This is a genomic window from Chelativorans petroleitrophicus (assembly GCF_025398195.1).
Classification (GTDB): Bacteria; Pseudomonadota; Alphaproteobacteria; order Rhizobiales; family Rhizobiaceae; genus Chelativorans; species Chelativorans petroleitrophicus.
In genome coordinates, this window is sequence record NZ_JAODNV010000001.1 from 109,605 (window position 1) to 165,902 (window position 56,298).

Below are 56,298 nucleotides of genomic sequence, written 5' to 3' on the forward strand. Positions count from 1 at the left end.
TGGCGGAAGAAATCCGGCGGAAGGCGCAGGAAAGCGGCCGCTTCATCGTGGTGCAGAACTCGCTGAGCTTCGACGCGCCGCAGGTCACCGTCAGTGTGGACCGGGAGCGCGCGGCCGCGCTTAACATTCCCGCCCGCGACATCGGCACCACGCTTGGCGTGCTGGTGGGCGGCGGCGCCATCGCCCAGTTCGACCGGGACTCCAACAGCTACGACATCATCACGCAGGTGCCGGAACGCTACCGCCAGAATCCCGAAAGCCTCGGCGATTTCTTCGTACGCAGTTCGACGGGACAGATGGTGCCGCTTTCGGCGGTGGTCTCGATCTCCACCGCCGCGTCGCCCGCCTCCATTGAGCAGTTCAATCAGCTCAACGCGGCGACCATCTCGGCGCTGCCCCTGCCCGGCGTGACCACCGGTGACGGGCTGCAGACCATCGAGGAGATTGCGCGGTCTACGCTGCCCGAAGGTTTCTTCATCGATTATTCGGGGCAGTCGCGGCTCGAGAAGGAGCAGGGCAACACGATCCTCGTCGCTTTCACGATGGCGATCATCGTCATCTATCTTGTCCTTGCCGCCCAGTTCGAGAGCTTCCGCGATCCGCTGATCATCATGATGTCGGTGCCGTTGTCCATCTTCGGCGCGATCGTGCCTCTGAATCTCGGTCTCGGCACGCTGAACATCTTCACGCAGGTGGGGTTGATCACGCTCATCGGCCTGATCACCAAGCACGGCATTCTGCTGGTCGAGTTCGCGAACCAGCAGCGTGAGGCGCACGGGATGTCCCGCAGGGAGGCGATCGTCGCCTCGGCCAAGGTGCGCCTGCGTCCGATCCTGATGACTACCGGCGCCATGTCGCTGGGCGTCGTTCCGCTCATCATGGCTTCGGGTGCCGGCGCCGCAGCGCGCTACTCCATGGGCCTGGTTATCTTCTCCGGCATTCTGATCGGGACGATGTTCACCCTGTTCGTGGTGCCGATGTTCTACACCTTCATCGCGAGCCGGACCGTCGCCGCGCGCGCAGGGGCGGAGACGCAGGCACCCGCGAGCGCTTGAATCCGGCACCTGTGAGCGCCTGAATAAAGGCGGACCCTTCGGGCGTCCGCCTTTTTGCTCGACAGCGCCTTGCGCGACCGGCAGAAAAACAACGTCAGTGGCACGCTTTTTTATCGCGGCGGCAGGACCACCTGATCCGTGAAGAAGAGGTCGGTCAGGAGCGACCGCATGGCGATCAGGCCATTGGTGTTGTCGATCATGTCTGACGTGATCGAAGGCTGCGCCAGAAGGATCTGGAGGACGGCGCGCACCACCGCGAGATCGGCCAGGAAGCGTTCGCGGAAAGCCGCGCCATGCGGCCCGCCCACTTCGCCCTGAAGCGCCGTTTCGAGATCGTCGAGCGCGCCGCGGAAGCGCTTCAGATATTGCCGGATCTGGCTTTCTCCCGCGCCCTCGGCCGTTTCGCGCTTCCGCCCCTGGGCCGCATAGGCCAGCATGAACTCATAGGATTCCTCGATGCGGTCGAACGCGTCGCGCATCTCGATAGCCTGATTCATCTCATCGATCATGCGTTGCTGCCCTTTCTGGCCTTTTCCGGGCCCTTTCCGTGGATCATCGCGAGGAGAAAGTCCCGATGTTCAGGGAGGAGAGCGAAATAGACGTGGAGGATGAACAGGAACAAAAGCGCAAGCGCCCCTGTGCCATGGAGCACATAGATCACCCCCCAGGTCTGATCGGTGAAAATCGCGGGATTGCGGTTCCAGAAGGTGGTGTCGATCTTGGCGAGCATCAGGAGGCCGGTCGCAAGTAGCGTGAGGACGCAGATAGCGGCCGCGAGGTGGAAGCCCTTCTGGAAGACGTCGTACTTGGCTTCGGAAAGCCCCTTCGGCGCGCCCCCGCCTGCGGCATATCCGATCTCGCGGATGTCGTCCGGCCCGGGGATCATCTCGCTCACGCCGTGCACGAGCATCACGCGGACGAGATGATAGAGCACCAGGACCGTCAACAGGACGCCGAAGGTCCAGTGGAGCGGCACCCAGTCGAACCGGATGCCGAGGATGGGCAGGAAAGCAGTCGCCCCAAGCACGATAACGGTGACGGCCATGCCCCAGTGGAAAAGGCGATCGGCAAGACGGTGGCGCACGCCTTGCTGCCGAACCGGAGTGGTCATTCCTCGCTGTTCCCTTGAATGGTTATTGAGGTGGGGTGACGCCGGGCGGTCAGCCTGCCCGGCGGCGCAGTGTCCGTATGACGAGGTGCAGGACGATGAAGGCGGCTGCCGCCGCGACGGGAAGCCAGAGAATGTCCCAGTTGATGCCGACAAGCATTCTCTGGCCGAAGGCGTCCTGCGTGTGCCGAAGCAGTTCCATGGCCTATGCCAGTGAGCGGATCGCGCGCACGGCGAGGTTCTCCATCAGCGGAATCTTGAAGTGGTTGAAGTTGAGCGGCTCCGCTCCGCGCGAGGCCACGCGCTTCACCAAAGTCTCCAGTTCCTGTCCGGGCTTTTCTCCGCGCACCAGGCTTTCCACATCGGTGAGCCTGCGCGGCGTGCATTCCACCGCGCCGCAGACCATCGAGATGTCGGAGATCGCCCCGTTCTCCATTTTCGCGGCCATGGCGATGTTGACGAGCGCGAAATCCCATGTCTGGCGGTCGGCCACCTTCTCGAAATACTGGCGCGATCCAGCCCATTTTCCGGGAATGCGGATGCCCACGAGAATGTCGCCCGGCTCCAGCGCCGTCATGCGGGTGATGTCGATCGCAGGCCCGATGAAGAAATCGGAGGCCAGTATGTCCTGCCGGCTCCCGGCCCGCTCGACGGTGAACACCGCCTCGAGGGCCGTTAGAGCGATGGCCGTGTCCGAGGGCGTGACGGCCACACAGCGGCTGACCCCGAACAGCGCGTGTTCGCGGTTCATGGCAGTGGGCGTGTTGGCGTAGCAGGTGTTGCCGCCCGCGCGGTAACAGGGAAACCCGTCCCGGTAATACGGGCAACGAGTATCCTGCGAGACATTGCCGCCGATCGTACCCTTGTTGCGGATCTGCGGCGAGGCGACGTGCAGCGCCGCTTGGGCCAGGGCAGGGAACCGGCTTTTCACCAGCTCGCTCTCGTTCACCTCGGTGAGCGTGGTCGTCGCACCGATCCAAAGGCCCCCGTCATCCTCCTCGCGGATGCCGTGCAGGTCCGGGATGCCCGCGATGTCCACTACGACGGCAGGCATCTTCACCCGGTGCTTGAACCAGTCGAGACTGTCCATGCCGCCAGCGAGAATCCAGGCGTCCTGGTGGTCGCCGAGAATGGCCCGGGCATCTTCCAGCGTTGCAGGCTGGAAAAGCTCGAAATTGTGCATCACGTCAGTCATTGTGTTCCTCCTCCCAGGTCCGCTCAAACCGTGTTGGTGGCAAGCGGCTTATGGGATTGCGGCCGCCCTTCCGCGGCGTTCACGATCATGTCGGTGACCACCGGCGTTCGGTTGAACAGGTGTCCGCCAAGTGCGTCCGAGATGGCGCAGATCAACGCCGAGGAGGCCGCTCCTTCCAAAGGCTCTCCGATACCCTTCGTGCCGAGCGGGCTCTGGGTATCCGGCTGATCGACGGCATCCCAGCTCATCTTCAGCGGCACATCGAGGTAGGATTTCGGCTTGGACTGGTACAGCGCCTGTGCGTTCGGCCGGCCGTATTGCGGATCGTAGACATGACGCTCCGACGTGGCGAGGCCGAAACCCATGACCGCGCCGCCGCGCACCTGAGCGGCGAGGCCCATCGGGTGGATCACCGTGCCGCAATCGGCAACACCGTGATAGTCGAGGATCTCGACCTTTCCAGTCTCGACATCCACATCCACCTCGATGAAGGCGGCTGCGAGCGCCGGCACCGTCGCATCCTTGGGCAGGTTGTCCTTGGCAACGCCGATCAGGCCCGTTCCGGCGATCGCTCTGGCGGAGGCCTGCGTCATGGGATGGATGTCTTCCGGCAGCTCGTGACCGTCATACCGGCCGCCCATCTCGATCGCCTTTTGCGCCGCCTCGGCGAAGGACATGCCGACGCTGGGATCGGACGTCTTCACCACCCGTTCGTCCTTGAGCTCATACTCCTCCGCGGTTCCGCCAAGGGTCGCGGCGGCAATTTCCTTGAGCTTATGCGCGGCATCCATGGCGGCGACATAGTTGGTGCGTGCCATGGTGAAGTTGGTGTTTGAGCCGAACTGGCCGAGATTCCAGGGCAGATGCTTGGTCGTGCCGCCATATTCCAGAACCACCCGCTCCCAATCGTAGCCTAGCACCTCCGCCGCGATCCGCGAGGTGGAGGCGTAGGAGTAGGTGCCCAGATTGCCAACGCCGGTATGCACGTGCAGAAGGCCGTCGGGCGTGATCCGGACCAGACCGTCGAACCCGTTGGAGCCCGCGGTGTGATAGGCCTGTCCGATGCCGTAGCCGCGCACCTTCGATCCGTTGCGCATTCCGGACTGTTTCGACCGCTCGACCCAGTTGAAGGCCTCGGCACCCTTCTGCAGGGCCTCCCGCAGATAGGCGGAGGTTACCTCTCCCTGTTCAGGCCCGTACTTTGCACCGACTCCGCCGCCGGGCGCATTGGCAAGCCTGAGCGCCAGCCGGTCGATGCCAAGTTCGCGCGCGGCCTTGTCGAGAAGCGGCTCGAACATGTTTGCCGCCTGGTTCTCGCCCGGCCCGCGCTGCGCGCCCTTGGAGACGGTGTTGGTGAGCACCGGGATGGCTCGGAAGCGGATCGATTCGGGCTGGAAGATGATGACCGCTGACGAGCCGACATTGTTGAAATCGGGGAAGCCCGACGTGGCGCCGAGATCCTGCACGACATAGATGTCCGCCGCGAGCATGCGGCCTTCCTTGCTGAAGCCGAGCTTCGCCCATCCCTGGAAGCCGGCGCGCGCGGAGCCGTTGTTGTACTCCTCTTTGCGGCTCACCCGCAGCAGGCATGGCCGCCCGTTCAGCTTGCGCGAGACGAGCGCCGGCAGCGCCATCAACGGGTAGGCCGCGGCCTTGCCGCCGAAACCGCCGCCGCAATACTCCGAGATCAGCACCAGTTCGGAGGGCTCGATGCCTATGAGATTGGCGAGGCCCGGCTGGGCGAAGGCGGTGGACTGGGTGGAGCCCCAGACGTAGCACTTCCCGCCCTCCCAATAGGCGGCCGCCGAGCGCGGCTCCAGGGCATGGTGGGCGTTGGAGGCATGCACGAAGCTTTCCTCCACGATGACGGCGGACTTGGCAAAGCCCTCCTCGATATCGCCGAAGCTCCATTCCACCGGCGCCTTGCCCTTAGGAAGCGTGTCGTCGCCGGCCAGCGCGAAGTCGCGGCCCGACCATTTGAGCTCCTGGAACTCGATGCCTGCGCCGGCGACATTGATGCCGCTCACCGCATTGGGCCCATCCGGCTGCAGGCTGTGCAGCGGATCGACAACGAAGGGCAGGAGCTCCATGTCGACACGAACCGCCGCTATGGCATCGGCAGCGGCCTGTTCCGTCTCCGCGGCGATCGCCAGGATCGGCTGCCCGAAATGGGTGGGTTCGTTGCTGAGGATCGGCAGGCCGACGGGCGTGTCGGGATGCTTCACCTCCTCAGGCAGAAGGGCGGTCAGGAAGCCCGGCACCTTTTCCGCCTCGCTGAGATCGATGCTTCTTACCTTGCCGTGGGGCATGGGCGAGCCGTAGAATTTGACATGCGCCATGCCATCGGCGCGGAAATCCTCGGCATAGGTTGCAGCGCCGGTCACCTTGGCTTCGAGGTCCGGCGGAATGAAATTCTTACCGATCAGTTTGTAGGCCATGGCTTCAGACCCTCTCTGAGGCTTTCATGACGCCGCGCAGATAATGGTCGTAGGCTCCGCACCGGCAGAGATTGCCGGACATTGCGAGGCGCGCCTCCTCGATTGTTGGTTTGGGGTTCCGGTTCAGCAGCGCCACCGCGCTGACGACCTGGCCCGGCGTACAGAAGCCGCATTGCGGGGCAAGCTCCTCGATGAAAGCCTGCTGCACGGGATGCAGCGTGCCGTCCTCTCCAGCGATGCCCTCGATCGTGGTGATCTCGCTGTCGCGCACGCGGTGCGTAAGCGTCGAGCAGGAATAGATCGTGATTCCGTCGGCAATCACAGTGCAGGCTCCGCATTCGGCCTGGTTGCAGCCGATCTTGGTGCCGGTCAGGCCGAGCCTGTAGCGCAGCGTGGTCGCCAGGGTCTCGTTCGGCGCGACCTCGATGCTGTGGGTTCGCCCGTTGACGGTGAGGCGCACGAGCCGCTCGACGGCGCGTGTGTCGGCCCGGGCGGGTGTCGTTCCGGAGAACAGGTAGGACGAGCCGCCGATCACGACGCCTGAACAGGCGACGCCGCGCAGGAAATTGCGCCGGGACATGTGCAGCGGCCGCCATGACGGCGTTTCCGCTCCACCGGCCTCATTCGCACGGCCGGTGTATTTCGGTCGTGGTGCCGGACCCGGCACGTAATCGACCGACGGATCGTAGGGTCCGTAGGTTTGCATGTTGCCTCCTCCCGATCATCGCGCCCGCCATGACGAGCCCTCCCGATGGAAGATCACGATGATGTGTTGTCCTCACAACATTGGAAGACTAGACTTTTGTTCTACAAGTTGCAACATCCAATACATCCATCGCGGGAAGAACACATTTATGTGATAGTAATATTTTCCTGATGGGGCGAGAGGCAGGACTTGGGGTTTTCTAAAACTGGACTTGCGGTTTCAACTTTTTGCTTGGCTGCGTGCTTTCTGGACTCCGTGCCAAGTCTGGCGGACCGTCACTGTCTGCCTGCGCTGAACGCCTATTACGGCGCGCGCTACGCGCTCCACGATGAATCCGCTGCCTGTGTGCCGGCGCTGGAACAGGCGCTTGAAGCGCTGCGCTCAGCGGTCGATCATGCGAATGTGTGCGGGTGCGGGCAGCTTGTCGAAACGATAAAGCCCCTCATAGAGGACCCTGAGGGCGGCGAAGCGGGGTGCCGCAGGCGTGCGGCGGAGATTCTCGGCCAGAGCGAGCGGGTGAAGGCCCTGGTAGACGCCTGCAATCATTGATCTGTGGCCTGATGCGCGTCGGCGAGCGGCTGCGGCCGGAGTTGGTGGCTTGACTTAGAGTCTCCGATCGAAGGGCGGCAGCCTCAGCCGCATACGCGTGGACGGATGCCGTGAACGGCCTTGCCCATGCGTCTTTTCCTGCTAATAGTTGCGCCCGCGCGCGGGCGTTGAATTCATTCCCCCTCTCACCGGAAAAGACCATGGCGAAGCACAGTGACGTGAAAAAGGTCGTTCTGGCCTACTCGGGCGGCCTCGACACTTCGATCATCCTGAAATGGCTGCAGACGGAACTAGGTGCGGAGGTGGTGACCTTCACCGCCGATCTCGGCCAAGGTGAGGAGCTGGAACCCGCGCGCAAGAAGGCCGAGATGCTTGGCATCAAGGAGATCTATATCGAGGATCTGCGCGAGGAGTTCGTGCGCGACTTCGTCTTCCCGATGTTCCGCGCCAACGCGCTCTATGAGGGCGTCTATCTGCTCGGCACCTCCATCGCCCGCCCGCTGATCGCAAAAAGGCTGGTGGAAATCGCAGCCGAAACGGGGGCCGATGCTATTGCGCACGGCGCCACCGGCAAGGGCAACGATCAGGTGCGCTTCGAGCTTTCCGCCTATGCGCTCAATCCTGACATCAAGGTGATTGCGCCCTGGCGCGACTGGTCCTTCAAGTCGCGGACGGACCTTCTGAACTTCGCCCGCGAGCACCAGATACCGGTGCCTAAGGACAAGCAGGGCGAGGCCCCCTTCTCAGTGGACGCCAACCTGCTTCACTCCTCTTCTGAGGGCAAGGTGCTGGAGGACCCGTGGGCGGAGCCACCCGAATATGTGCACCAGCGCACCGTCTCGCCCATGGATGCGCCCGACCGCGTCACGGAAATCACCATCGGCTTCAAGCGGGGCGACGCCGTGTCGCTGAACGGCGAGCCGAGGTCGCCCGCTACGCTTCTTGCGGCGCTCAATGATCTCGGCCGGGACAACGGCATTGGCCGCGTCGATCTGGTGGAGAACCGCTTTGTGGGCATGAAGTCGCGTGGTGTTTATGAAACGCCGGGCGGTACCATTCTTCTCGTCGCTCATCGGGCGATCGAATCGATCACGCTCGACCGCGGCGCGGCGCATCTGAAGGATGAGCTGATGCCGCGCTATGCCGAGCTCATCTACAACGGCTTCTGGTTCTCGCCGGAGCGGGAGATGCTGCAGGCGCTCATCGACAAGAGCCAGGAGGACGTCGAGGGCGAAGTGCGGCTAAAGCTCTACAAGGGCAATGTGGTCGTCACCGGTCGCCGCTCCGACAAGTCGCTCTATTCGGACGCGCTCGTCACCTTCGAGGACGACCGCGGTGCCTACGACCAGAAGGACGCGGAGGGCTTCATCCGGCTCAACGCCCTGCGGCTCCGGACGCTGGCGGCGAGGCGGCGGAAAGGCTGACCCTTACCTGTCGATTTCGCGGCCGATGATGGCAATCGCCTGCTGATAGACGCTGGCCGCGTTCCAGCCCTGGAGAGCGGCGAAATTGGGCTCGCCGGGCTGGTAACCCGCACCGGGAATCCAGCCGTGCGCCCTCAAGAAATTCGCGGTGGATGCCAGCGCGTCGGCGACGGAGCCGATCATGTCGATCCGCCCGTCCCCGTCTCCGTCCGCGCCATATCTGAGTGCGTTGCCCGGCAGGAACTGCGTTTGGCCGATCTCGCCATGGGCCGCACCCATGGCGGAGGGGTCCAGCATGCCGCGATCGACGAGTTCGAGGGCGGCATAAAGATGCCCCGTGAAGAATTCCGTCCGGCGGCAGTCATAGGCGAGCGTGGCGACGGCCGATAGGATGTGCTGATTGCCCAGAAATCCTCCAAAGCCGGTCTCCATTCCCCAGATCGCAAGGAGCGGACCGGGCGGCACGCCATAGCGCGCCTCGATGGTAGCCAGCAGCGCGGCGTGGCGTTTCTTCATGCTCTTGCCGCGCGAGATGATGGCGTTGGCGCCGCGCTTCTTCATGAAGCTGTCGAGCGTCAGCTTGAAGCTCTTCTGCCCGCGGTCGGCGGCGATGGTCTTGCGGGCGTAGGTGGTGCGTGACAGGGCATCCAGTGCCCGTGGCCCCACGCCGTTTGCCGCCGCCTCCTGGATGAAGCGCGCCTTCCAACTCTCAAAGCCGCCCGCATCGCTGCCGCATGGGGCGGCGAGGGCCGAACCTGCCATGGAAAGAACGGCGAATATGGCTGCCGCAAGCTGCGGCGCCCGATATTCGGGTTTCATGCAATACTCCTTGAAGGATGGCTTCAAATCCGCCGCAAGTCTGCCAGTCATTGGGGTCGCTGTCACGTTTGCAGACAAGAGGTTGAAAAAAGGTAAGACAGCAGCCTTGGAACGAAAGAAGTACCTCTTTGGTTTCTCTCGCGATGCGAAAGAAACTGAGGAGATTAGATATGAAGGCGTTCGCGTTGAAGGGTGCTGTTGCTGCTCTTGCGCTGGCTTCGTTCACCGGCCTTGCAGCCGCGCAGGTCACCGCCATGGCGACGACAGATCTCAACATCCGTTCTGGTCCGGGACCACAATATCCGGTGGTCGGGCTGATCGAGAGTTCGCAGGAGACGACCATTCAGGGCTGTCTCGAAGGCAGCAAATGGTGCCAGGTCAGCCACGCTGGCATCGAAGGCTGGGCCTATTCGGATTATCTGGCCGCAACGATCGGAAGCGAGACTATCGTGCTAACCGAGCGCCCGGTCGAAGCGGTGCCAACCGTCACCTATGAAACGACCGCCAGCACCGATACGGATGCGGACGGCGCATTGGCCGGCGCCACCTCCGGCGCGGTGGCGGGCGCCATCATAGGCGGCCCCGCAGGCGCGGCCATCGGTGCGGGCGTAGGTGCCGTGGCCGGCGGCGCGGCCGATATGATCACCCCTCCGCAGGAGGTGGTGTCCTATGTCGAGACCAACCGTGTCGAGCCGGTCTATCTGGAAGGCGAGGTCGTCGTCGGCGCGGCGCTGCCTGAGACGGTGGAGGTGCGCGAAATTCCCGATTATGAGTACCGGTACGTTTATGTGAACGGTCAGCCGGTGCTGGTCGAGCCTGAGACACGCCGCATCGTCTATGTGGTGCGCCAGTAGACAAACATGCCGTCAGGGGCGGCTCGGCAGGGAACATCTTGCCAGACCGCCCCTATATCCAAGCGGCTTGGTTCTAATAAGCCTTGCAATTGGTTGATGAAGGTGGTTGGGGTTTTTGTCCGGACAAGCCGACAGTTTTCTTGCCTCGTGGGCTGAATGGAACTATATAGCGCCCATCCCTAACATTGGTGGTTCTTACCACCGCCCGCGCCGGGGAACGCGGGCGAGAACAGGATTATTTCGCAATGGCCCACACGCTTCTTATGCCCAAGGCAACTGCCGTTTGGCTGGTGGACAACACGGCGCTGACCTTCGATCAGATCGCCGAGTTCTGCAAGCTCCACCCGCTGGAGGTGCGTGCAATTGCCGACGGCGACGCCGCCCAGGGCATTAAGGGCATGGACCCGGTGATCACCGGGCAGTTGACCCGCGAAGAGATCGCGCGCGGCGAGGCGGATCCGAACTACCGGCTGAAGCTTTCGGAGCCGAAGGTGCGCGTGCCTGAGACCCGGCGAAAGGGTCCGCGCTACACCCCTCTGTCCAAGCGGCAGGACCGTCCGAACGCCATTCTCTGGCTCGTGCGCAACCATCCGGAGTTGAAGGATGCGCAGATTTCGCGGCTCGTCGGCACGACGAAATCGACCATCGAGCAGATCCGCAACCGCACTCACTGGAATTCGGCCAATCTGGTGCCGATGGACCCGGTGACCCTCGGGCTCTGCTCGCAGATTGATCTGGACATGGAGGTGAGTCGTGCGGCCCGCCATGCGCCGCCTCCGCCTCCTTCCGGTGATACTCTGCTGCCTGCGAGCGAGACGGAAAAGCTGCCGGTCGATGAGAATGCGGGAGGCGAGGAGCAGGAAGAGAAGGAGCTCGACGCCGACGCGGTTTTCGCGAAGCTCTCTTCCTTGAAGTCCAATCGTGATGAGGACGGGCAGGAGTAACCTGCCCGCCTGTCTCGGGCCGGCGATGCCTCAGGCACTAGCCATAGTGGCAGCCAGCGGTTCTGGTCGTGGGGGAGCAGCAAGCGGATGGTCGCTCTTATGCCTGCCTATGTGACCTTGGCGCTTGCGATCATCTTCGAGGTGATCGGAACCAGCGCGATGAAGGCCTCGGAGGGCTTTACCCGTCCCGGCCCGACGCTGATTGTTGCTCTCGGCTACGGCCTGGCTTTTCTGCTCCTATCGCAGGTTCTGGATCGCGTACCCGTGGGCATCGCCTATGCCATCTGGTCGGGCGGCGGGATCGTGCTGATCGCCATCGCCGCCTGGGTGGTCTACGGCCAGCGGCCCGATCTCGCCGGCTTTATCGGGATGGGCCTGATCATCGCCGGCGTGCTGATTCTCAATCTGCTGTCGAAAACCAACGTTCATTAGGCCGCGCGTCCTGTCTGGGCGGCTTTGGTCGGAGAGTGTATCAGCGGCAGTAGCTCACGCGCTGCCCGCCATCATAGGGCCGCACCAGCGCGCGGGCGAGCAGGCTCTCAGCCACGGGCTCTTCCTCAGCTGTCGTCACATCGGCCAGAACCCGTCCAAAATACTTGTCGCCGCTGATATTGCGGATCTTTACCGTTCCGCCGCCAATGAGTGCTTCGAGCGCGGCGCGTGACATCTGCGCGGCCGCTTTCTCGGCGGCGCAGCGGCTTTTCACCTCTGGCGCGTCCACGCCGCGAATGCGGACACTCACCGTGATCGTCTGTCCCGGCCAGATATGAGCCGTGGCCACGAAGGTGTCGCCGTCGATCACCCGCACGACCTCCGCTTCCACCGGACCGGGAAGCATGTCTCTTGCCAGAACGCATGGGGCGCCGGCCACGAGGGCGGCGATCCCGGAAAGCAGGAACAGAGGTGACAGAATCGGCGACAGCATTTCTTAGGATAATATTCCTATATAGCCGTAGAAGTCAATGAACCGTGTAGCTCGCGCACCTGCGATTTGGGACATCGGATGGAACAGCTTCGCCTCCCCGTCCGTTATCCAATTCGACAACGCGCGTACAAGACGCGAAACCCACGACGCCGTCGCACATGGCCCTCCTCCCGGCGTGAGCGGCGGCAGGAGGCAGACAGATGAGAAAGCCCAAGAGAGCCGTTCTCGGCCTGACGGCGCTTGCCGCCATTCTGCTTTTCACCGGCGCGGAACGCGCGACCACTCAGAGCAATGTGTGCGCGCCTCGCGATGATTTGATCGCTCAGCTTGGAAATCAGTTCAACGAGAGGCAGAAGGCCGTCGGTCTCCTCGGAGAGCAGGCGGTCATGGAAGTGTTTGCGTCCGAGCAAGGCACCTGGACCATTCTTACCACCGACACCAATGGGACAAGCTGCATCGTGGCCGCCGGCGACGGTTGGGACGATACCTTCGCGGAGCTGGTGGGCGAGGGAGTCTAGCCGGATTTTGGCGATGGACGGATTGTTTTTTACACGGTTCCGGACAGAAAACCGTTGTCCGGTTTCGTGGAATAGCGCCTTAAGCGCGGGCGGCAGCCTCGGCATAATCCTTGAGGAGCCTCATTAGGGCGCCCGCCTCGCGTGCAGCGCTTTCGGCATCCAGCTCCAGGATGGCGCGGATGAGGCGCACATGCTGTTCAGCCGCGAGGGCGAGACCTGAGCCCGCGTGATAGCGGAACCAGAAACGGCGGCTGTGGGTCTGAAGAGGTGCGGCGAGCCGAGCGGCAAAGGGATTGTCCGCTGCCTCGGCCAGGGTTTCGTCCAGAAGCTTGTCCGCATCGAGAAAGGCAAGCGGGCTGTTTTTCACCACCGCCTGTTCCATCCGTATGGCCGCTTCGCGGAAGCGGCGGGCAATCGGGCCGGTCGCGAATCGGGCCGCCGAGCGCGCCAGCAAAATTTCCACACCTTCCCTTGCGTCGATCACCTTCGGCCAGTCGGCCCGGTCTAAAGGCGCGATCACGAGCCCGGCTCGGGGGCGTATTTCGATCAGCCCTTCCCAGGCAAGGCGCTGTATGGCTTCGCGCACCGGCGTGCGGCCGAGACGGATCTTTTCAATCAGGGCACCTTCGGTGGTGATCGCCCCGGGCGGCAGATCGAGCGTGACCACCATACGCTCCAGCATATGGTAGGCGCGTACCGCCGCAGGTTGGGACGCTTTGGAAACACCCTTCATCTGGCCCCCAAGTTGATGTATCACTGATATATCACAACCGTTGCTCGATTGACAGAAGACGAGCCTGAGCGTCATAAACACTCTAATATATCATAGGAGATTTAGTGATGTGGAGCGGCATCTTACCGGCGGTTACCACGAAATTTACGACCGAAGACACGCTCGACCATGCGGAGATGGAGCGCTGCTTCGGACTGCTGATAGAGGCGGGCTGCGATGGGCTGATTGTCTGCGGGTCGCTGGGCGAGGGGCCGATGCTGTCCCATGATGAAAAGCTGGCCGTGCTCAAGACGGCACGCTCCGTTGCCGGTAAGAAGCCGGTGCTGCTCACCATCAACGAGGCGACGACGCGCGATGCGACGTCCCTTGCCCGGCGGGCGGCCGATGCCGGGGTCGATGGGCTGATGGTGGTGCCGAGTCTGGTCTATCACACGAACGAGCGTGAGACCGTTGACACCCTGAAGGCGGTGGCGCAGGCAGGCGGCTTGCCGATTATGGTCTACTCCAACCGTCTTGCTTACCGTGTCGATGTCACCGTGCCGATCATGGAGGAGCTAGCAAAGGACGACCTGTTCGTCGCGGTCAAGGAATCCTGCGGCGACATCCGCCGTACCACCGAAATCATCAATGCCTTCGGCAACCGCTTCGCGGTGCTGACCGGCGTCGACAACATGGCCTTCGAGGCGCTTGCCGCGGGCGCAGTCGGCTGGGTGGCGGGTCTCGTGACGGCTTTTCCGCGCGAGACGGTGGCCATATACCGGCTGATGAAGGCCGGCCGCTGGGAGGAGGCGCGCGCGATCCACCGCTGGTTTCGGCCGCTGCTCGATCTGGACGTTTCGACCTATCTTGTGCAGAACATAAAGCTGGCCGAGGTGATCGAGATCGGCTCCAACGACCGTGTGCGCCTGCCGCGCCAGCCGCTCGCGGGAGAGCTGCGAGCGCATGTGGAGAAGATCATCAGGGACGCGATCGCCAGCCGGCCGAAACTTCCCTTGGTTTGACGGGAGCATTCGGTGGCGGGGAGGAATGTGGCGCAAGGTGCCGAAGTCGCCATCATCGGCGGCGGGATCATCGGTATTGCCGCAGCGGCCTACCTTGCCGAGGCGGGCCGCGACGTGTTGGTGCTGGACCGGTCCGGCATCTGTGAGGAAACGAGCTCCGGCAATGCCGGGGCGTTTGCCTTTTCGGACATCTTGCCGCTGGCCCACAAGGACGTGCTATCGGAGGTGCCCCGCTGGCTGGGCGATCCGCTTGGACCGCTCGCCGTTCCTCCGGCCTATTTGCCGCGCCTCCTGCCGTGGCTCTGGCGTTTCTGGCGGGCCGGGCGGCCGTCCGCCTTCGAATCCGCTGTTGCTGCGCAAGCTTCAATGATGACGCTTGCTGAGCGCGAATGGATGGGGCTCATTGCGCGCATGGGTGCCCGGCACATGCTGCGAGAGGATGGCTGTCTCGAACTCTACGAGAGCGAGGCCGAGTTTGAGGCCGCGCAGGAAGGCTGGAAGCTGCGCCGGCGCTTTCACATCCCCTTCCGGCACCTGGAAAAGCATGAGATTGCCGAATACCAGCCGGGCCTGTCCGATCGCTTCGTGCGGGCAACCTTCGTGCCGGTGTGGAAGACGGTGTCCGACCCGCAGCGCATGGGCCAGGCGGTATGGACGCATGCGGAAACCCACGGCGCGCGCTTCATGCCGGCGGAGGTGACCGCCGTGCGGCGGGAGGCTGGCGAGATTGCCATTCACCTCGCCAGCGGTGAAAGGTTCGCCTGCACTTTTCTCGTCATAGCGGCCGGCGCGTGGTCGCGGCGGTTCGCGGCCGCGTTCGGTGATCGTGTGCCACTCGAGACGGAGCGGGGCTACAACACCACCCTGCCGCTCGGCGCCTTTGACGTGAAGCGGCAGCTCATTTTCCCGCGTCATGGCTTCGTCATCACGCCGCTGGAAACGGGGCTTCGCGTCGGCGGGGCCGTTGAGCTTGGCGGCTTGAAGCGGCCGCCCAATTATGCCCGCTCGCGCGCCATGCTGGAGAAGGCCGCCCGTTTCCTTCCGGGCCTGAAGACCGAGGGCGGGCGCCATTGGATGGGATACCGGCCCTCGCTGCCCGATTCGCTGCCGGTGATCGGGCGTGCCCGGAACGACCCTCGCGCTATCTATGCCTTCGGCCACGGCCACCTGGGACTCACCCAAGCGGCGGCCGCTGGCCGCCTGGTGCGCGATCTCGTGCAGGATCGGGCGCCGCCGATCGATCTGAAACCCTTTCGCCCCGGACGCTTTCGCGGAGACTGACCATGAGACACGCCTTCTTCTGCATCGACGGGCACACCTGCGGAAATCCCGTGCGGCTGATCGCCGGCGGCGGGCCGAAGCTGTCGGGCAATACCATGCTCGAACGGCGCGCCCACTTCCTGGCCGAGTATGACTGGATCCGCCGCGGGCTTATGTTCGAGCCGCGCGGCCACGACATGATGTCGGGCTCTCTCCTCTATCCGGCGACGCGAGAGGATTGCGACATCGGCGTCCTCTACATCGAGACCAGCGGATGCCTGCCCATGTGCGGCCACGGCACCATCGGCACGGTGACATTCGCCATTGAGCACGGGCTTGTGCGGCCAAGCACGCCGGGCGTGCTGCGCCTCGACACGCCAGCGGGCCTGGTCACGGCCGAGTACCGGCAGGAGGGCGACTATGTGGAGGAAGTGCGTCTGACCAACATTCCGTCCTTCCTCTATGCGACCGACCTTGAGGTGGAATGTCCCGGGCTCGGACCGCTAAAGGTGGATGTCGCCTATGGCGGTAATTTCTATGCCATCATCGAGCCGCAGGATAACTATCGCGACATGGCCGATTACAGCGCCGCCGATCTGGTGCGCTGGAGCCTGGTCCTGCGCGAGCGGCTGAACGCGGTGCAGGAATTCGTCCACCCCGAGCAGCACTCGATCCGCGGGCTCACCCATATTCTCTGGACCGGCGCGCCGACAAAGCCGGAGGCGCACGGCCGCAACGCCGTCTTCTACGGCGAAAAGGCTATAGACCGTTCGCCCTGCGGTACGGGAACCTCCGCGCGCATGGCGCAGCTTCATGCCAAGGGCAAGCTGAAGGCGGGGGATCCCTTTGTGCACGAATCCATCATCGGTTCGCTTTTCCATGGCCGCGTGGAACGGGAGGTGCAGGTGGCGGGCCGCCCCGCTATCATTCCCTCCATCGGCGGCTGGGCGCGCGTGACCGGCCTCAACACCATCTTTATCGACGATCGCGATCCCTTTGCGCACGGTTTTACGGTGCGGTAGACCGCCATGTTGCGCGGGGGCTGTTTGCAAGATTATGGCGCGGTGACGGGGATGTTAAAAAATTTCTTCGAATGCGCCCGAAAAATCTGGTTTTTAAGGCAAGGACATTGCAGAGTGCGGATGCTAGCTTCCGCACCTGCAAACCTTGGGGAGGAAGCGGTAGAATAAGGCTGGCGGATGGCGGGACTTACCCGCCGCTACGACCGGTCAGGGGGAAGCAACAACAAGGGCGCGCCGCCAAGGCGACGTCCGTGGGGAGTGTTATATAATATGGACTATTTCCTCCAGCAGCTTATCAACGGGCTGACGCTGGGCTCCATCTATGGCCTGATCGCCATTGGCTATACGATGGTGTACGGCATCATTGGCATGATCAATTTCGCACACGGCGATATTTTTATGATCGGCGCGTTCATATCGCTGGCCGTGTTTTTAGCGCTTACCACTGTTTTGGGTTTCGCCTTCCTGCCGGTGGTGCTGCTCATCGTCCTCATTGTCGCGATGCTGTTCACCTCGGCCTGGGGATGGACGGTGGAACGTCTCGCCTATCGGCCGCTCCGGGGCTCGTTCCGACTGGCACCGCTGATCACGGCGATCGGCATGTCCATTGTGCTCCAGAACTTCGTTCAGATCACGCAGGGCGCGCGCGTGAAGCCGCTGCCGCCGCAGATTCAGGGCGGCATCACGCTGATGGAAGGCTCGACCCAGGTCGGCGACATCGTGGTGCGGCTCTCCTACATGCAGATCATCATCATCGTGACCACGCTCGTCCTGATGACGGTGTTTACGCTGCTGATCACGCGCACCCCTTTGGGCCGCGCCCAGCGCGCCTGCGAGCAGGACCGCAAGATGGCCGCGCTTCTCGGCGTTGACGTGGACCGTACCATTTCGCTCACCTTCGTCATGGGTGCGGCGCTTGCCGCCGTGGCGGGATTCATGTTCCTGCTCCTGTACGGAGTGATCGATTTCTACATCGGGTTTCTGGCGGGCATTAAGGCGTTCACCGCCGCAGTGCTCGGCGGTATCGGCTCGCTTCCGGGCGCCATGCTCGGCGGGCTGCTGATCGGTCTGATCGAGGTCTTCTGGTCCGGCTACTTCTCGGTCGAATACAAGGATGTGGCCGCCTTCTCGATCCTCGCCATCGTTCTCATCTTCCTGCCCTCCGGCCTCCTCGGTAAACCTGAAGTGGAGAAGGTGTGATGGCTAGCCCCGAAGCAAGCATCCCCGCATCCGTTCAGAAGCCCATGGGCGCGCAGGGCCGCGCGGCCGCTCCGGGCGGTGCCCGGTCGGGCGCAGGTGAGGGCGGGCTGGCAGGCTCGCTGCGCGATGCCGCACTCGCCGCCTTTCTTGCAGGCGTCCTCGGTTTCTTCTTCATCGGCCTTAGGGCCGACATTGCTCCCGGAGGGCTAGATCTGAGGGCGCGCTGGGGCGCCTGGATCGTTTCCATCCTCGTCGTGTTCGTTGGCAGGCTGGCGCTCAATCTGTTCGTCTTCAGAACGTCGAAGCCTGTCACGAAGACCATTGGCGCGCGCCTGACAGGCCTCAGCGATGCGGTTCCCGGATTGGGCAAGTGGCTCACGCGGGCGCTGCTCGTCTTCGCGCTGGTGCTGCCGTTCGTCGTGACCACCTTCTTCTCCTCGCGCGACAGGCAGATCATCGACCTGGCCATCCTCATCATGACCTACGTCATGCTGGGTTGGGGGCTGAACATCGTCGTCGGGCTCGCCGGGCTGCTCGATCTGGGTTACGTCGCCTTCTACGCCGTCGGGGCCTACTCCTTCGCGCTTCTGGCGACGCATTTCGAGTTCATCGGCTTCTGGACGGCTCTGCCGCTCGCGGGGCTGCTGGCCGCCATGTGGGGCATTATTCTGGGCTTCCCGGTGTTGCGGCTGCGCGGCGATTATCTGGCCATCGTCACCCTTGCCTTCGGTGAGATCATCCGCGTCGTGCTGCTCAATTGGTATGAGTTCACCGGCGGGCCGAACGGCATTTCGGGCATTCCGAAGCCGACCTTCTTCGGCCTGGAGCTGTCGCGCGGGGACGACGGGATGGCAGCGTTCTTCGGCTTCGAGTACGATCCGATCCAGCGCTTCATCTACCTTTATTACATCATCCTCCTTTTGGCACTGATCACGAACCTAGTGACCATCCGCTTAAGGAAGCTGCCGATCGGGCGCGCCTGGGAAGCCATGCGCGAGGACGAGATCGCCTGCCGGTCGCTTGGCATCAATACCCGCAACACAAAGCTGACGGCGTTCGCCATCGGCGCGATGTTCGGCGGCTTTGCGGGGTCGTTCTTCGCCACGCGACAGGGCTTCATCTCGCCTGAAAGCTTCACCTTCCTGGAATCGGCGATCATCCTGGCGATAGTGGTGCTGGGCGGGCTCGGCTCGCAGATCGGCGTCGTGGTGGCCGCTGTGGTGATGATCGGCGGCATGGAGCTGCTGCGCAATCTCGACTTTCTCACCTACATCTTCGGCCCGGATTTCGACCCGGTGCGGTACCGCATGCTGATTTTCGGTCTGGCGATGGTGTTCATCATGGTCTGGAAGCCGCGGGGACTGGTCGCCACGCGCGAGCCTTCGGCCGTGCTGAAGGAGAAGAAGCGAATTGGCGCCGATATGGTCGCGCAGGGTGAGGGCCACTGATGACGACGGAACCGAAACTTTCCGCCGGCGCAGCCACTCCGCGCTGGCAAGCTGATCCAATCCTTTCGGTCGAGCGCCTGACTATGCGCTTTGGCGGCCTCGTGGCGGTGGGGGACGTGTCCTTCGATGTCGGCCGCGGTGACATCACCGCGCTCATCGGTCCGAATGGGGCGGGCAAAACCACCGTATTCAACTGCGTCACCGGCTTCTACAAGCCGACGGAGGGCCGCATCGTGATGCGGCACGGCGCCGGGCGGCAGGACGAGACGGTGCGTCAGCTGACCGACAGCGGCCTACGCTGGAAGAAGGAGGGCGATTCCGGAGTGTTCCTTCTGGAACGGATGCCCGACTACGAAATCGCCAGCAAGGCCAGGGTGGCCCGCACCTTCCAGAACATCCGCCTGTTCGGCGGCATGACGGTGCTCGAGAACCTGCTGGTCGCCCAGCACAACCCGCTTGTGGTGGCTTCCGGCTTCACCTTCGGCGGAATTCTGGGACTGCCGAGCTATCGCAAGTCGGAAAGGGAGGCGATCGACAAGGCGGTCTATTGGCTGGAGCGGACGCAGCTGGTGGATCGCGCCGACGATCCCGCGGCTGATCTGCCCTATGGGGCGCAGCGCCGGTTGGAGATCGCCCGCGCGATGTGCACAGATCCGCACCTTCTGTGCCTTGACGAGCCCGCGGCCGGCCTCAATCCGCGTGAATCGGCCGATCTCAATGCCCTCCTTAAGTTCATCCGTGACGAGCACAAGACATCGGTGCTCCTCATCGAGCACGATATGGGCGTGGTCATGGAGATTTCAGACCACATCATCGTGCTGGATTACGGCGTCAAGATTTCTGACGGCGATGCCGAGAGCGTGAAGACCGACCCCAAGGTCATCGCCGCCTATCTCGGCGTCGAGGAGGAAGAGGATATCGACGTGCCGGAGGTGCTGGAGGACGTGGTCGAGACCATCGGCGAGGTGGCGGTCGGCTCGCTACAGCCTGACGCGAAGGGCGAAAACAGGGGAGGCGACAAATGAGCGAGGCCGAAACCCTGCTCTCGGTCAGCGGCGTCGAAACCTATTACGGCAAGATCGTTGCTCTGCGCGGCGTGGATCTGGAGGTCCGCCGCGGCGAGATCGTCGCTATGATCGGTGCCAACGGCGCAGGCAAGTCGACCCTGATGATGACCATCTGCGGCAGTCCGCAGGCCCGCCGCGGGCGGATCGTCTACGACGGCACGGACATCACGCAGATGCCGACGCACGAGATCATGCGGCTCGGCATCGCGCAGTCTCCGGAGGGCAGGCGCATTTTCCCGCGCATGACCGTTATGGAAAACCTCCAGATGGGGGCTGCGCTCATCGACCCGAAGTATTTCGAAGACAATCTGAAGCGAGTCTTCGATCTGTTCCCCCGGCTCAAGGAGAGGCTGCATCAGCGCGGCGGCACCCTGTCGGGCGGCGAACAGCAGATGCTGGCCATCGGACGGGCGCTGATGAGCCGGCCGAAGCTTCTTCTCCTAGACGAGCCGTCGCTCGGCCTGGCGCCTCTAGTCGTCAAGCAGATCTTCGATGCCATCCGTGAGCTCAACGAGAATGAAGGGCTGACCGTGTTCCTGGTGGAGCAGAACGCTTTCCACGCCCTGAAGCTCGCCCATCGCGGCTATGTGATGGTCAACGGCAACATCACAATGAGCGGAACGGGAATGGAATTGCTGAAACGCGAGGAAGTACGGGCGGCCTATCTGGAAGGCGGGAGGCACTGATGGAGAAGGCGAATGCGCTCTTTTGGGAAGTTTCCTGGTGGGAATTCCTGCTCGTTACAGCCATTCTGGCGGGAGGCGCCGCTTATCTGACCGGGCGGGCCGTTGCCCGCGCTTGGCAGTCGAACCTGCAGCTGGTCTACTACATCATCCTTTTGGCTGCGGCGACGCGCTTTATCCACTTCGCGCTGTTCAGGGGGACGCTCCTGTCGCTCCATTATTATGTGGTCGATTTCGGGGTGCTGCTGGTGATCGCCTTCCTGGGCAACCGGATCACGCGCGCCCGGCAGATGGCGACTCAGTACAGCTTTCTCTATGCGAGAGCGGGGCTTCTGGGATGGAAAGCACGGGGATGACCCCGTTTACCGATATGCGGCACAAGCCTTTATTTTATTCCAGATTTAGGCTTTCATGCCGCCTAAGCGGGAAAAATCCCGCGCTGGCGTAACCGGAAAGCAGAACACCATTTCCGGAACGCGGTGGAACCTCTGGTGTTTAGGGAGAAGTCATGAAGAAGACACTGTTGGCCGGTGCCGCGCTGAGCCTGGTAATGACCGGTTCGGCATGGGCGGAAATCGTCATCGCAACGGCGGGCCCGATGACCGGGCAATACGCCTCTTTCGGTGCGCAGATGCAGGCCGGGGCCGAGCAGGCGGTTGAAGACATCAATGCCGCCGGCGGCGTGTTGGGTGAACAGCTCCGCCTGGTGGTGGGTGACGATGCGTGCGACCCGCGGCAGGCGGTGGCGGTTGCCAACCAGTTCGCGGGCGAAGGCGTGGTGTTCGTTGCTGGCCATTTCTGCTCCGGCTCCTCGATCCCTGCCTCGAATGTCTACGCCGACGAGGAGATTATTCAGATTTCGCCGGCTTCGACGAACCCGGCCTTTACCGAAGAGCGTCCCGGCCCCGGAATTTTCCGCACCTGCGGCCGCGATGACCAGCAGGGCGATGTCGCGGGCAGGTTCCTGGCGGAGAACTTCCCCGACGCGAAGATCGCGTTCATTCACGACAAGACCGCCTACGGCAAGGGTCTGGCGGATGCCACCATGGCGGTTTATGAGGCTGCGGGCGGCACGCCGGCTCTCTATGAGGCCTATACGGCGGGCGAAAAGGACTACACCGCCCTCGTTTCCAAGCTGAAGCAGGAAGGAATCGACGTTCTCTATGTGGGCGGCTACCACACGGAAGCCGGCCTTATCATGCGCCAGATGCGCGAGCAGGGCATGGACACGATCCTGGTGTCCGGCGACGCGCTGGTGACGGATGAATATTGGGCCATCACGGGCGAGGCCGGCGAGGGCACGCTGATGACCTTCTCACCTGACCCGCGCAAGAATGAGATCGCCAAACCGGTGGTTGACAAGCTCCTGGCAGCGGGCAGGACGGCCGAAGGATATGCGCTCTATACCTATGCCTCGGTCCAGGCGTGGGCGCAGGCGGTCGAGGCGGCTGGCAGCACCGATTTCGACGCCGTCGTGAAGGCTCTCAACGAGGGCACCTTTCAGACCGTTCTTGGCGAGCTGGAATTCAACGAGACGGGTGACGTCAACCTGCCGGGCTACGTCTTCTACGAGTGGCGTGACGGCAAGTACGACTACCTTGAGCAGTAATTCTTAGGCTCGACGCTTCAATAACGGCCCGGCATGGCATGATGCCGGGCCGTTTGTACATTTTGACGCATGCACCATTTGCGCCCGGGTGGGCCGCATTGTATCAGGTGGCGGGGGCCGAAATCCCCGCGCCTGACCCCGGCAGTTCTGGTGGCCGAGCGCGGTTCACGCCATGGCCCCGCCCTTCAGCCGGAGCATGCCTGTGCAGATAAAGAAGCTTCTCGTCGCAAACCGATCGGAGATCGCCATCCGTGTTTTCCGGGCCGCAAATGAGCTCGGCATCAAGACGGTCGCCATCTGGGCGGAGGAGGACAAATATTCGCTGCACCGCTTCAAGGCGGATGAATCCTATCAGGTCGGGCGCGGCCCACATCTGGAGCGCGACCTCGGCCCGATCGAGAGCTATCTCTCGATCGACGAGGTGATTCGCGTCGCGAAACTCTCAGGTGCCGACGCCATTCACCCAGGCTATGGCCTGCTTTCGGAAAGCCCTGAATTCGCCGAGGCGTGCGCCCAAAACGGCATCCTTTTCATCGGCCCCAGCCCCGAGACCATGCGCAGGCTAGGCAACAAGGTGGCGGCGCGCAACCTGGCCGTCGACGTCGGCGTGCCTGTCGTGCCGGCCACGCCACCCTTGCCGGACGATATGGATGAGGTGGCCCGCATGGCCGGGGAGATCGGCTTTCCCCTCATGCTTAAGGCCTCCTGGGGCGGCGGCGGTCGTGGCATGCGCGTCATTCGCAGGGCCGAGGACCTTAAGCGCGAGGTGACGGAGGCCAAGCGCGAAGCAAGGGCCGCCTTCGGCAAGGACGAAGTTTATCTTGAAAAGCTGGTCGAGCGCGCCCGCCATGTCGAGGTGCAGGTGCTGGGCGACAAGCACGGCAATGTGGTGCACCTGTTCGAGCGTGACTGCTCCATCCAGCGGCGCAATCAGAAGGTGGTAGAACGCGCGCCCGCACCATATCTGGACGACGCCAAGCGCGAAGAACTGTGCGGCTATGCGCTGAAGATCGCTAGTGCCACCAATTATGTGGGGGCTGGCACCGTCGAGTTCCTGATGGATGCCGACACAGGCGCGTTCTACTTCATCGAGGTCAATCCGCGCATTCAGGTGGAGCACACGGTGACTGAGGAGGTCACCGGCATCGACATCGTCAAGGCGCAGATACGCCTGCTGGAGGGCGAGAAGATCGGCGATCCGCGGTCCGGCGTGCCGGCGCAGGCCGATATCAGGCTGAATGGTCATGCCCTCCAGTGCCGCATTACGACGGAGGACCCGGAGCAGAACTTCATCCCCGACTATGGCCGCATCACGGCCTATCGCGGAGCCACCGGCTTCGGCATCCGCCTGGATGGGGGCACGGCCTATTCAGGTGCCGTAATCACCCGCTTCTACGACCCGCTTCTGGAGAAGGTGACCGCCTGGGCGCCCACGGCGGAAGAAGCGATCGCCCGCATGGACCGCGCCCTACGCGAATTCCGCATCCGCGGCGTGGCAACCAATCTCACCTTCCTGGAAGCCATCATCGGGCATCCCGAATTCCGCAACGCCACCTATACCACTCGCTTCATCGACTCCACGCCGGAGTTGTTCGCACAGGTAAAGCGGAGGGATCGGGCGACGAAGCTGCTCAACTACCTGGCCGACGTGACGGTGAACGGCCATCCGGAAACGCGCGACAGGCAGCGCCCGAAAGCGGAGGCCGCGCCGCCGCGCGTGCCCTATATCAACGCGCCCGTGGTCGATGGCACGAAGCAGCTTCTGGACCGGCTGGGGCCAGAGGGTTTCGCCAAATGGATGCGCGCCGAAACACGCCTGCTCGTGACGGACACGACCATGCGGGACGGGCATCAGTCGCTGCTTGCCACGCGCATGCGCACCTATGACATCGCGCGGATTGCGAACACCTATGCGCGCGCGCTGCCGGGGCTTTTCTCACTCGAATGCTGGGGCGGAGCCACCTTCGACGTTTCCATGCGCTTTCTGATGGAAGATCCTTGGGAGCGGCTGGCGCTCATCCGGGAGGGCGCGCCGAACCTGCTTCTGCAGATGCTGCTGCGCGGCGCCAACGGTGTGGGCTACACCAACTATCCTGACAATGTGGTGCGCTATTTCGTGAAGCAGGCGGCGGCCGGCGGCATTGACCTTTTCCGCGTGTTCGATTGCCTGAACTGGGTGGAGAACATGCGCGTCGCCATGGATGCCGTCCTCGAGGAGGGAAAGCTGTGCGAGGCGGCGATCTGCTACACGGGCGACATCCTCGATCCGAGCCGTCCGAAATACAGTCTCGAATATTATGTGAAGCTCGTAAAGGAACTCGAGGCGGCTGGCGCGCACATTATCGCCATCAAGGATATGGCCGGGCTCCTGAAGCCTGCCGCTGCGCGCGTGCTTTTTACGGCGCTGCGCGAGGAGACGGACCTACCGATCCATTTCCACACGCACGACACGTCGGGCATTTCCGCCGCCACGGTGCTGGCGGCTGCGGAAAGCGGCGTGGATGCGGTGGACGCGGCCATGGACGCGCTTTCCGGAAACACATCGCAGCCCTGCCTAGGATCCATCGTCGAGGCGCTGAAGGAAGATGCGCGCGACACAGGACTTGATACGGAGTGGGTGCGGCGGATTTCCTTCTACTGGGAGGCGGTGCGCAACCAGTACGCCGCCTTCGAGAGCGATCTCAAGGGCCCCGCTTCGGAGGTCTATCTGCATGAAATGCCGGGCGGGCAGTTCACCAATCTGAAGGAGCAGGCCCGAGCGCTCGGGCTGGAGATGCGCTGGCACGAGGTCGCGCGCGCTTATCACGACGTGAACATGATGTTCGGCGACATCGTGAAGGTTACGCCTTCGTCCAAGGTGGTGGGCGATATGGCCCTCATGATGGTGAGCCAGGATCTTTCCATCGCCGAGGTTGAGGATCCCGATAAGGACATCGCCTTTCCCGAATCGGTGGTTTCGATGCTAAGGGGCGATCTTGGCCAGCCGCCCGGCGGCTGGCCGGAGGCGCTGCAGAAGAAGGTGCTCAAGGGCGAGAAGCCGATCACCGTTCGTCCCGGCTCGCTCCTGCCGCTGGCCGACCTGGAGGCCGACCGCAAGGAGCTGGAGGAAAAGCTTGGCCGCAAGGTGAGCGACTTCGAGTTCGCGTCCTGGCTCATGTATCCTAAGGTCTTCCTGGATTTCGCCTCTGCCACGGCGACTTACGGACCCGTCAGCGCGCTGCCGACCCCGGTCTTTTTCTACGGGATGGAGCAGCAGGACGAGATTTTCGTCGATATCGAGCGCGGCAAGACGCTAGTCATCCGCTGCCTCGCCGTGGGCGAGCCGGACGACAAGGGCATGGTGACGATCTTCTTCGAGCTGAACGGCCAGCCTCGGAGGGTCAAGGTTCCGGACCGGCTGCGGGGCGCATCCGCGCTCGTCGTGCGCCGCAAGGCCGAGGCCGGCAACAGCGCACATATCGGCGCTCCAATGCCAGGCGTGGTGTCGTCCGTGGCGGTGTCTGCAGGCCAGGCCGTGAAAGCAGGAGACGTGCTCCTTTCTATCGAAGCCATGAAGATGGAAACGGCGCTCCACGCCGAGCGCGACGGAACCGTTGCGGAGGTGCTGGTGAAAGCGGGCGACCAGATCGATGCGAAGGATCTGCTTCTGGTCCTGCAAAGCGGCTGAAACTGGCCTATGACGGCCCTCTTTAAATCGATTTAAGGTAAGCGACGGCCTCCTTTCGGGTCCCGCTGGGCATCTACGCACGGCCAGAGGGGTTGAAACATATGCCTCCCGCCAGGAGGTGACCGCACCTTGCTTGCACGAAGCCCGTGAAGGCAGGACGGGGCTGCGCCCCGGGCGCCGGTCCGCGAGGTGACGGTCTCCTGGCGGGACGGGATGTTGGAACGGTATGTGGAGGGGCGCCGGTTCGCCCCGGCTGGATGAGGGAAACGAATATGCCGCAGCATGAGGCATTCAAGGGCCGCTGGGCTGTCGCTGCCTGCTTCTTCGTCAATGGTTTCATGGTCGGAAGCTGGGCGCCGCAGATACCGCTGCTTGTCGCACGGTTCTCGCTCAGTGAATCGGTGCTTGGTCTTTTGATTCTGCTCGTCGGCGTTGGTGCGGTGACGGCAATGCCCGTCTGCGGCTATCTGATGAGCCGCTATGGCTCCCGCACTGTCCTGCGCGTGGCAGGCCTGCTGTGCGCCGGATCTCTTCTCGTTGTCGCCCTTGCGCCGGCCATGGCGGTGCTGTCGGTAGCGCTTATTGCCTTCGGCGGGCTCATTGGCGGCATGGACGTCTCCATGAATGCCAATGCCGTGGCGGTCGAGCGCCGGCTCGGGCGGGCGATCATGTCGTCTTCGCACGGCTTCTGGAGCCTAGGCGGATTTGTGGGCGCCGGTCTGGGCGGGGTTCTGGCGGAAGAATGGGGGTATCTCGCCCATGCTGTGGCGGTGACCGCGATAGCTCTCCCGCTTGTTGCCGCGGCGTTGCCTCATCTCATTGTGGAGGAAAAGCGCGCGCCATCGGCCGGCGGGCGTTTTGCGGGCTTTCCTAAAAGCCCGGGCGTGTATCTGGTCGGTCTCGTGGCGCTCATGTGCATGATACCGGAGGGTGCCGTGCTCGACTGGGCGGCACTCTATCTGCGCCAGGAAATGGGCGCGAGCCTCGCGGTTGCCAGCCTGGCCTTCACCGCCTTCTCCGGCACAATGGCGCTGATGCGGTTCCTGGGCGACCGGGTACGCGACCGGCTTGGCGCGGTGAAGACCATGCGTCTTTCCGGAATCATCGCTGCCTTAGGCATGCTGGGAGCGGGCATTTCGCCTTCGCCGCTCGTCGCCACCCTGGCCTTTGCGCTTTCCGGGCTCGGTGTCGCCAATCTGGTGCCCATTGCCTTTTCCGCGGCGGGCAACCAGCCGGGCATATCCTCGGCGGCCGGCATGAGCGTGGCGACCACGATCGGCTATTCCGGCCTGCTTGCCGCGCCATCCCTTATCGGTTTCGTGGCCGAGACGACGGGGTTCGCGCCCATCTTCATCGCCTTTGCCATGGTTCTTGGCTTGATTTCACTGACGTCAAATCTCATGCGGCCGGCCGATGCCATTCTCTCCCAGCCGGCCGCTGACCGTAAGCCGGCTATATCCGGCCCATGAGCGCCAATATGAGAATGATGATCAGAATGATGCCGATGATGCCTGATGGCCCGTATCCCCAACTGCGTGAATAGGGCCAGCTTGGAATGGCGCCGATCAGAATCAGGATCAGGATGATTATAAGTATGGTGCCGAGCGACATTGCGTTGTCCTAATGCCGTTGTTTTGTGCGGCATCACAACGCATGGTATAGGCGGTCGGTTCCGCCGGGGTGGGACAGGCCTTGCCTGGGCAGCCATTGCGGGTTCGGAGCGCTGCGTCCCCTCCCCCGTAAAGAAGATTCATGAAGCCGGAAAAAGATACGCCCTTGCGGCTGTCAAAGGACCACAAGGGCGCGGTATTTGTCGGTGCGGGCTCTATTCGGCCGCCTTGGGGAAGACCTCGATGCCCCCGGTCTTATCGCCCATCTCATCCTCGCCGCGGCGGCGCCGGAACAGCCGGGTGAAGAACCGCCAGCGGCTCCCGCGGGCCGGCCGCTTCTCGCGCGTGAACACCATCAGCGCGGAAGGTGTGACGATCAGCGTCAGCACCGTGGCGAAGGACAGGCCGTAGACGATGGCGCTCGAAAGCGAGATCCACCACTGCGTCGAGGGCGCGCCGATGGTGACCTCGTGATCGAACAGCTCGAGCCCGAGGCCGAAGGCGATCGGAAGCACGCCAAGCACCGCGGAGATCGCCGTCAGCAGCACCGGCCGCGCGCGTTCGCGGCAGGTCTGGATGATGGCGTCGTACTTGTTCATGCCCTCTTCGCGCAGCCGGTCGTAGGTATCGATCAGCACGATGTTGTTGTTCACCACCACACCGGCGAGCGCGATGACACCAATGCCCGACATGACGATGCCGAAGGTCTGGCCGCTGACAAGCAGGCCCAGGAACACGCCGATCGTCGACATGACCACCGTCATCAGGACCAGCCACACGCTGGTGAAGCGGTTGAACTGGGCGAGCAGCACCACGAAGATCAGGAAGATGGCGGCGCCGAAGGCGTTGGTGAGGAAGGATGCGGCAGCGTCGCTCTCCTCGCTGGAGCCGGCAAGCTTCCAGGTCGTTGCGCCGAGTTCGTCTTTCATGTCCTGCAGCGCCGAGATCACCTCGCTCTGCACGGCCGCCACCTGATAGCCGCTGGCGACATTGGCCGTGACGGTGATGGTGCGCCTGCCGTCGATGCGGTTGAGGATGCCCGAGCTGCGCTCGGCCTCACGGGTGACGAAGTTCGAGATCGGCACCGGCCCCTGGTTCGTCTGCACGCGAAGCTGGTCGAGCGTCGAAAGCGTACGCCGCTCCGCGGGAAGGCGCAGGCGGATGTCCACCGCGTCGTCCACTCCGGCGGGACGGTATTCGGACAGCTTCACGCCGCTGGTGACGAGCTGGACCACGTTGCCCACGGAAACGGGGCTGACGCCGTAGCGGGCCGCCTTGGCGCGGTCCACCTTGATGGCCCAGTCCACGCCGGGCGGCGGTAGGCCGTTGGAGATGTCGATCACGCCGTCGATCTGGCTGATGCGCTCTGCCACCATCAGCGCCTGATCGGCAAGCGGCGTCGGATCGTCTGCCGAAAGCTGGATCTGGATCGGCTGGCCGGTCGGTGGGCCGGCATCCGGCACGCGCACCTCGATCTCCACGCCCGGCATGTCGGCCATTTCAGCGCGCAGATCATCCAGGATCTTGGTCGCGGGCTCGCGCTCGCGCCAGTCCACGAACTCGTACTGGATGACGGCAATCACATCCTCGTCGATGTCCTGGCCGCCGCCACGGGTCTGTCCCACGCGGGTATAGACCGACTTGATGCCGGGCCAGTTGAGGAGCTTCTCCTCGGCAGGCCTCGTCAGACGGTCCATCTCGTCCAGAGACAGGTTGCCCCGCGCATGCACATACATCAGCCCGTATTCGGGCTCGACGGCCGGGAAGAACTCTACGCCCTTGCCAAACTGGCCATAGGCATAGACCACGCCGACGAGAAGCCCGATGGCAAGCACCAGCACCGTCTTGGGGTAGTGCACCGCCTGCCTGACGAGACGGATGTACCAGCCGTCCGGCTTCGGTTCCTCATGCACATGAGCCTTGGCGAAGATCGCCCCCAATGTCGGCGCGAAGATGAGTGCGTAGAGCATCGACGCCGACAACGTGACGATCAGTGTGATCGGCAGGTATTTCATGAACTCGCCGACGATGCCTGGCCAGAACAGGAGCGGCGAGAAGGCGGCGATGCGCGTCATCGTGGCGGCGATCACCGGTCCGGCCATGCGCTTGGCCGCAAGCTCGAAGGCCTGTTCGCGCGGCATGCCCTCCGTCATTCGCCGCTCGGCGAATTCGGTGACGATGATGGCGTCGTCCACCAGCATGCCCACGGCGAGAATGAGGCTGAAGAGCACGATCATGTTCACCGTGTAGCCCGTGATGGAAAGCCAGAAGATTCCCATCAGGAACGAGGCAGGCACGGCGATGCCGATCAGCAGCGAGGAGCGGCCGGAAAGCGTGTAGAGAACCACGATGAAGACCAGGATGACGGCGATCAGCACATGGTTCTGCAGCTCATCCAGCATGTCGCGGATGAACACCGACTTGTCCTGGCTGTAGGTCACCGACATGCCTTCGGGCATGGTTTCGATGAACTGGTCCGCGACCTTCTTCACCGCGTCGACCGTCTCGACCAGATTGGCGCCGACGCGCTTCTTCACCTCGATGGCGATGGCGTTGTGGCCGTCGAGCCGGGTCCGGCTCTCCGCGTCGGTGAAAGTGGAGCGGATCGTAGCCAGATCGCGCGCCCGGACCACCGCATCCTCGCTTGCCACGATCGGCAAGTTGGCGATGTCCTCGAGATTTTCGATCAGAGCCGGCACCTTGATGGCGTAGCGGCCCTCGCTCCCTTCCAGCGCGCCGGCGGCAACCAGGCTGTTGGAGGAATTGATGAAGTTGACGAGTTGGTCGAGCTGAATGCCGTAGGAGGAGAGCTTCGTGGGATCGATGATCACCTCGACAAGCTCGTCCCGCGCGCCCTGCAGCGTACCTTCCAGCACGCCGGGAACCTCCTCGATCCTGTCCCGCAGCTCATGTGCGGCGTTTGTCAGCACCCTCTCGGGCAGATTGCCCGAAAGGGTGACGACGAGGATCGGGAATTCCGAGATGTTGACTTCGTGGACCGACGGCTCGTCGGCGCCCTGCGGCAGTTCGCGCTCCGCGTCGGAAACCTTTGCGCGCACGTCCTCGATAGCGTCGGAGAAGTCGTAGCCCGCCTGGAACTCGATCAGTACGAAGCCGCCGCCCTGAAAGGCGGAGGAGCGCATCTCCTTTACGCCTTCGAGGCCCTTGAGGGCGGTTTCCACTGGCCGCAGAAGCAGCCTTTCCGAATCCTCCGGCGAGATCCCCTGATAGCTGAGGCTCACATAGATGATCGGAATGGGAACGTCCGGCTCCGCCTCCTTGGGGATGTTCACATAGGCGAGCGAACCCGCGATTATGAAGAACAGCAATATGGAAAGCGTGAGCCGTGCATTGCGTATCGCGAGTCGGACGATATCCATGAGTTACGAATCCTTGTCGCGCGGAGACCGCGTCGTGGGGCTTATTGCGCCCTGGGGATGTTGCCGCTGGCGAGCTCCCGGACAGCTTCCGCGCCCGCCATCTGGACCTTCACCTTCTGGCCTTCGCCCACCAGATCCTGTCCGGCCACGATGATGCGGGTTCCGGCCGGAATGCCCGTCAGGTAGAGGGCTTCGGGCGAATCGTCGACGATCTCGACGGGGTGGAAATGAACCTCCCCAGCATCGTCGACGGCGCGAACGCCCAGCTGGCCTTCGTCGTTGAGAGTCACGACCGAACGCGGCAGGGCGACGGTCTCAATCTCCTGCGCTTTCAGTGAAATCTCTGCCGTCATTCCAGCCGGAATGCGGCCCTCGGGGTTCGGCACCGCCACCTCGATACGGTAGGTCCGCGTCTGCGGCGAGGCCGCGCGGCTGATGTAACGGATCTTACCCGTGAGCCGCTCGTCATTGACGAGGCGCACCTCGGCCTCCTGGCCGACCTTAACCGTGCCGATGTCATGCTCGCCGATCTCGCCCACGGCGAGGATCGGGTCCAGCTTCAGAAGCGTGGCGACTTCCGCGCCCTGCATCACGGCCGCGCCCTTCTCGACCGCAACCTCGTCGACAACGCCGGCAAATGGGGCACGCACCACCGTGCGGTCGAGCTCGGCCTGCGCCAGCTCCAGCGCCGAACGGGCGCTTGCGAGCGCCGCGCGCGCGGCGTCAAGCTGGAGGCTAGCCATGTTACCGCTCTTGGCCAGCCGCTCGGCGGCGGCCGCTTCGGCCTCGCGCTGAGCAAGGGCCTGGCGCGCCGACTCCACGGCGGCCTCCTTGCCTTCGGCTTCGAGACGCAGGATGAGCTCCCCTTCTTCCACCTGCGTGCCCTCCGTCACCGGCAGTTCGGCGACAATGCCAGAAGTACGCGCGGCAAGCGTGGTCCTCTTGTCCGACTGCGTGTGGCCGGAAATGTGGATGGTGCGGGCGTGTTCCACCACCGGAGGCACCGCCACGGTCACGGTCCTCAGGGCAGCAGCCGGTTGTTCGGCTTCCGCTTCCGCCGCTTCCTGAACAGGCTCGGTTTCCTGGCGCGCGCTTCCAACCGACGAAAATTCGCCAGTGAGAATCCATGCCCCCGTCACGATCAGTACGGCAATAGCCGCGATCTTGTGGAACCTAAACTTCGCCATGACTATTTCCAATATGCTAAAAAGCGGCCGCCGGGCGACCGAATCCGGGCCGATATGGTGTCGGCGTGCAGCCTATTCAATCGCACCGGAAGAATGCGCCAGCCGATCGTCCCCTATCGCGTGATTGCGCTGCAAATAAGTCACAGTGCCTTTCGCTCCTGACAACGTATTGTCATTATGAAGGTCGTGGTGGCTAAGCGCGTCCCTGCGAAGGACGAATAGCTGTTCGCGCGGCCGACACATTGACAAAATCTGTTATTTTGTCAACAAGAGATGTTGTGGTGGCAGTGAGTACATTGAGCGAGCAAAAAACGGACGACTCCAAGCGGGCGCGGATCCTCGAAGGTGCTAAGCAGGTTTTCCTCGCCTATGGCTTCTCTCGCACGACGATGGACGACATCGCCCGCGCAGTGGAGATCTCACGGCCAGCCCTTTATCTGCTCTTCCGCAACAAAGCGGATATCTTCCGTGCCGTTGGTCAGTGTTTCCTCGACCGTTCGCTGGCAAATGCCCGCCGCGCCCTGCAGCTGGATGGCTCGCTTGATGAGCGGTTGATGAAAGCGCTTGACTGCGCGCTCTTCCAGCTTTTCCGCGTGATCGAGAATTCTCCGCACGGCCAGGAAATCATCGACGTCGAAAACCGTATTGCCTCGGATATTGTGGCCGACTGGCGGCAGCGGCTCATCGATGCTTTTGAAGAGGCGATTGGCGAAGAGGCCCGCAAGCGAAGCGTTCGCCTGGAGGACCACAACCTTTCCGCCCGCGCATTGGCGGAGATGCTGTTCGACGTGTTTGACGGGCTGAAGACGCGCGGCCTGTGTCGCTCGCTTGCCGAACAGCGCGCGCGGCAATTCGTCGCGCTCGTGGAGATCGCCCTCGGCAGCAAATGAAACCGGGAGGGCCGCCCCCGTCAGCGCCGCATCAAAAGGCTGGCCGCGCAGCCGAGCACAATCACGCCAGCGGCCGCGATGGCTGCTGTCGTGGCCGGATGGGCCTCGGCGGATTTCTGCAGCCGGTGGGCGCTGTGGCGCAGATCCGGCAGGGAGCCATAGTAGTCCCGCAGCATCTCAGCAATGTCCTCGCCTATATGGCGCGACTCGCGATAGGAGCTCCGGCCATGCCGTGCCACCTGCTTCCTTAGCCTCGTCACTTCCTGGCTCAGGCTTGCGAGCTGCTCGCGCAGATCGTCCCGAATGTCGTTTCCATGGGTATGGTGCATGGCGCTGAACCCCTTGTATCTGGTCGGGGCTTTAACCCACGCATGCGCCTCGCGGTTCCATTCCGAATCGAAGCGAGGCAACCACGAGACCTCCATCCATCGCGGCTTGAAAGCGGAACACGGATGCCGCTAGGTTCGCTTCCTGCATCCCGTCATCCGAAGCATTTTGAGGGCGGCGGGTGAACGGTCATGCTACGGTAATGCGGCGCGGCTATGAGATCGCGACCTGTTGACATTTGCGTTGACTTTTGCGCGCCGCTTCGCCACCTCACGGCCAACAGCTCGACGGAAGGCACAGATCCGATGACTGCGGAGACCGTCTCCGGCTATTTTTCCTCTCCCTTCCCGCGGCGACGTTCCGTCGGCGTCGATGTTGGCGGCGTCATGGTGGGGGGCGATGCGCCGGTCGTCGTTCAGTCGATGACCAACACCGACACGGCTGATGTGGATGCGACAGTGGCGCAGGTGGCCGCGTTGCACCGTGCCGGTTCCGAGATCGTGCGTGTGACGGTGGACCGGGATGAATCCGCGGCTGCCGTGCCGAAGATCCGGGAACGGCTGGAGCGTCTGGGCCTGAATGTGCCGCTTGTCGGTGACTTCCACTATATCGGCCACAAGCTTCTGGCCGACCATCCGGCCTGCGCCGAGGCGCTGGCGAAATACCGCATCAATCCCGGCAATGTGGGCTTCAGGGAAAAGCGAGACCGGCAGTTCGCCGCCATCGTCGAGACGGCGATAAGGTACAATAAGCCGGTGCGCATTGGCGTGAACTGGGGCTCGCTCGATCAGGAACTTCTCACGAGGCTCATGGATGAGAACCAGGCGAAGGGCTCTCCGCTCACTGCCCAGCAGGTGACGCGCGAGGCGATTGTCCAGTCGGCGCTGCTTTCCGCGGAGCTCGCGGAAGAAATCGGCCTGCCCAGAAGCAGGATCATCCTTTCGGCTAAGGTCAGCCAGGTGCAGGACCTGATTGCTGTCTATACCGAGCTTGCGCGCCGCTCGGACCATGCGTTGCATCTTGGGCTTACCGAGGCGGGCATGGGTACGAAAGGCATCGTCGCTTCATCGGCCGCCATGGGCATCCTGCTGCAGCAGGGGATTGGCGACACCATCCGGATTTCGCTGACACCCGAACCTGGCGGCGACAGGACCCGCGAGGTGCAGGTTGCGCAGGAGCTGCTTCAGACCATGGGCTTCCGGCAGTTCGTGCCGGTGGTCGCGGCATGCCCCGGCTGCGGGCGCACCACCTCCACTGTCTTCCAGGAGTTGGCGCAGAAGATTCAGGAAGACATTCGCCGCAACATGCCGGTCTGGCGCGAGAAGTATCCGGGCGTGGAGACGCTCCAGGTAGCCGTCATGGGCTGCATCGTGAACGGTCCCGGCGAATCCAAGCATGCCGACATCGGCATCTCGCTGCCCGGAACGGGTGAGACGCCGGCGGCCCCCGTCTTCATCGACGGCAAGAAGGCCGCCACATTGCGCGGGCCGAACATCGCCGCCGACTTCGAGAAGATGGTGGCCGACTATATCGAGCGCAGGTTCGGTCAGGGGCGCGCCGCGGCGGAATAGGCGTTTCAAACGCTGTCTTTTGAGGTGCTCTCTTGGCGCCGTGACTGCAGCGCTGGACCGATCACCTCAATGCGATTGGTCCAGATATAGCCGTCGAAGCTTTCCGGCACTCTTGCAAGATCTTCGATGGTATCGATGCCTGCGGTTCCCGGGTCCCCCTTCGAGTAGGGGCCGATGAGGATGATCTCGCTGCCCACGGATGCCATCCGCGCATGGAAGCGATCCGGCCAGCCCCAAACCGCCCAGGCGAAATTGAGCGGCACCATGACATAGGTCTTTCTGCACGCGTCTGGCACATAGCCGCTCCAGCCAAGCGCCAGATAGCGTATCAGGCATTCCTTCATCGCAGCCTTACCCATGCCTTTCAGATCGTCAATCAGAGACACGGCTCGCGCAGTGGGTTCATCGCCGCCATAGACACCCCAGACCCGCTCGCGCCATTCGGGATGCTTGGCAAGCAGGTCGGCCAGCATGTCGCCTTCGCGCTCTTCCCGGCTCTTGTAATTGATCAGAAAGCGTCCCTCAGGAAACGTAGCCAGCACCTCGTCAAGCGGGGGCAGCATGCCGACGCCCCTGCCACGCAGGGGATAGGTCTTGCCGCCATCGGCGGTGTAGCCGTAGCCGACGTCGAGTGTCTTCAGTAAAGCCATATCGTGGTCGCGCGTCACTCCTTTGCCATCGGTCCTGCAATCGAGCGTCCAGTCGTGGATGACGGCGAACTTGCCATCGGTCGTGGGATGCACGTCGATCTCGACCACCCCCGCACCCGCCTCAAACGCCGCTCGCATGGAGGGAATCGTGTTTTCGATGAAGTCATGAGCCGGCGGAAGGATGCGTTTGGCCGTGCAGGTATTCGCGTCTATGTTGGTGCGGTCGAATGTCTGGTGCACGCCGCGATGGGCGATCAGCCGGATGCGCGGATTCTCGGGAGCGGACGCAAGCCAGGATGCGTTCCAGAGATAGAGTGTGGCAACGAAGGCCAGGATGGCTAGGGCAATCCTCTTCATCTTGAATCTCCCTGCGGCGAGGCGAGGGGAGCTTGCCGCCATCTGTGGTCAAATTGTGGTTCCCGCGTCTTGACACAGCCACAATCCTCAAGCTGACTTGAGCTTCAGGATGGGACTTTCATGACGGATATCGATACTCCGTGTAAGGCCTCGCAGAACATCCCGCGCGAGCTGAGCGTGGGCGAGGTGGCCCGGCGCAGCGGCGTTGCCGTCTCTGCGCTGCATTTCTATGAGTCCAAAGGCTTGATCAAGAGCCACCGCACCGGTGGCAACCAGCGCCGCTACGGGCGGGACGTTCTGCGCCGTGTAGCAGTGATCAAGGTGGCGCAGCGGCTGGGAATTCCTCTGGCCACTATTGGCGCAGCGCTTAGGACATTGCCCGAGGGGCGTACGCCCACCGCAGCCGACTGGCGCCGGCTGTCGGAGCACTGGCGCGCAGATCTCGATGCGCGCATAGCCAAGCTGACGCGGCTTCGCGACAGCCTCGATCAATGCATAGGCTGCGGCTGCCTTTCGGTCGAAACCTGCCCTTTGCGCAACCCCGCCGACGCGCTTGGCGAAGCGGGTTCGGGTCCACGCCTCCTTGACCCAGAGGAACGTTAGCCCACGAAGGCCCGCTCGACGACGAAATCGGCAGGCTCCGCATTGGAGCCTTCCTTGAGTCCCGCCTTCTCCGCTAGCGCCTTCACGTCCTTCAGCATCGCCATCGAGCCGCAGATCATCACCCGGTCATTGACGGGATCGAAGGGCTCGGTACCGAGCGTCCTGAACAGCTCGCCATTCTCGATCAGGGTCGTAATGCGCCCCATATGCGGGGAAGGCTCACGCGTGGTCGAGGCGAAGTGGAGGAGCCGCCCTTCCGTGAGTTCCCCGATCAGCGGGTCGTTCCGGGTAGCTTCGATCAGCTCCTCTCCATATGTCAGCTCCGCCCGGTCTCGGCAGGTATGGGTGAGGATGATCTGCTCGAACTTTTCATAGGTCTCCGGGTCGCGCACGAGGCTGGCGAAAGGAGCAATACCCGTTCCTGTCGAAATCATGTAGAGTCGCCTGGCGGGCGTCAGCGCGTCGAGCACCAGTGTGCCCGTGGCCTTCTGGCGCATGAGAACGATGTCGCCCGGCTTGATCTTCTGCAGGTGCTGCGTCAGCGGCCCGTCCGGCACCTTGATGGAGAAGAATTCCAGCTCCTCGTCCCAGTTCGGGCTGGCGATGGAGTAGGCGCGGAAGATCGGCTTTTCCGCATTCGGCAAGCCGATCATGACGAACTCGCCGGAACGGAACCGGAAGCTTTGCGGCCGCGTGATGCGGAAGGAAAAGAGGCGGTCCGTATAGTGCTTCACGCTGACCACACGCTCGGCATAGACGCCGGCGGGAATGGGGAACTCCAGCCTGTCGGCGGCCTCGATGTTGCGCAGCGCGGCGGTATTCATCCCGTTTCTTCCTCGTTCTGGTTCGGCTCCCGGTCCTGCCCGGCAAGGCCTTCGCGGGAAAGATCATGCGGCAGGCTGGATGTTCCGGCGGACGCCCAAAGACCTATTTCAAAATGCCGAGCGGCAAAAGGTTTGGTGTTTCGCTTTTCACGTGCGGGTGAGAAAAGCGGCTCTTTTTCTGGTCATGTCGTAGCAGGAGCCGGCTTTTGCAAGTCCGTCTTCCCGCAGGCCCGTTTCCCGCCTAGGCAGGTGAGGAGGGCGGCGCCCACGGCTGTCAGGCGCGGGCATGTGCCATGGTTAAGCTCACGATTCAATCTTTCTTGGTAATTTCCCGTTAGCTGTGCAGGCGGGGCTGGCGGCGGCTTTCATGCGGGCGCGCCATTGCTCAGTTTGCGTTCTGGATAGTGAGTCGCCATGCGTCGCTCGAGCCTGCCAGCAATCCTGTGCGCCGTGATGGTGCTGGCCGGTTGCGCCAGGTCCGGCAATATCGAAATCGAGGATCTTCTAACCCCGACATCGGCCGAGGTCACGGGGGCAATCCCCGCGCCCTCCACTCCTGTTCCGCCTTCCAAGGTCGGCCTGGGGTCTGAGTCGGAGGGCATGCCGCAGCAGCCCTTGGCGCTGATGCCGCCGGAGCCTGTGCCCGACGCTCTCGCGCCGGTGGTCAGGACCACCGGAATGCCCTTGCCGTCGATCAACCCGAAAAAGCTCGCCGCACCAGCGCCCGGGCACCCGGTCGTCAAGCACCGCTTCGGTGATGCCAAGCCGGTGAATTTCGGGCGCGCCTCGCCTCACGCGCTCGCCGTCCACGGCGTGGATGTCTCGCGCTGGCAGGGCGAGATCGACTGGGCGGATCTGCGCATGCACGGCGCGAATTTCGCCTTCATCAAGGCGACCGATGGAGGCGACCATCTGGACCCGATGTTCCACAGGAACTGGCGCGCTGCGGCGGCCGCAGGCGTGAAGCGCGGCGCCTATCATTTCTTCTACTGGTGCCGCAGCGCGAGCGAACAGGCCGACTGGTTCATCCGCAACGTTCCGAAGGAGCCTGGTGCCCTGCCGCCGGTGCTCGATGTCGAGTGGAACGGCTATTCGAGCTGCAAGAAGCGGCCTTCGCGCGAGGTCGTTCTGGAGAAGATGCGGGTGTTCCTGACCAAGCTGGAAAAGCACTACGGTCAGCGCCCAATCATCTATACCGCGCCTGATTTCTACCGCGACAATCTGCAGGGCGAGTTCCTGGACTATCCGTTCTGGCTGCGCTCCGTGGCGGCCCATCCGTCAGAGGTCTATCCCGGCCGGAATTGGCTCTTCTGGCAGTATTCCGGCTCCGGCCTTTCAAAGGGCGTGGATGGCAGGATCGACCTCAATGTCTTCTATGGCGGTGTGGAGGATTGGCACCGCTGGATTGCCGCCAACACGGGCTGACATTGCCCGCGATACGGTCCTTGCGCGACGTCAATCGTTTACCGTGCGCGCGACCAGTTTCGCCAGGGAGGGGCCGAACAGGAGAACGAAGAGAAACCGCCCCATCTGCATAGCCATGATGAAGGACAGGTTCACGCCATCCGAGGCGGCGGCGATGATGGCGACCGAATCCATCCCTCCGGGGCTCGTTGCGAGATAGGCGGTGAGCATGTCGATTCCCAGGAGGCGGCTCAGGACATAGGCCGTTCCCGCGCAAAACAGGATGAGCGCAAAGATCGAGCCAAGCACCTGGGCAAATGCGCGTGCGGCGTGGCGAACGATCTCGCGGGTGAAATTCAGCCCGATGCTCCAGCCGATCACGCCATAGGCGAGCGATAGCAGCCAGGGGGGAGCTGGAAGGAAACGTCCGCGCCGAGATGAAGCGCGACGCCCAGGATCATCGTGCCGAGGAAGTAGGGGGACGGCAGCCGGAGAAGCCGGCCGATTCCGGCTCCGATCGAAGCCACCGCCACCGTGGCCAGGAAGGAAGGCCAGTGGAGGGCGGGAAACCATATCTGCGGCTGCGGATCGGGAATGGCTTCGTCTACGAATAATCCGGCAATGATGGCCGCGACGATCGCAACCACGATCACGCGCAGATACTGCATGAAGGCGACGAGACGATAATCGGCGCCGAAGGCGTCCGCCATCAGAACCATGGCCGTGGCCGCGCCAGGGGCTGAGCCCCAAACCGCCGTCGTTCCAGGTAACACTTTCCAGCGGCTGATCTGCCAGCCGAGATAGCTGGACGCAGCCACTGTCGAGAGCACGCCGAACATGAACAGCGGCCAGTCACGCAGGAAGGCCGCCAGGATCGCCGGCTGGATAGAGCCTGCGATGAGAATGCCGATGATGGCCTGGCCGCCCGCGAAGACCGGCTTCGGCATGCGGACGGTGGCACCGTTCACGCCGGCAGTGACGCCCGCCAGCATCGGTCCGATCAGCGTTGCGGCGGGCAGGCCCGCATAGTCGATCGCCGTAGTGATGATCGCGGAGACGAGCAGGATCACCGCCCACTGAAGAATGGCGGGCAAGCGGGTCATGAACTGTGAACGCCGCTCATCGGCGACGGGAGAATCCATACTGTTTGCCTGCTCTCACGATGCTTGGGGCAGTCAGGGCTGAGGCGAAGGAGCCGCGCAGAGGATGAGCGGCCATTGCATCACTACAGGGGTTTAAGGCCCACCGCAAATCGGGCGAGGCTCGCGCTTCTTTGATATAAGCCGATGGCAGGCGTTCGCTGCAGCGCCTTGGAGGTATCGTTGTGTGCCCGTTCCCAGCTGGAAACTTCCGGTAGCCGTATGGAGCTGGGCCAAATCATATGTTCGACATCAAAGCACGCGAGGCGGATGGCTTCGCCTTTCAGAAAGCGGTGCTCATCCGCAGGTCGATCGGCCATGATGCAGATAGGCCATGGCAGGTATCGCCATGGCCTAGGAATGCTTGGTGGAGCCGCTGAAATTGCCGAAACCAGCTCCCTCGCATCAGCGCCAGGAGCCCGTGAGGCGGAATGCCGCCTGCTTCTCAGGCAACGAGCCAGGCAGGACGCGAAATCCCGCCAATGGCGCGAGGCTTCAGCTTGCCGCTGCCTCGTCGGCAGCCGCGGCCTTGGCCTCTTCCTCCGCCTGGCGGGCGGCGGCCAGACGCTCCTGAGCCTTCTTGCCTGGTTCGCCCTTCTTCGGATTGTTGCGGGCGGGACGCTTGGCGATGCCCGCCTGGTCGAGGAAGCGCAGCACGCGGTCGGTCGGCAGAGCGCCTTTCGACAGCCAGTGCTTGATGCGCTCCTCGTTGAGCTTCACGCGCTCGGCGTCCTTGGGCAGCATCGGGTTCCAGGAGCCGAGTTGCTCGATGAAGCGACCGTCGCGCGGCGCACGCACGTCGGCTACCACGATGTGGTAGTAGGGCCGCTTCTTGGAGCCCGCGCGGGCAAGGCGAATTTTCAGTGCCATATGTTCTTCCTTTCGATGATGGCTCTTCAAACCGGCAACCGATGCCGGAAACACAAGCGCGGTTGGCCGCGCAATGTGGCGGGTGGCAGGTGTGACGCACCCCACCGTTTCGCTACCGCCTGGGACGGCGGGTTCTTCTCCGCCGTCGAGGTGCAGGCGGGAAAGTCGTCCTTCCGCGAGACGCACGGAACAAGCCGTTCGCTCTCAACCGCCGGAACCATGTTCAGCCCTCTCCGCCTGCGGGCGCGGCGCTGTGCGCTTCCGCGATCGCCTCGTGATGGCGGATGACCTCGCGCGCGATGAAGGTCAAAAGCTTCTCGGCGAAATCGGGATCGAGATTGGATTCGTCGGCAAGGCGCCGCAGCCGCGCGATCTGCTGCTGTTCGCGCACCGGGTCCGCCGGGGGCATGTTGTTCTCGGCCTTGAGCTTACCCACGGCCTTGGTGCATCGGAAGCGCTCGGCCAGGATGTGAATCAGCGCCGCATCGAGATTGTCGATCGATGCACGCAGTTCCATAAGGCGCGCCCGGGCAAGCTCCGCATTCGTGGTCATGGCCATTCCCCTCACTTCTTTCGCGGCAGGCCGGGCAGCCCGCTGCCAGGCAGACCGGGCAGGCCGCCCGGCAATCCGCTGCCGGGAAGGCCGGGCAGCCCTTTCGGCAGTCCTCCCGGCAGGCTGGCGCCCATCTGCTTCTGCAGGGCTTCAAGCTGCTTGGGGTCCAGCTTGGACGGATCGGGCAAGCCGCCAGTCCTGCCGAGCCCCATCTTCTGCGCCATGCCGCCCATAAGGCCGCGTATCATGCCGCCCTTCTTGCCCTTGCCGCCCATTGCTTTCATCACGTCCGCCATCTGGCGGTGCATCTTCAGAAGCCGGTTGATCTGGGCGGCGTCAGTGCCGGAGCCCGCGGCGATGCGCTTCTTGCGGCTGTGTTTCAGAATGTCGGGATTGGCCCGCTCCTCGGGCGTCATCGACTGGATGATGGCGATCTGCCGGGCGAAGGTCTTGTCGTCGAGGCCGGCGGCGGCAAGCTGATCCTTCATCTTGCCCATGCCCGGCAGCAGCCCCATGATGCCGCCCATTCCGCCCATTTTCTGCATCTGGCGAAGCTGCTCGGCGAGGTCGTTCAGGTCGAACTTGCCGGCCTGCATCTTTCGCGCCATGGCGGCGGCTTTTTCCTGGTCGATCGTCTCGGCCGCTTTTTCGACCAAGCTGACGATGTCGCCCATGCCGAGGATGCGGTCGGCAATGCGTTTGGGATGAAACTCCTCCAGCGCATCCATCTTCTCGCCGGTACCGATGAGCTTGATCGGCTTGCCGGTAACCGCGCGCATGGACAGGGCCGCACCACCGCGGCCGTCGCCGTCCATGCGAGTCAGCACCAGGCCGGTAATGCCCACGCGCTCGTCGAAATTCCTGGCGAGGTTCACCGCATCCTGACCGGTGAGCGAGTCGGCAACGAGCAGGATCTCGTGCGGGTTGGCGGCGCGCTTGATATCGGCCATCTCGGCCATCAGCGGCTCGTCGATATGCGTGCGGCCGGCCGTGTCAAGGATCACCACGTCATGCCCGCCGAGCTTGGCCGCTTGCACTGCGCGCCGGGCAATGTCCACCGGGCTCTGCCCGGCAATGATGGGCAGCGTGGCGATGCCCGTTTGCTCGCCGATCTGCTTCAGCTGCTCCTGAGCTGCCGGGCGGCGCGTATCGAGCGAGGCCATCAGCACTTTCTTGCCCTGGCGCTCGGAAAGCCGCTTGGCGATCTTGCCGGTGGTCGTGGTCTTGCCGGAGCCCTGCAGGCCCACCATCATGATGACGACGGGGGCGGGCGCGTTGAGGTCGATTGTCTCGCCTTCCGCGCCCAGCATCTCGACCAGCTCGTCATGGACGATCTTGACGACCATCTGGCCGGGCTTTACTGACTTCAGAACTTCCGCGCCGACGGCCTTCTGGCGCACGCGGTCGGTGAAGGAACGCACCACATCGAGCGCCACATCGGCCTCGATCAGTGCCCGGCGCACTTCGCGCAGCGCAGCCGAGACGTCGGCCTCCGACAGCGCGCCGCGCCCGGTGAGATTGTTCAGGATTGCGCCGAGGCGTTCCTGCAGGTTCTCGAACATCCGCGTTCCTCTTGCTCTCGCATCGCAGTTGACACGAGAGGTAATACATCCGCGCCCGCGCTTAAACCTCGCGCAAAGCCAAAAAGCACCCGGGGGCGCATCGCGCTGCCGGGTGTTGACCTCCGGGATCGGCTCTCGTGTCGAGACGTTCCGGTCGGCTGCTCGGAGTTTGCACTCGTCGCGGAAAGTGCGGGCGTCTAGCCTGAAAACGACGGGAGAGTCAAGTCTTGCGGCTGCCAGTGCCGAAGCGGCATCGATGAAGCACCCACTTGCGCCCCACTGGCCCCCGGCCTATCTTCACGGCGCTCTAACGGGGTGCCGACTGCAGGCAAGCAGCCGGCTGAGAGGCGTTGCAGCCAACCCGCTGAACCTGATCCGGCTCGTACCGGCGGAGGGATTAGACGCTGATGATGAAGCGCCTCTTTCCCCCTGAAGGCAAGCAAGGAGGCGCCGAATGTACAAGTGGATTTCCAGCCTGACCATCGCTCTGGGATTTGCAGCGGCCATGCCGTCTCTCGCGGCGGCTCAGGAGAAGCTCACCGTCTACACCTATGAAAGTTTCACCGCTGAATGGGGCCCGGGCCCCGTTATCGAGGAGGAATTCGAGAAGACATGCGGCTGCGATCTCGAATTCGTGTCGGTGGCCGACGGGGTGGCGCTGCTCAATCGCGTGCGGTTGGAGGGTGAGGGGACCGAGGCTGACATCGTGCTTGGCCTCGACACGAACCTGCTTCACGAGGCGAAGGAGACGGGCCTTTTCGTGCCGCATGGCATCGATCTTGGCAATATCGACGTCCCCGCCGGCTTCAACGATGAGGTCTTCGTGCCTTACGACTACGGCTATTTTGCCTTTGTCTACGACAGCGAAGCCATCGAGACGCCGCCAGCGAGCCTCAAGGAGCTGGTGGAGGCCGGAAGCGATCTCAAGATCGTCATTCAGGACCCGCGCACATCCACGCCCGGCCTTGGCCTTCTCCTCTGGATGAAAGCCGTCTACGGCGATGAGGCGGCGGACGCCTGGGCGAAGCTTCAGGACAAGATCCTGACCGTCACTCCGGGCTGGAGCGAGGCCTACGGTCTCTTTACCAATGGCGAGGCGTCCATGGTGCTCTCCTACACCACCTCGCCCGCCTATCATATCATCGAGGAAGGGACGCACCGCCACCGTGCCGCCGCCTTTGCCGAAGGGCACTATCTGCAGATCGAGCTCGCCGCGCGCACCGTGAAAGCACGCGACAACGCGCTTGCTACCGAATTCCTCTCCTTCATGACCGGCCCCGGTTTTCAGGACGCGATCCCTGAGAAGAACTGGATGTTCCCGGCCGGAAAAACGTCCGGGCCGCTCCATCCGGCTTTCGAGCAGCTTGTGAAGCCTGCCAAGACATTGCTGCTTCCGCCGCAGGAGGTGGCCGAGAACCGCAAGGCCTGGGTTGACGAGTGGCTGTCCGTGATGAGCCGCTGACGCGCCCTGCGCAGACGGGGCGTGTGGCCGCCGGCGCCGCGGCGCTGGCGGCGATCGGCGTCCTTCTGGGTGGCGCTCTGCTCGGCCTTGTGCAGGAGGCCGCGCACGGATGGGAAAGCGCCGCCGCTGCCTTCGATCTCTATCTGCTGCGCGTTGCCCGTTTCACGCTGTGGCAGGCGGCTCTTTCGACCCTGCTGTCGGTCGCGCCGGCGGTTCTTGTCGCCCGTGCGCTTGCCCGGCATCCGCGCTTTTTCGGGCGCGCCTTCATCCTGCAGCTCTTTGCCGTTCCACTGGCGCTGCCCGCCATCGTCGCTGCGCTCGGCGTGTTAGCGCTCTACGGGCGGGCGGGGTATTTCGCGCCTGTCTTCACCGCGCTCGCGGGCGAGCGCTGGCAGGGAATTTACGGCTTGCCCGGCATCCTCGTCACGCATGTGTTCTTCAATCTGCCGCTTGCCGTGCGCCTGCTTTTAGCCGCGCTCGAGACCGTACCGGCAGATCAGTGGCGGCTTTCCGCGCAGCTCGGCATGGGGCCGATCGCGTCCTTCCGCTTCATCGAATGGCCAGTGCTTAGGGCGGCGCTTCCGGGTGTTGCCGGTCTCGTCTTCATGTTGTGCGCGACCTCCTTCACCATCGTGCTCACCCTGGGCGGCGGCCCACGCGCCACGACACTCGAAGTCGCGATCTATCAGGCGCTACGCTTCGATTTCGATCCGGCCCGGGCCATCGTTCTAATGCTGGTTCAGGTGGCATTGACGGGGACGGTTGTCGCGATCCTTTCCCGCATGGGAGCGTCCATGACCGGGGATACGAGCCTGCCGGTTGCGCCGCGGCGCGCGCTCTTTCCCGGCCGCGGCGAGACCAGCCTGAATGCGGTCTTCATCCTTGCCGCTCTTGTCTTCGTGGCCGGGCCTATGGCGGCGGTTGTGGCGGCGGGGCTCGCCGCCGAGCTCTTGCGCTTGGCCGGAGAGCAAGCGGTGCAGGCGGCGACCGCTACCAGCCTCCTGCTTGCTATCCTTGCGGCAAGCCTTTGCCTCATCCTTTCGGCAGCGCTCGTTGTGGCGCGGCGCGCGCTTGAGCTTGCGCGCGGGGCCGCCAAACCGAGCCTTCTGGAAATGGCGGCGGACACGGGCGCTGCCCTGGTGCTGATCGTTCCGCCGGTCGTCATCGGCGCAGGCTGGTTCATCCTTCTGCGGCATGTGGGCGATGTGTTCGCCTTCGCGCCCGTCATGGTGGTGACGGTGAATGCTGTCATGGCCATGCCGTTTGCCGTGCGCGCCCTTCGCCCTGCATATGACGCGGCGAGCGCGCGGCACGAGAGGTTGTGCGCGGCTTTGGGAATTGCGGGCTGGAACCGCCTTCGCTTCGTGGACTGGCCGGCGATGAAGCGCCCGGTGGCCACGGCCTTCGCCTTCGCCATGGCGCTTTCGCTGGGCGATCTCGGCGTCATCGCCCTGTTCGGCAGCGAGAGTGTGCAGACGCTGCCGTTCCTGCTCTTCCAGCGCATGGGCAGCTATCGCACGGACGATGCGGCGGGCCTGGCGCTTTTCCTCGGGGTTCTTTGCCTTGCCCTGATGTTCCTCGCCGCGCATTGGGGTAGGGAAGGACGATGAACAGGATCACCCGGTCAGGTGCCGGTCTGCGGCTAGAAGCAATCACCTTCGCCTATCCAGGCGGCGCCTCGATGCGTTTCGACCTGACGGTGGAGGCCTCGGACACCGTGGCGATCATGGGACCCAGCGGCTCGGGCAAGTCCACATTGCTGAGCCTGATTGCAGGCTTCGAGATGCCCGCCTCGGGGCGGATCGTGATCGGCGGGGAGGACGTGACGCTGCTGCCACCCCACCGGCGGCCCGTGTCGATGATCTTTCAGGAAAACAACCTTTTTGCTCACCTGACCGTGGCTCAGAATGTCGGGCTCGGCCGTTCGCCGTCGCTCAGGCTGACCGAAGAGGACCGGGCCGCGGTCGCCGACGCCATCGCGCACACCGGCCTTGCGGGCAAGGAGAAGCGCCTGCCGCAGGCCCTTTCTGGGGGCGAGCGCCAGCGGGTGGCCCTCGCGCGCGTTCTGGTGCGCGAGCGGCCTGTGCTGCTTCTTGATGAGCCCTTTGCCTCGCTGGGTCCCGCGCTTGCCGATGAGATGCTCGATCTCATTGCGGCACTCCATCGCGAGCAGGGGATGACGGTGCTTATGGCTACACATGATCCGCGAGATGCAGAGCGCTTTTCCCGCACGCTGGTATTCGTCGAGGGTGGGACGATTTCCGCCATCGGCCCGACACAGAAATTCCTTTCCGGCCACGGACCTGCCGCATTCGACCGCTATCTGGGCGCACACAGGGCTTTGCGATAAGCCGCGACGTTCCTATTTCAGGCGGGAAACCTTGCGCCACCATACTCGACGGCCGGTTTGCGTTCGAACGATCTTCAGGTGTGGCGCCGGGATCATTGTCATTGGCTGAAGACTGTGGCTTGGTCAGCGGTGGTTGACATGTTACCGGCCCTGCCGAAAGGATGCGCGCCCTGCCCGGACGTTTACACACAAGAGCGATGTCAGTCTTGAAGGGCGAATTCCGCCCCCCTCTTCGCGCGGCGTTTCTGGCAGGCCTGATATGCCTGGGGCTTGCGGGTTGCCAGCTTGCCGGTATGCAGGACACGGAGTTCAGGCCGTCGTCCAACCCCGTCACGGTGGACAATGTTACGCGCGGCGACCAGCTTGCTAACCTCGCCCGCCGCCAACACCCGAAGATTCTGCAGACCTACGGTGGAGAATATTCCGACCCCAAGCTGGAGCGCATGCTGGCGCGGGTCGTGGGCCGGCTGTCCCAGGACCCGGATATGCCGTCGCGCACCTATCAGATAACCATTCTCGATTCTCCGGCCGTCAACGCGTTCGCGCTGCCCGGCGGCTATCTCTACATCACGCGCGGCATTCTGGCGCTCGCCAATGACTCGTCGGAGATCGCGGCCGTTCTGGCGCATGAAATGGCGCACGTGACGGCCAATCACGGGCTGGAGCGGCAGAAGCGCGAGGCGGAGGCGACGCTCGCCTCCCGCGTCGTCGAGGAGGTGGTGACGACGGATGTGAGCGCGCGGGCGGCGGTGTTGCGCGGTCAGCTGCAGCTCGCGCAGTTCTCCCGCAATCAGGAGCTGGAGGCCGATGCCATCGGCATTCGCACGCTCGGTCGTGTGGGCTACGACCCCTATGCGGCGGCCCGTTTCCTGCGGGCGATGGATGCCTATCAGAATTTCCACCGCGTTAGCGGCGACAGGGATTCAGGTCTCGATTTCCTCGCCAGCCACCCCAACGCGCCGCGGCGAATCGAGCTGGCGCAGCGGCACGCACGGCAGTTCGGCATGCCGGGAATCGGCTCACGCGACAGAGAGGCATATCTGGAAGGCATCGATAGGCTCATCTATGGCGACAAGGCCGACCAGGGTTATGTCCGGGGTCGAGACTTTCTTCATCCCACGCTCGGCGTCGCCTTCTCCGTGCCGGAAGGTTTTGTGATCAACAATTCGGCCGGGGAAGTGATTGCCGAGGGGCCGGGGGAGGTCGCTTTCCGGTTCGACGGCACGACGGTGCCCCGCACAACTCCACTCACAACCTACCTGCGTAGCGGCTGGTTGGGCGGCCTGCAGGCAGATTCGGTCCGCGCCCTCACTATCAACGGGCGCGAGGCCGCGACCGCCCGCGCACTTTCGGACAGATGGCAGTTTGATGCGACGGTGATCCGCGTCGGCGATCAGGTCTATCGTCTGCTGACGGCGGCGCCGATTGGCAGCAACGGTCTCGACAGCGTGGCCCGCTCCATCGCGCAAAGCTTCCGCGTCCTGAGCCCCGAGGAGGCCGCCGCGCTGAAGCCGCTGCGCATTCGCGTGGTGACGGTGCAGCCCGGGGATACGGTTGCTTCCTTCGCGAACCGCATGGTCGGCGTGGAAGACAAGCTCTATCTTTTCCGTCTGCTGAACGGGCTTGGTGCGGGCTCAACCGTGTCGGTCGGGGACAAAGTGAAGATCGTCACGGACCGCTGATGCGCTGACCGGGCTATGCAGATTTGCGTGGAGAAACCCTAAGCCGCCAGTTCCGGATGACGCTTCACCAGCGCCATGCGCAGCTTTTCCAGCGCCCGCGATTCGATCTGGCGCACGCGCTCCTTGGAAATTCCGAGCGTGGCGCCCAGCGCTTCGAGCGTGGCGCCTTCCTCCGACAGGCGTCGTTCGCGCACAATGATAAGCTCCCGGCCATTGAGCGTGCCGAGCGCTTGCTGCAGCCACTGCGCCCGGCGCTCGCCATCGATCGTTTCGCGGGCCAACTCGTCGGGCGAGGGGGCTTCGCAAACCAGAAAATCGATGCGCTCCGATGCCGGATCGTTGTCGCTTCTGAGCGGCGCGTTAAGTGAGGTATCGGCATTGGCAAGGCGCGCATCCATCAGCGCCACGTCGTTTTCCGAGACGTGGAGGGCGTGCGCGACCTCGCGGTAGATTTCCTGGCTGGGTGTGGTCCCGCCGGCGCGTTGCAGCTTTGTCCTGAGCCGCCGCAAATTGAAGAACAACGCCTTCTGGGCGGAGCTGGTACCCCCGCGCACGATGGACCAGTTGCGCAGGATATAGTCCTGCATGGAAGCGCGGATCCACCAGGTGGCATAGGTCGAAAAGCGCACCTCGCGCTGGGGATCGAACCGCGCGGCCGCCTCCAGAAGGCCTACATGCCCTTCCTGGATTAGATCGCTCATCGACAGGCCGAAATTGCGGAACCGCGCCGCCATGGCGATGACGAGCCGCATGTGGGCCATGGTCAGGCGGTGCAATGCGCGCTGATCCTGGTGCTCTTTCCAGCGGACCGCGAGCGCATGCTCTTCCTCGCGCTCCAGATAGGGCGCTTTCATTGCGGTCCTGATCAGCGTTCGCCTGGCATCTTCCTGCATCTTCGGCGCTCCCGGTTTCTCTTGCCGGACCTTTGTGGAGACCGGAAAGCCGGTCTTGCCGGCACAATAACCGGCATGCCGGATTAACAGGCTGGCGGCAGAAAGGTTCCACGAGAGGAAAGCCGCGACCGCAAAAAGACAGGAAGTCGGCAAAACAAAAGCCCGACCATGCAGCCGGGCGCGAGGTGAAGATAGTCTGTTTTTCTGCGGCAGTGGAAGATCGCTCGCAACCCCACCTCAAAATCCGCAAATGCGCACCAGTCTCTCAGGGGTGGACGTCCTGGCGGTTTGCGTGCCGGAAGTTCGGCAGAGATGATGGTTTAAGAGGATGATCGGGCGGCGCTCAGGCCGCTTCTTCCTTCTCCGCCTCATCCTGTTCGATCTTGGAACCGCGGCGCGGACCCTTGTTGAGGTTCATTTCGATCAGGCGGACAGCTTCTGTCTCCGACATGCGGTTGACTGCGGCGATCTCGCGCGCCATGCGGTCGAGAGCGGCCTCATAAAGCTGGCGCTCGGAATAGGATTGCTCCGGCTGGTTCTCCGCACGGTACAGGTCGCGCACGACCTCGGAAATTGAGATGAGGTCGCCGGAATTGATCTTGGCGTCGTACTCCTGGGCACGGCGCGACCACATCGTGCGCTTCACGCGCGCGCGGCCCTGCACAACCTTCAGCGCGCGGTCCACATAATCGGTCTCCGACAGCTTGCGCATGCCGATGGAGGTCGCCTTCGCAACCGGCACTTTCAGCCGCATCTTGTCTTTCTGGAAATCGATAACGAACAGCTCCAGCTTGTGCCCGGCAACTTCCTGTTCCTCGATAGCGACGATCTGCCCTACGCCATGCGCCGGGTAGACGATAAACTCGCCCGTCTTGAAACCCTGCCGTTGTGCCGCCTTCTTCTGCTGGGTTGCCATACGCCCGTCACTCCTGTGTTTCTTAATTTAATGGGGCGGATTCCGCCTACCGCCCGGGTCGGCTGCCGGGTACTGTTCATGCGCAGGGTTCCGGGAGGCGAACGGCAGGCGCGACAAATGTCGTTTTGGCCCAAGTTCGCCTTGGTCCGGAAGTAAAAGGCCCCACCTTGGTGTGATTATTTCTGCGTCATCAACAGACGTTGTTCACCGGCATGTTCCGCATATATAGCGCAAAAAGCCGAAAGAATCAACAATTTGCCCGGGCCGCACGGGTCTGTAACGGCCCGTAAAGGCCGGTTTAGCAATGCGGCATTCCGACGCGGGCTTGCCGGCCCGCGCGCCTAATCGCCTTCACCAGGCTCCGGCGAGAAGTACTTCTCGAACTTGCCCGCCACGCCATCCCAATCCTTTGCGTCAGCGGGAGGTTCCTTCTTGGTGGTTATATTCGGCCACTTTTCCGCGTATTCAGCGTTGATCTGGAGCCAATTCTCCAGACCGGGCTCGGTATCGGGCTTGATGGCTTCGGCCGGGCACTCCGGCTCGCACACCCCGCAGTCGATGCACTCGTCCGGATGGATGACGAGCATGTTCTCACCCTCGTAGAAACAGTCGACCGGACAGACCTCGACGCAATCCATGTATTTGCACTTGATGCAGTTGTCGGTCACGACATAGGTCATCTCGGCGCTCTCGACTTCGGGTCACATGTCATCCGGCGGGTGAGGTAGACCCTTTGCAAGCCCATGACAAGAGTGCGAATTGCGCGAGTGAAGCCTGCCGGAGAACAGCTTTGCCAGAAGCGCGGGTCACAGCCGCCTGATCAGCCTTCACCGCGCCAGTTTTCCAGCGCGCGCCGTTCCTTTTTGGTCGGCCGTCCGGAGCCTGGCTTGCGGAACGGCGGTAACGCGGAAGGCTCGCCGGGCGGCGGGGCAGGCGGGGTCAGATCATCGTAAAGAAGCCGCGCTTCCTCGGCGGGGCCGCGCCGGCTACCGGGAGCCAGCACGCGATAGACAAGGATGCGACGGTCCAGCGTTATGGTGAGCACGTCACCCGGCCGGACCGCATGGGAGGCCTGGTCGATCTTGCTGCGGTTGACGCGCACCCTGCCTGCCTGCGCAAGCTTGGCGGCCAGGGAACGCGATTTGACCACCCGGGCGAAGAACAGCCACTTATCGATGCGCTGGCGTTCGTCGGAGGGCACCGCGTCTGTCCTATTTGCGCAGCTGGTCCCTGAGGGCAGCCAGCTTGGCGAAGGGCGAATCGGGGTCCACCTCCGGCGGCCGGTCATCGCGCCGAGGCCGGGTATTTGGCTGGCCCTCACGGCCCTTCGCTCTCGCCTTCCGCTCCGCGCCATCCTCGTTGCGGTGCCCTTGGCGGAATTTGCCCTTGGCATGCCGGTCGGCCCGGCCCTGCCTTTCGCCCGGGCGCCGCCGCTCGAAGCGGGCTGGACGCCAGATGAGCACCGGCTTGGGCGCCTCTTCAACTGCGGGCGGCTGTGCGGCTTCGCCGCCGCTCGCCTCTGCCTCCACCGCCTCGGCGGTCTGTGGCGTGTCAGCATCGGCGGGCTGGGCCGGGTCAAAGCCAGCGGCAAGGCCGTCCGCCTGCGGCGCTTCCTGGGGAGCGGCTTCGTCCGCCTGCTCGCTCGTTGCTTCGGCGGCGGGCATGGGTGCTGGCTCAGGGGCAGGGGCCTCTGTTTCTGCAGTAGCTTCAGCGGGCGCCTGCTCTGCGTCACCCGGTGCAGCCGCGGAGTCGCTGGCGGCTTCGGCTGCGGTCTCGGTGGCCGTCTCCGCAGCGGAAGCGGCTTGCCTTGCCGCCGCCTCTTCCTCGACGCGCCGGTCGAATTCCTTGAGCCGAGTGGCGACTTCTTCGCCGGGCTTTTCTTCCGCGCGATAGCCGAGGCCTTTCAATATGGCCTCCATATCTTCGGCCCTGGCTCCAAGAATAGACATCATTGCCGGCGTGACGATGAAAGCCCCGCCGTCATAGGCTCCGTCCGGGCGCTTTCCGTCGCCGGGCTTCCAGGCCAGCGCCGGGCGGATCAGATCCGCGAGCCTTTCAAGAATATCGACGCGCACGGCCCGCCGCCCGAGGCTGCGAAAGCCCGCCAGCCGGTAGAAGGCGCGTTCGAACTGCGGGTCTGTCACGATGGAGGTGCGGCCGGCGGCAAGGGCAGCCACCACATCGCCATAACCGGGCCTGTCCATCGCATCGTGCTTCAGCGCCCAAAGAAGCGTGGCAAGGCCCGCCGGCGCCGGCTTCACGAGAGCCGGCACGAAGATATGATAGGCGCCGAAGCGGACGCCGAGGCGGCGCAGCGCCGCGCGTGCTTCCTGATCGAGCGAACGGACTTCCTCGGCAACGTCACGGCGATTGAGAAGCCCGAAATTCTCGACGAGCTGGAAGGCAAGCCCGCGCGCCAATCCCGAAAGCGATTCGGCGTTGCGCAGATCGATGAGCGGCTTGAGCAGGCTTTCGATCTGGAAGTTTACATAACGCTCGGCGCGGGCGGCCACCTTGTCGCGGGCCGGTCCTGTAAGCTGCTCGTCCGCCAGCAGCACCACGCGTGGTTTGAGCGCGTCCTCACCGGCAACAAGCTTAGCGACGGGCGCGCCGATCCAGCGCAGAACCCCGTCCGATCCGAGGGCGAAATCCCCGTTAGGTGCGGCCGCGAAGCGTTCCGCCCGCAATTCGAACTCGGCGGCCAGCGCTTTCTGCGCCGCGGCCCTGACGGCGCGGGCATCCTCACCTTCCGCGCTGCGGTCGGCGGTGAAGCGGAAACCCTGCATCTCGCCGACATGATGGCCTTCTACTAGGACTTCTCCCGCAGCACTGATTTCTGCTTCCGGCATTGCATTCTCTCTCAGGCGCTTCATGAGCACGGAAGTCCTGCGGTCAACGAAGCGTTTCGTCAATCTCTCATGAAGCGCATCGGACAGCCGGTCCTCGATCTCGCGCGTTTTTTCCTGCCAGTGTGTCGGATCGGACAACCATCCCGGGCGGTGGGAAACGAAGGTCCAGGTGCGAATCTGCGCGATGCGCGCTGAGAGCGTGTCGATCTCGCCCTCGGTCGAGGAGGCGCGGCGCACCTGCTCGGCCAGATAATCCTCGTCCACATGGCCGAGGCGCGCAAGGTCCGAGAAGATCGCGCCGACAATCTCCGCATGCTGGGCCGGCGCGATCTTGCGATAGTCGGGCAGGGCACAGGCGTCCCAGAGAAGCGCCACCTTTTCCCGCCCCACGGCAAGCGCGCGAATGGCCTCGTCCTTTGAAAGATATTCCAGCACTCGCAGGTCCGCCGCGGGCAGCGCCCGCGTGAGGCCTTCCACCGGTGGCGCGGCCTCCAGCGAGGCCTTGAGCGCATCGATGCTGGAGGTGTCGATATCCGCCGAGCGCCATTGCAGCATCTTCACCGGCTCGAACTGATGCGTCTCGATGCGCTCCACCAGCGCGTCCGGGAACGGGTCCACCTGACCCGTCACGCCGAAGGTGCCGTCCCGCACATGGCGGCCGGCGCGGCCCGCGATCTGGCCGAGCTCGGCGGCCGAGAGGTTGCGGTACTGAAATCCGTCGAACTTGCGGTTCTGGGCGAAGGCGACGTGATCAACATCGAGATTGAGGCCCATACCGATGGCATCGGTCGCCACCAGATAATCCACATCGCCTGACTGATAGAGCGCTACCTGCGCATTGCGCGTGCGCGGGGAGAGGGCGCCCAGCACGATGGCCGCGCCGCCGCGCTGGCGGCGGATCAGTTCGCCGATGGCATAGACCTCATCGGCTGAAAAGGCGACGACCGCCGTCCTGCGCGGCAGGCGCGTGATTTTCTTGGAGCCTGCATAGGTGAGCACCGACATGCGCGGCCGCGTGACGATGGAAATGCCGCGAAGCAGCTTTTCCAGGATGCCGCGCATGGTGGCCGCCCCTAGAAGAAGCGTCTCCTGCCGCCCGCGCAGATGGAGAATGCGGTCGGTAAAGATGTGCCCGCGTTCGAGATCGGCAGCAAGCTGCACCTCGTCAATGGCGACGAAAGCGGCATCGGTCTCGCGCGGCATGGCCTCGACGGTGCAGACGGAATAGCGCGCGCCGGGCGGAACGATCTTCTCCTCTCCGGTGATCAGCGCCACATTGGCTTCGCCCACCCGGGCCGCCACGCGCCCGTAAACCTCGCGCGCAAGCAGCCGCAGCGGGAGGCCGATGAGCCCGGATTCGTGCGCCACCATGCGCTCGATGGCCAGATGCGTCTTACCTGTATTGGTGGGGCCCAGGACGGCTGTTACGCCCCGGCCGTCGAGAATGACGGCCCGGCTCTTCTCAAGCTGAACATTCATTCGCTGCATCTCGGTATGCTGTCACAGCAGCGTAAGCCCCGCCGCCGCAGACATATAGGATCACGTGGCGGAAGCGAAAGGCAAAAGTCTCCCCGTTAACCGCTGGAACGAGTCTGGAACGAATCGGCGACGAATCACTGACTCGGTCGGATTCACTCTTTGTTCGGCCCAACATATAGCGGTGATGCCGCCATGAGGCTCCACATGGTGAATCCGGTTTTTGCCGGAAGGCTGTTCTTTGCGGCTGTACGTTAACGATTGTGCCCCTCCCCCTCTGCAGGATTGCCTGCTGGGCCAGCAAATGCAAGTTTTTATTAGGCTTTCTGAACCATTGGTTAACCACGAAGCCGCCGCGCGACCCCTGAAGGTTAACATTGTGGCCAAAGCCGGAACGAATCGGCGACGAATCAGCGAGGTGGAAATGTTCCCACAATGTTCGCCACAAGATGTTGCGGTCTCCGCCATCTGTTGACCGAGGATTCACAGGATATCCACAGGGCGTGGCGGCGATCGGCGCGCATCCGTTAAGGTTCGTGTGCCATTTTGAAGCAGTCCGTCCCGTCAGGCAATGTACTGCCCGCCATTGGCTGCCAGGGTGGCCCCGGTGATGAAACCCGCCTCGTCGGATGCGAGGAAGACGACGCAGCGGGCGATCTCGGCTGCTGTGCCCAGCCGGCCTATGGGAATTTGCGCGACGATCTTCTCGCGCACCGGCGCAGCCAGTGCCGCGACCATGTCCGTGGCGGTGTAGCCGGGACAGACGGCATTGACCGTGATGCCGAAACGCGCACCCTCCTGGGCCAATGCCTTGGCAAAGCCAAGTTCGCCCGCCTTGGCGGCGGAATAGTTCACCTGCCCGGCCTGGCCTTTCTGGCCGTTGATGGAAGAGATGATGATGATGCGGCCGAACCTTCGCTCGCGCATGCCTGGCCAAACCGGATGGGTCATGTTGAAAATGCCGCAAAGATTGGTGTCGATGACTTCGCGCCACTGCGCCGGCGTCATGTTGTGAAACATGGCGTCGCGCGTGATTCCGGCATTGTTGACCAACACCTCCACGGGCCCGAGCTCCGCCTCCACCCGAGCGACACCCGCCGCACAGGCCTCGTAATCGGCAACCGACCAGCGGTAGGTGGGGATGCCGGTCTCGTCGGTAAAGCGGCGTGCCGCCTCTTCATTGCCCAGATAGTTGGCTGCCACGCGGTAGCCGGCCTGCTTCAACGCCACAGAAGTCGCGGCGCCGATGCCGCGCGTTCCACCCGTGACCAGTGCCAGCCGGGACATGGACCCCTCCTCAGAAACGGCGGAAAATGGACCCGATCATTTTCGTAGCCGAACACACCTGATTTTCGCAGTTCCGGACGGCGTCGGTAGCAGCTTCCTGCGGAACAGCTTGAGGGCCGCTAACGGCCCTCGCTTGATTACGCGGCTTCCACGCACATTGCTACGCCCATGCCGCCGCCGATGCACAGCGTGGCGAGCCCCTTCCGGGCGCCCCGGCGGCCCATTTCATAA

51 protein-coding genes, 1 pseudogene and 1 riboswitch (2 of these 53 running past the window's edge) are annotated in these 56,298 nt (G+C 63.4%); of the genes and pseudogenes, 26 read left to right on the forward strand and 26 right to left on the reverse strand.

Annotated elements, in window-relative coordinates:
• Positions 1-1,055, forward strand: partial view of an efflux RND transporter permease subunit gene (locus tag NYR54_RS00580; RefSeq protein WP_261513412.1) — the 3' end only. The gene continues 2,017 nt to the left of window position 1, outside the view; 1,055 of the gene's 3,072 nt are visible here — the last part of the coding sequence; its start codon lies off the left edge, out of view; it ends in the stop codon at positions 1,053-1,055.
• A 110-nt stretch (positions 1,056-1,165) separates the two neighbouring features.
• Here the strand turns inward: NYR54_RS00580 and NYR54_RS00585 are convergent, their stop codons facing one another.
• From NYR54_RS00585 to NYR54_RS00610, 6 genes are read right to left on the reverse strand one after another with little or no spacing between them, the layout of a single operon-like run.
• The gene (locus NYR54_RS00585; RefSeq protein ID WP_261513413.1) at positions 1,166-1,564 is read right to left on the reverse strand and encodes a hypothetical protein; all 399 of its coding nucleotides are present in this window, start codon (positions 1,562-1,564) and stop codon (positions 1,166-1,168) included.
• Positions 1,561-2,166: a cytochrome b/b6 domain-containing protein gene (locus NYR54_RS00590; protein ID WP_261513414.1), complete on the reverse strand. Its 606-nt coding sequence runs from the start codon at positions 2,164-2,166 to the stop codon at positions 1,561-1,563. Before NYR54_RS00590 ends, NYR54_RS00585 begins: the two co-directional genes overlap by 4 nt.
• 49 nt (positions 2,167-2,215) lie before the next feature.
• Positions 2,216-2,365: a hypothetical protein gene (locus NYR54_RS00595; RefSeq protein ID WP_261513415.1), complete on the reverse strand. Its 150-nt coding sequence runs from the start codon at positions 2,363-2,365 to the stop codon at positions 2,216-2,218.
• Between the two features lie 3 nt (positions 2,366-2,368).
• The gene (locus tag NYR54_RS00600) at positions 2,369-3,358 is read right to left on the reverse strand and encodes an FAD binding domain-containing protein (RefSeq protein ID WP_261513416.1); all 990 of its coding nucleotides are present in this window, start codon (positions 3,356-3,358) and stop codon (positions 2,369-2,371) included.
• A 23-nt stretch (positions 3,359-3,381) separates the two neighbouring features.
• Positions 3,382-5,796 carry a xanthine dehydrogenase family protein molybdopterin-binding subunit gene (locus tag NYR54_RS00605; RefSeq protein ID WP_261513418.1) on the reverse strand — a complete coding sequence of 805 codons (2,415 nt, stop codon included), beginning with the start codon at positions 5,794-5,796 and terminating at the stop codon, positions 3,382-3,384.
• Positions 5,797-5,800: 4 nt separating this feature from the next.
• Complete coding sequence (locus NYR54_RS00610; RefSeq protein ID WP_341484269.1) at positions 5,801-6,502, reverse strand: (2Fe-2S)-binding protein; 702 nt, start codon at positions 6,500-6,502, stop codon at positions 5,801-5,803.
• Positions 6,503-6,757: 255 nt separating this feature from the next.
• Here NYR54_RS00610 and NYR54_RS00620 point away from each other — a divergent pair, with 255 nt between their 5' ends.
• Positions 6,758-7,051 (forward strand): hypothetical protein, encoded by a 294-nt coding sequence (locus tag NYR54_RS00620; RefSeq protein ID WP_261513420.1) that lies wholly within the window; start codon positions 6,758-6,760, stop codon positions 7,049-7,051.
• Positions 7,052-7,251: 200 nt separating this feature from the next.
• Positions 7,252-8,475 carry an argininosuccinate synthase gene (locus NYR54_RS00625; protein ID WP_261513421.1) on the forward strand — a complete coding sequence of 408 codons (1,224 nt, stop codon included), beginning with the start codon at positions 7,252-7,254 and terminating at the stop codon, positions 8,473-8,475.
• Between the two features lie 3 nt (positions 8,476-8,478).
• Here the strand turns inward: NYR54_RS00625 and NYR54_RS00630 are convergent, their stop codons facing one another.
• Positions 8,479-9,294 (reverse strand): lytic murein transglycosylase, encoded by an 816-nt coding sequence (locus NYR54_RS00630; protein ID WP_261513422.1) that lies wholly within the window; start codon positions 9,292-9,294, stop codon positions 8,479-8,481.
• Positions 9,295-9,464: 170 nt separating this feature from the next.
• On the opposite strand from NYR54_RS00630, the gene NYR54_RS00635 reads away from it, so the two are divergent.
• The 3 genes from NYR54_RS00635 (at position 9,465) to NYR54_RS00645 (ending at position 11,524) form a co-directional block, all read left to right on the forward strand.
• Positions 9,465-10,148, forward strand: coding sequence for a DUF1236 domain-containing protein (locus NYR54_RS00635; RefSeq protein ID WP_261513423.1), 684 nt, complete (start codon positions 9,465-9,467; stop codon positions 10,146-10,148).
• 245 nt (positions 10,149-10,393) lie between these two features.
• Positions 10,394-11,092 carry a DUF1013 domain-containing protein gene (locus NYR54_RS00640; protein ID WP_261513424.1) on the forward strand — a complete coding sequence of 233 codons (699 nt, stop codon included), beginning with the start codon at positions 10,394-10,396 and terminating at the stop codon, positions 11,090-11,092.
• A gap of 87 nt (positions 11,093-11,179) precedes the next feature.
• Positions 11,180-11,524 (forward strand): DMT family transporter, encoded by a 345-nt coding sequence (locus NYR54_RS00645; protein WP_479877958.1) that lies wholly within the window; start codon positions 11,180-11,182, stop codon positions 11,522-11,524.
• Positions 11,525-11,564: 40 nt separating this feature from the next.
• On the opposite strand, the gene NYR54_RS00650 is transcribed toward NYR54_RS00645, so the two are convergent.
• Entirely contained in the window at positions 11,565-12,017 is a 453-nt protein-coding gene (locus tag NYR54_RS00650) for a thermonuclease family protein (RefSeq protein WP_261513425.1), read from the reverse strand.
• A gap of 200 nt (positions 12,018-12,217) precedes the next feature.
• Between NYR54_RS00650 and NYR54_RS00655 the strand changes: the two genes are divergently transcribed.
• Entirely contained in the window at positions 12,218-12,535 is a 318-nt protein-coding gene (locus tag NYR54_RS00655; RefSeq protein WP_261513426.1) for a hypothetical protein, read from the forward strand.
• 79 nt (positions 12,536-12,614) lie between these two features.
• Here NYR54_RS00655 and NYR54_RS00660 read toward each other — a convergent pair whose 3' ends face one another.
• On the reverse strand, positions 12,615-13,268 hold the full coding sequence (locus tag NYR54_RS00660) for a GntR family transcriptional regulator (RefSeq protein ID WP_261513428.1): 654 nt from the start codon (positions 13,266-13,268) through the stop codon (positions 12,615-12,617).
• 107 nt (positions 13,269-13,375) lie between these two features.
• Between NYR54_RS00660 and NYR54_RS00665 the strand changes: the two genes are divergently transcribed.
• The 11 genes from NYR54_RS00665 to NYR54_RS00715 all read left to right on the forward strand — a co-directional run bounded on the left by NYR54_RS00665 (position 13,376) and on the right by NYR54_RS00715 (position 27,694).
• Positions 13,376-14,269, forward strand: a complete 894-nt coding sequence (locus tag NYR54_RS00665) for a dihydrodipicolinate synthase family protein (RefSeq protein WP_261513429.1) — start codon at positions 13,376-13,378, stop codon at positions 14,267-14,269.
• A gap of 12 nt (positions 14,270-14,281) precedes the next feature.
• Positions 14,282-15,550, forward strand: a complete 1,269-nt coding sequence (locus tag NYR54_RS00670) for an NAD(P)/FAD-dependent oxidoreductase (RefSeq protein WP_261513430.1) — start codon at positions 14,282-14,284, stop codon at positions 15,548-15,550.
• A gap of 2 nt (positions 15,551-15,552) precedes the next feature.
• The gene (locus NYR54_RS00675) at positions 15,553-16,551 is read left to right on the forward strand and encodes a 4-hydroxyproline epimerase (protein ID WP_261513431.1); all 999 of its coding nucleotides are present in this window, start codon (positions 15,553-15,555) and stop codon (positions 16,549-16,551) included.
• 270 nt (positions 16,552-16,821) lie between these two features.
• A complete protein-coding gene (locus NYR54_RS00680; RefSeq protein ID WP_261513432.1) occupies positions 16,822-17,751 on the forward strand; it encodes an ABC transporter permease subunit in 930 nt (309 codons plus the stop codon).
• The gene (gene livM / locus NYR54_RS00685; protein WP_261513433.1) at positions 17,751-19,199 is read left to right on the forward strand and encodes a high-affinity branched-chain amino acid ABC transporter permease LivM; all 1,449 of its coding nucleotides are present in this window, start codon (positions 17,751-17,753) and stop codon (positions 19,197-19,199) included. The genes NYR54_RS00680 and livM overlap by 1 nt, the downstream gene beginning before the upstream one ends.
• On the forward strand, positions 19,199-20,224 hold the full coding sequence (locus NYR54_RS00690; RefSeq protein WP_261513434.1) for an ABC transporter ATP-binding protein: 1,026 nt from the start codon (positions 19,199-19,201) through the stop codon (positions 20,222-20,224). Before livM ends, NYR54_RS00690 begins: the two co-directional genes overlap by 1 nt.
• On the forward strand, positions 20,221-20,952 hold the full coding sequence (locus tag NYR54_RS00695; RefSeq protein ID WP_261513435.1) for an ABC transporter ATP-binding protein: 732 nt from the start codon (positions 20,221-20,223) through the stop codon (positions 20,950-20,952). The genes NYR54_RS00690 and NYR54_RS00695 overlap by 4 nt, the downstream gene beginning before the upstream one ends.
• Positions 20,952-21,305 carry a DUF6867 family protein gene (locus NYR54_RS00700; protein WP_261513436.1) on the forward strand — a complete coding sequence of 118 codons (354 nt, stop codon included), beginning with the start codon at positions 20,952-20,954 and terminating at the stop codon, positions 21,303-21,305. The genes NYR54_RS00695 and NYR54_RS00700 overlap by 1 nt, the downstream gene beginning before the upstream one ends.
• A gap of 152 nt (positions 21,306-21,457) precedes the next feature.
• Positions 21,458-22,558: a branched-chain amino acid ABC transporter substrate-binding protein gene (locus tag NYR54_RS00705; RefSeq protein ID WP_261513437.1), complete on the forward strand. Its 1,101-nt coding sequence runs from the start codon at positions 21,458-21,460 to the stop codon at positions 22,556-22,558.
• A gap of 202 nt (positions 22,559-22,760) precedes the next feature.
• Complete coding sequence (pyc, locus tag NYR54_RS00710) at positions 22,761-26,225, forward strand: pyruvate carboxylase (RefSeq protein ID WP_261513438.1); 3,465 nt, start codon at positions 22,761-22,763, stop codon at positions 26,223-26,225.
• 272 nt (positions 26,226-26,497) lie between these two features.
• Positions 26,498-27,694 carry an MFS transporter gene (locus NYR54_RS00715; RefSeq protein ID WP_261513439.1) on the forward strand — a complete coding sequence of 399 codons (1,197 nt, stop codon included), beginning with the start codon at positions 26,498-26,500 and terminating at the stop codon, positions 27,692-27,694.
• Here the strand turns inward: NYR54_RS00715 and NYR54_RS00720 are convergent.
• The 3 genes from NYR54_RS00720 to NYR54_RS00730 form a co-directional block, all read right to left on the reverse strand.
• Entirely contained in the window at positions 27,678-27,836 is a 159-nt protein-coding gene (locus NYR54_RS00720; RefSeq protein ID WP_261513440.1) for a DUF3309 family protein, read from the reverse strand. The two genes, NYR54_RS00715 and NYR54_RS00720, sit on opposite strands and share 17 nt — an antisense overlap.
• A 214-nt stretch (positions 27,837-28,050) precedes the next feature.
• Positions 28,051-31,215, reverse strand: a complete 3,165-nt coding sequence (locus tag NYR54_RS00725; protein WP_261513441.1) for an efflux RND transporter permease subunit — start codon at positions 31,213-31,215, stop codon at positions 28,051-28,053.
• A gap of 41 nt (positions 31,216-31,256) precedes the next feature.
• Complete coding sequence (locus NYR54_RS00730) at positions 31,257-32,402, reverse strand: efflux RND transporter periplasmic adaptor subunit (RefSeq protein ID WP_261513442.1); 1,146 nt, start codon at positions 32,400-32,402, stop codon at positions 31,257-31,259.
• A 287-nt stretch (positions 32,403-32,689) separates the two neighbouring features.
• Between NYR54_RS00730 and NYR54_RS00735 the strand changes: the two genes are divergently transcribed.
• Positions 32,690-33,292, forward strand: coding sequence for a TetR/AcrR family transcriptional regulator (locus tag NYR54_RS00735; protein ID WP_261513479.1), 603 nt, complete (start codon positions 32,690-32,692; stop codon positions 33,290-33,292).
• Positions 33,293-33,312: 20 nt separating this feature from the next.
• Here NYR54_RS00735 and NYR54_RS00740 read toward each other — a convergent pair whose 3' ends face one another.
• On the reverse strand, positions 33,313-33,621 hold the full coding sequence (locus tag NYR54_RS00740; protein ID WP_261513443.1) for a hypothetical protein: 309 nt from the start codon (positions 33,619-33,621) through the stop codon (positions 33,313-33,315).
• 303 nt (positions 33,622-33,924) lie between these two features.
• Here NYR54_RS00740 and ispG point away from each other — a divergent pair, with 303 nt between their 5' ends.
• A complete protein-coding gene (gene ispG / locus NYR54_RS00745; RefSeq protein WP_261513444.1) occupies positions 33,925-35,190 on the forward strand; it encodes a flavodoxin-dependent (E)-4-hydroxy-3-methylbut-2-enyl-diphosphate synthase in 1,266 nt (421 codons plus the stop codon).
• A gap of 5 nt (positions 35,191-35,195) precedes the next feature.
• Here the strand turns inward: ispG and NYR54_RS00750 are convergent, their stop codons facing one another.
• On the reverse strand, positions 35,196-36,197 hold the full coding sequence (locus NYR54_RS00750; protein WP_261513445.1) for a glycerophosphodiester phosphodiesterase family protein: 1,002 nt from the start codon (positions 36,195-36,197) through the stop codon (positions 35,196-35,198).
• A 120-nt stretch (positions 36,198-36,317) separates the two neighbouring features.
• Here NYR54_RS00750 and soxR point away from each other — a divergent pair, with 120 nt between their 5' ends.
• Positions 36,318-36,800 (forward strand): redox-sensitive transcriptional activator SoxR, encoded by a 483-nt coding sequence (gene soxR / locus NYR54_RS00755; RefSeq protein WP_261513446.1) that lies wholly within the window; start codon positions 36,318-36,320, stop codon positions 36,798-36,800.
• On the opposite strand, the gene NYR54_RS00760 is transcribed toward soxR, so the two are convergent.
• Complete coding sequence (locus NYR54_RS00760; protein ID WP_261513447.1) at positions 36,797-37,624, reverse strand: ferredoxin--NADP reductase; 828 nt, start codon at positions 37,622-37,624, stop codon at positions 36,797-36,799. The two genes, soxR and NYR54_RS00760, sit on opposite strands and share 4 nt — an antisense overlap.
• A gap of 414 nt (positions 37,625-38,038) precedes the next feature.
• Between NYR54_RS00760 and NYR54_RS00765 the strand changes: the two genes are divergently transcribed.
• The gene (locus tag NYR54_RS00765; RefSeq protein ID WP_261513449.1) at positions 38,039-39,049 is read left to right on the forward strand and encodes a glycoside hydrolase family 25 protein; all 1,011 of its coding nucleotides are present in this window, start codon (positions 38,039-38,041) and stop codon (positions 39,047-39,049) included.
• 30 nt (positions 39,050-39,079) lie between these two features.
• Here NYR54_RS00765 and NYR54_RS00770 read toward each other — a convergent pair.
• The 4 genes and pseudogenes from NYR54_RS00770 to ffh form a co-directional block, all read right to left on the reverse strand.
• Positions 39,080-40,170, reverse strand: a pseudogene (locus NYR54_RS00770) (AbrB family transcriptional regulator).
• Positions 40,171-40,662: 492 nt separating this feature from the next.
• Complete coding sequence (rpsP, locus tag NYR54_RS00775) at positions 40,663-41,037, reverse strand: 30S ribosomal protein S16 (RefSeq protein WP_261513451.1); 375 nt, start codon at positions 41,035-41,037, stop codon at positions 40,663-40,665.
• Between the two features lie 223 nt (positions 41,038-41,260).
• Positions 41,261-41,590, reverse strand: a complete 330-nt coding sequence (locus NYR54_RS00780; RefSeq protein WP_261513453.1) for a chorismate mutase — start codon at positions 41,588-41,590, stop codon at positions 41,261-41,263.
• Positions 41,591-41,601: 11 nt separating this feature from the next.
• The gene (ffh, locus tag NYR54_RS00785) at positions 41,602-43,152 is read right to left on the reverse strand and encodes a signal recognition particle protein (RefSeq protein ID WP_261513455.1); all 1,551 of its coding nucleotides are present in this window, start codon (positions 43,150-43,152) and stop codon (positions 41,602-41,604) included.
• Positions 43,153-43,453: 301 nt separating this feature from the next.
• A riboswitch (TPP riboswitch) is annotated at positions 43,454-43,566 on the forward strand.
• Positions 43,567-43,606: 40 nt separating this feature from the next.
• Between ffh and thiB the strand changes: the two genes are divergently transcribed.
• The 4 genes from thiB to NYR54_RS00805 all read left to right on the forward strand — a co-directional run bounded on the left by thiB (position 43,607) and on the right by NYR54_RS00805 (position 48,646).
• Entirely contained in the window at positions 43,607-44,614 is a 1,008-nt protein-coding gene (gene thiB / locus NYR54_RS00790; RefSeq protein WP_423738544.1) for a thiamine ABC transporter substrate binding subunit, read from the forward strand.
• A complete protein-coding gene (thiP, locus tag NYR54_RS00795) occupies positions 44,590-46,224 on the forward strand; it encodes a thiamine/thiamine pyrophosphate ABC transporter permease (protein WP_261513456.1) in 1,635 nt (544 codons plus the stop codon). The genes thiB and thiP overlap by 25 nt, the downstream gene beginning before the upstream one ends.
• Complete coding sequence (gene thiQ / locus NYR54_RS00800; RefSeq protein WP_261513457.1) at positions 46,221-46,964, forward strand: thiamine ABC transporter ATP-binding protein; 744 nt, start codon at positions 46,221-46,223, stop codon at positions 46,962-46,964. Before thiP ends, thiQ begins: the two co-directional genes overlap by 4 nt.
• A 197-nt stretch (positions 46,965-47,161) precedes the next feature.
• Positions 47,162-48,646, forward strand: a complete 1,485-nt coding sequence (locus NYR54_RS00805; protein ID WP_423738545.1) for a M48 family metalloprotease — start codon at positions 47,162-47,164, stop codon at positions 48,644-48,646.
• Between the two features lie 38 nt (positions 48,647-48,684).
• Here the strand turns inward: NYR54_RS00805 and NYR54_RS00810 are convergent, their stop codons facing one another.
• The 7 genes from NYR54_RS00810 to NYR54_RS00840 all read right to left on the reverse strand — a co-directional run.
• The gene (locus NYR54_RS00810; RefSeq protein WP_261513458.1) at positions 48,685-49,539 is read right to left on the reverse strand and encodes an RNA polymerase factor sigma-32; all 855 of its coding nucleotides are present in this window, start codon (positions 49,537-49,539) and stop codon (positions 48,685-48,687) included.
• 343 nt (positions 49,540-49,882) lie between these two features.
• Positions 49,883-50,455, reverse strand: coding sequence for a CarD family transcriptional regulator (locus NYR54_RS00815; protein ID WP_261513460.1), 573 nt, complete (start codon positions 50,453-50,455; stop codon positions 49,883-49,885).
• 341 nt (positions 50,456-50,796) lie between these two features.
• Positions 50,797-51,135: a ferredoxin FdxA gene (fdxA, locus tag NYR54_RS00820; RefSeq protein WP_261513461.1), complete on the reverse strand. Its 339-nt coding sequence runs from the start codon at positions 51,133-51,135 to the stop codon at positions 50,797-50,799.
• A 140-nt stretch (positions 51,136-51,275) separates the two neighbouring features.
• Entirely contained in the window at positions 51,276-51,656 is a 381-nt protein-coding gene (locus NYR54_RS00825; protein ID WP_261513462.1) for an RNA-binding S4 domain-containing protein, read from the reverse strand.
• 10 nt (positions 51,657-51,666) lie between these two features.
• On the reverse strand, positions 51,667-54,783 hold the full coding sequence (locus NYR54_RS00830) for a helicase-related protein (protein WP_261513464.1): 3,117 nt from the start codon (positions 54,781-54,783) through the stop codon (positions 51,667-51,669).
• Between the two features lie 561 nt (positions 54,784-55,344).
• A complete protein-coding gene (gene phbB / locus NYR54_RS00835; RefSeq protein ID WP_261513465.1) occupies positions 55,345-56,067 on the reverse strand; it encodes an acetoacetyl-CoA reductase in 723 nt (240 codons plus the stop codon).
• A 137-nt stretch (positions 56,068-56,204) separates the two neighbouring features.
• On the reverse strand, positions 56,205-56,298 hold the end of the coding sequence (locus NYR54_RS00840; RefSeq protein WP_261513466.1) for an acetyl-CoA C-acetyltransferase. Its footprint extends 1,091 nt past the window's final position; the window shows 94 of its 1,185 coding nt (coding positions 1,092-1,185); its start codon lies off the right edge, out of view; its stop codon occupies positions 56,205-56,207.

What these genes read in the sequence shown, in the direction of transcription:
- NYR54_RS00585 (WP_261513413.1), bottom strand. Translation starts at nt 1,564, where the DNA reads ATGATCGATGAGATGAATCAGGCTATCGAGATGCGCGACGCGTTCGAC.
- NYR54_RS00590 (WP_261513414.1), bottom strand. Translation starts at nt 2,166, where the DNA reads ATGACCACTCCGGTTCGGCAGCAAGGCGTGCGCCACCGTCTTGCCGAT.
- NYR54_RS00595 (WP_261513415.1), bottom strand. Translation starts at nt 2,365, where the DNA reads ATGGAACTGCTTCGGCACACGCAGGACGCCTTCGGCCAGAGAATGCTT.
- NYR54_RS00600 (WP_261513416.1), bottom strand. Translation starts at nt 3,358, where the DNA reads ATGACTGACGTGATGCACAATTTCGAGCTTTTCCAGCCTGCAACGCTG.
- NYR54_RS00605 (WP_261513418.1), bottom strand. Translation starts at nt 5,796, where the DNA reads ATGGCCTACAAACTGATCGGTAAGAATTTCATTCCGCCGGACCTCGAA.
- NYR54_RS00610 (WP_341484269.1), bottom strand. Translation starts at nt 6,502, where the DNA reads ATGCAAACCTACGGACCCTACGATCCGTCGGTCGATTACGTGCCGGGT.
- NYR54_RS00625 (WP_261513421.1), top strand. Translation starts at nt 7,252, where the DNA reads ATGGCGAAGCACAGTGACGTGAAAAAGGTCGTTCTGGCCTACTCGGGC.
- NYR54_RS00630 (WP_261513422.1), bottom strand. Translation starts at nt 9,294, where the DNA reads ATGAAACCCGAATATCGGGCGCCGCAGCTTGCGGCAGCCATATTCGCC.
- NYR54_RS00635 (WP_261513423.1), top strand. Translation starts at nt 9,465, where the DNA reads ATGAAGGCGTTCGCGTTGAAGGGTGCTGTTGCTGCTCTTGCGCTGGCT.
- NYR54_RS00640 (WP_261513424.1), top strand. Translation starts at nt 10,394, where the DNA reads ATGGCCCACACGCTTCTTATGCCCAAGGCAACTGCCGTTTGGCTGGTG.
- NYR54_RS00645 (WP_479877958.1), top strand. Translation starts at nt 11,180, where the DNA reads ATGGTCGCTCTTATGCCTGCCTATGTGACCTTGGCGCTTGCGATCATC.
- NYR54_RS00650 (WP_261513425.1), bottom strand. Translation starts at nt 12,017, where the DNA reads ATGCTGTCGCCGATTCTGTCACCTCTGTTCCTGCTTTCCGGGATCGCC.
- NYR54_RS00655 (WP_261513426.1), top strand. Translation starts at nt 12,218, where the DNA reads ATGAGAAAGCCCAAGAGAGCCGTTCTCGGCCTGACGGCGCTTGCCGCC.
- NYR54_RS00660 (WP_261513428.1), bottom strand. Translation starts at nt 13,268, where the DNA reads ATGAAGGGTGTTTCCAAAGCGTCCCAACCTGCGGCGGTACGCGCCTAC.
- NYR54_RS00665 (WP_261513429.1), top strand. Translation starts at nt 13,376, where the DNA reads ATGTGGAGCGGCATCTTACCGGCGGTTACCACGAAATTTACGACCGAA.
- NYR54_RS00675 (WP_261513431.1), top strand. Translation starts at nt 15,553, where the DNA reads ATGAGACACGCCTTCTTCTGCATCGACGGGCACACCTGCGGAAATCCC.
- NYR54_RS00680 (WP_261513432.1), top strand. Translation starts at nt 16,822, where the DNA reads ATGGACTATTTCCTCCAGCAGCTTATCAACGGGCTGACGCTGGGCTCC.
- livM (WP_261513433.1), top strand. Translation starts at nt 17,751, where the DNA reads ATGGCTAGCCCCGAAGCAAGCATCCCCGCATCCGTTCAGAAGCCCATG.
- NYR54_RS00690 (WP_261513434.1), top strand. Translation starts at nt 19,199, where the DNA reads ATGACGACGGAACCGAAACTTTCCGCCGGCGCAGCCACTCCGCGCTGG.
- NYR54_RS00695 (WP_261513435.1), top strand. Translation starts at nt 20,221, where the DNA reads ATGAGCGAGGCCGAAACCCTGCTCTCGGTCAGCGGCGTCGAAACCTAT.
- NYR54_RS00700 (WP_261513436.1), top strand. Translation starts at nt 20,952, where the DNA reads ATGGAGAAGGCGAATGCGCTCTTTTGGGAAGTTTCCTGGTGGGAATTC.
- NYR54_RS00705 (WP_261513437.1), top strand. Translation starts at nt 21,458, where the DNA reads ATGAAGAAGACACTGTTGGCCGGTGCCGCGCTGAGCCTGGTAATGACC.
- NYR54_RS00715 (WP_261513439.1), top strand. Translation starts at nt 26,498, where the DNA reads ATGCCGCAGCATGAGGCATTCAAGGGCCGCTGGGCTGTCGCTGCCTGC.
- NYR54_RS00720 (WP_261513440.1), bottom strand. Translation starts at nt 27,836, where the DNA reads ATGTCGCTCGGCACCATACTTATAATCATCCTGATCCTGATTCTGATC.
- NYR54_RS00725 (WP_261513441.1), bottom strand. Translation starts at nt 31,215, where the DNA reads ATGGATATCGTCCGACTCGCGATACGCAATGCACGGCTCACGCTTTCC.
- NYR54_RS00730 (WP_261513442.1), bottom strand. Translation starts at nt 32,402, where the DNA reads ATGGCGAAGTTTAGGTTCCACAAGATCGCGGCTATTGCCGTACTGATC.
- NYR54_RS00740 (WP_261513443.1), bottom strand. Translation starts at nt 33,621, where the DNA reads ATGCACCATACCCATGGAAACGACATTCGGGACGATCTGCGCGAGCAG.
- ispG (WP_261513444.1), top strand. Translation starts at nt 33,925, where the DNA reads ATGACTGCGGAGACCGTCTCCGGCTATTTTTCCTCTCCCTTCCCGCGG.
- NYR54_RS00750 (WP_261513445.1), bottom strand. Translation starts at nt 36,197, where the DNA reads ATGAAGAGGATTGCCCTAGCCATCCTGGCCTTCGTTGCCACACTCTAT.
- soxR (WP_261513446.1), top strand. Translation starts at nt 36,318, where the DNA reads ATGACGGATATCGATACTCCGTGTAAGGCCTCGCAGAACATCCCGCGC.
- NYR54_RS00760 (WP_261513447.1), bottom strand. Translation starts at nt 37,624, where the DNA reads ATGAATACCGCCGCGCTGCGCAACATCGAGGCCGCCGACAGGCTGGAG.
- NYR54_RS00765 (WP_261513449.1), top strand. Translation starts at nt 38,039, where the DNA reads ATGCGTCGCTCGAGCCTGCCAGCAATCCTGTGCGCCGTGATGGTGCTG.
- rpsP (WP_261513451.1), bottom strand. Translation starts at nt 41,037, where the DNA reads ATGGCACTGAAAATTCGCCTTGCCCGCGCGGGCTCCAAGAAGCGGCCC.
- NYR54_RS00780 (WP_261513453.1), bottom strand. Translation starts at nt 41,590, where the DNA reads ATGACCACGAATGCGGAGCTTGCCCGGGCGCGCCTTATGGAACTGCGT.
- ffh (WP_261513455.1), bottom strand. Translation starts at nt 43,152, where the DNA reads ATGTTCGAGAACCTGCAGGAACGCCTCGGCGCAATCCTGAACAATCTC.
- thiB (WP_423738544.1), top strand. Translation starts at nt 43,607, where the DNA reads ATGTACAAGTGGATTTCCAGCCTGACCATCGCTCTGGGATTTGCAGCG.
- thiQ (WP_261513457.1), top strand. Translation starts at nt 46,221, where the DNA reads ATGAACAGGATCACCCGGTCAGGTGCCGGTCTGCGGCTAGAAGCAATC.
- NYR54_RS00805 (WP_423738545.1), top strand. Translation starts at nt 47,162, where the DNA reads ATGTCAGTCTTGAAGGGCGAATTCCGCCCCCCTCTTCGCGCGGCGTTT.
- NYR54_RS00810 (WP_261513458.1), bottom strand. Translation starts at nt 49,539, where the DNA reads ATGCAGGAAGATGCCAGGCGAACGCTGATCAGGACCGCAATGAAAGCG.
- NYR54_RS00815 (WP_261513460.1), bottom strand. Translation starts at nt 50,455, where the DNA reads ATGGCAACCCAGCAGAAGAAGGCGGCACAACGGCAGGGTTTCAAGACG.
- fdxA (WP_261513461.1), bottom strand. Translation starts at nt 51,135, where the DNA reads ATGACCTATGTCGTGACCGACAACTGCATCAAGTGCAAATACATGGAT.
- NYR54_RS00830 (WP_261513464.1), bottom strand. Translation starts at nt 54,783, where the DNA reads ATGAATGTTCAGCTTGAGAAGAGCCGGGCCGTCATTCTCGACGGCCGG.
- phbB (WP_261513465.1), bottom strand. Translation starts at nt 56,067, where the DNA reads ATGTCCCGGCTGGCACTGGTCACGGGTGGAACGCGCGGCATCGGCGCC.